This window comes from Chryseobacterium sp. JV558 (assembly GCF_033712365.1).
Classification (GTDB): domain Bacteria; phylum Bacteroidota; class Bacteroidia; order Flavobacteriales; family Weeksellaceae; genus Chryseobacterium.
Window position 1 is genome coordinate 346030 of record NZ_WJHU01000003.1, and the last position, 57671, is coordinate 403700.

At 36.1% G+C, this 57671-nt stretch carries 51 protein-coding genes (2 of these 51 only partly in view); 27 read left to right on the forward strand and 24 right to left on the reverse strand.

Features of this window, described 5'->3' with window-relative positions; all coding sequences use genetic code 11:
- Positions 1-936 carry the 5' portion of a M48 family metalloprotease gene (locus GFU89_RS12490; RefSeq protein WP_318847436.1) on the reverse strand. The gene continues 393 nt to the left of window position 1, outside the view, so the window shows 936 of its 1329 coding nt (coding positions 1-936); the start codon lies at positions 934-936; its stop codon lies beyond the left edge, outside the window.
- A gap of 99 nt (positions 937-1035) precedes the next feature.
- On the opposite strand from GFU89_RS12490, the gene GFU89_RS12495 reads away from it, so the two are divergent.
- The 3 genes from GFU89_RS12495 to GFU89_RS12505 are packed head-to-tail and all read left to right on the forward strand — an operon-like array spanning position 1036 to position 4361.
- Complete coding sequence (locus tag GFU89_RS12495) at positions 1036-2169, forward strand: serine hydrolase (RefSeq protein WP_318847437.1); 1134 nt, start codon at positions 1036-1038, stop codon at positions 2167-2169.
- Positions 2170-2174: 5 nt separating this feature from the next.
- The gene (locus GFU89_RS12500) at positions 2175-2786 is read left to right on the forward strand and encodes a YdeI/OmpD-associated family protein (RefSeq protein ID WP_318847438.1); all 612 of its coding nucleotides are present in this window, start codon (positions 2175-2177) and stop codon (positions 2784-2786) included.
- A 15-nt stretch (positions 2787-2801) separates the two neighbouring features.
- The gene (locus GFU89_RS12505; protein ID WP_318847439.1) at positions 2802-4361 is read left to right on the forward strand and encodes a tetratricopeptide repeat protein; all 1560 of its coding nucleotides are present in this window, start codon (positions 2802-2804) and stop codon (positions 4359-4361) included.
- On the opposite strand, the gene GFU89_RS12510 is transcribed toward GFU89_RS12505, so the two are convergent.
- The 6 genes from GFU89_RS12510 to GFU89_RS12535 form a co-directional block, all read right to left on the reverse strand.
- Positions 4362-5276 carry a hypothetical protein gene (locus tag GFU89_RS12510; protein ID WP_318847440.1) on the reverse strand — a complete coding sequence of 305 codons (915 nt, stop codon included), beginning with the start codon at positions 5274-5276 and terminating at the stop codon, positions 4362-4364.
- A gap of 8 nt (positions 5277-5284) precedes the next feature.
- Positions 5285-6097 (reverse strand): hypothetical protein, encoded by an 813-nt coding sequence (locus GFU89_RS12515; protein ID WP_318847441.1) that lies wholly within the window; start codon positions 6095-6097, stop codon positions 5285-5287.
- Positions 6098-6107: 10 nt separating this feature from the next.
- Entirely contained in the window at positions 6108-6968 is an 861-nt protein-coding gene (locus tag GFU89_RS12520; RefSeq protein ID WP_318847442.1) for a hypothetical protein, read from the reverse strand.
- 242 nt (positions 6969-7210) lie between these two features.
- Positions 7211-7483, reverse strand: a complete 273-nt coding sequence (locus tag GFU89_RS12525) for a hypothetical protein (protein WP_318847443.1) — start codon at positions 7481-7483, stop codon at positions 7211-7213.
- A gap of 49 nt (positions 7484-7532) precedes the next feature.
- Complete coding sequence (locus GFU89_RS12530; RefSeq protein WP_318847444.1) at positions 7533-8804, reverse strand: Y-family DNA polymerase; 1272 nt, start codon at positions 8802-8804, stop codon at positions 7533-7535.
- Positions 8805-8987: 183 nt separating this feature from the next.
- A complete protein-coding gene (locus GFU89_RS12535; RefSeq protein ID WP_318847445.1) occupies positions 8988-10571 on the reverse strand; it encodes a Na+/H+ antiporter in 1584 nt (527 codons plus the stop codon).
- Positions 10572-10807: 236 nt separating this feature from the next.
- On the opposite strand from GFU89_RS12535, the gene GFU89_RS12540 reads away from it, so the two are divergent.
- From GFU89_RS12540 to GFU89_RS12595, 12 genes are all read left to right on the forward strand, one after another.
- Entirely contained in the window at positions 10808-11308 is a 501-nt protein-coding gene (locus GFU89_RS12540) for a M15 family metallopeptidase (protein WP_318847446.1), read from the forward strand.
- 257 nt (positions 11309-11565) lie between these two features.
- Entirely contained in the window at positions 11566-12603 is a 1038-nt protein-coding gene (locus tag GFU89_RS12545) for a patatin-like phospholipase family protein (protein ID WP_318847447.1), read from the forward strand.
- Positions 12604-12760: 157 nt separating this feature from the next.
- Entirely contained in the window at positions 12761-13000 is a 240-nt protein-coding gene (locus GFU89_RS12550; protein WP_318847448.1) for a hypothetical protein, read from the forward strand.
- A 227-nt stretch (positions 13001-13227) separates the two neighbouring features.
- Entirely contained in the window at positions 13228-13986 is a 759-nt protein-coding gene (locus tag GFU89_RS12555; protein WP_318847449.1) for a leucine-rich repeat domain-containing protein, read from the forward strand.
- An 11-nt stretch (positions 13987-13997) separates the two neighbouring features.
- Positions 13998-16172: a hypothetical protein gene (locus tag GFU89_RS12560; protein ID WP_318847450.1), complete on the forward strand. Its 2175-nt coding sequence runs from the start codon at positions 13998-14000 to the stop codon at positions 16170-16172.
- A gap of 6 nt (positions 16173-16178) precedes the next feature.
- Positions 16179-20003 carry a hypothetical protein gene (locus GFU89_RS12565; RefSeq protein ID WP_318847451.1) on the forward strand — a complete coding sequence of 1275 codons (3825 nt, stop codon included), beginning with the start codon at positions 16179-16181 and terminating at the stop codon, positions 20001-20003.
- A 69-nt stretch (positions 20004-20072) separates the two neighbouring features.
- Positions 20073-22001: a hypothetical protein gene (locus tag GFU89_RS12570; RefSeq protein ID WP_318847452.1), complete on the forward strand. Its 1929-nt coding sequence runs from the start codon at positions 20073-20075 to the stop codon at positions 21999-22001.
- Between the two features lie 5 nt (positions 22002-22006).
- Positions 22007-22864, forward strand: a complete 858-nt coding sequence (locus GFU89_RS12575; RefSeq protein ID WP_318847453.1) for a hypothetical protein — start codon at positions 22007-22009, stop codon at positions 22862-22864.
- A gap of 218 nt (positions 22865-23082) precedes the next feature.
- Positions 23083-24003, forward strand: coding sequence for a WYL domain-containing protein (locus GFU89_RS12580; protein WP_318847454.1), 921 nt, complete (start codon positions 23083-23085; stop codon positions 24001-24003).
- Positions 24004-24056: 53 nt separating this feature from the next.
- A complete protein-coding gene (locus tag GFU89_RS12585; protein WP_318847455.1) occupies positions 24057-24671 on the forward strand; it encodes a hypothetical protein in 615 nt (204 codons plus the stop codon).
- Entirely contained in the window at positions 24671-25264 is a 594-nt protein-coding gene (locus tag GFU89_RS12590) for a hypothetical protein (protein WP_318847456.1), read from the forward strand. Before GFU89_RS12585 ends, GFU89_RS12590 begins: the two co-directional genes overlap by 1 nt.
- Complete coding sequence (locus GFU89_RS12595) at positions 25265-25696, forward strand: nucleoside deaminase (protein ID WP_318847457.1); 432 nt, start codon at positions 25265-25267, stop codon at positions 25694-25696.
- A gap of 85 nt (positions 25697-25781) precedes the next feature.
- Here GFU89_RS12595 and GFU89_RS12600 read toward each other — a convergent pair whose 3' ends face one another.
- Together GFU89_RS12600 and GFU89_RS12605 are read right to left on the reverse strand one after the other, a co-directional pair.
- Positions 25782-26309 carry a GNAT family N-acetyltransferase gene (locus tag GFU89_RS12600; RefSeq protein WP_318847458.1) on the reverse strand — a complete coding sequence of 176 codons (528 nt, stop codon included), beginning with the start codon at positions 26307-26309 and terminating at the stop codon, positions 25782-25784.
- Positions 26310-26372: 63 nt separating this feature from the next.
- A complete protein-coding gene (locus GFU89_RS12605) occupies positions 26373-27131 on the reverse strand; it encodes a type III pantothenate kinase (protein ID WP_318847459.1) in 759 nt (252 codons plus the stop codon).
- Between the two features lie 189 nt (positions 27132-27320).
- On the opposite strand from GFU89_RS12605, the gene GFU89_RS12610 reads away from it, so the two are divergent.
- Positions 27321-27923: a hypothetical protein gene (locus GFU89_RS12610; RefSeq protein WP_318847460.1), complete on the forward strand. Its 603-nt coding sequence runs from the start codon at positions 27321-27323 to the stop codon at positions 27921-27923.
- A 46-nt stretch (positions 27924-27969) separates the two neighbouring features.
- Here GFU89_RS12610 and GFU89_RS12615 read toward each other — a convergent pair whose 3' ends face one another.
- Entirely contained in the window at positions 27970-29808 is a 1839-nt protein-coding gene (locus GFU89_RS12615; RefSeq protein WP_318847461.1) for a M1 family metallopeptidase, read from the reverse strand.
- 223 nt (positions 29809-30031) lie between these two features.
- Positions 30032-30502 carry a DUF1572 domain-containing protein gene (locus tag GFU89_RS12620; protein WP_318847462.1) on the reverse strand — a complete coding sequence of 157 codons (471 nt, stop codon included), beginning with the start codon at positions 30500-30502 and terminating at the stop codon, positions 30032-30034.
- Between the two features lie 178 nt (positions 30503-30680).
- On the opposite strand from GFU89_RS12620, the gene GFU89_RS12625 reads away from it, so the two are divergent.
- The gene (locus GFU89_RS12625) at positions 30681-31325 is read left to right on the forward strand and encodes a GldM family protein (protein ID WP_318847463.1); all 645 of its coding nucleotides are present in this window, start codon (positions 30681-30683) and stop codon (positions 31323-31325) included.
- A gap of 145 nt (positions 31326-31470) precedes the next feature.
- On the opposite strand, the gene GFU89_RS12630 is transcribed toward GFU89_RS12625, so the two are convergent.
- Entirely contained in the window at positions 31471-33162 is a 1692-nt protein-coding gene (locus GFU89_RS12630; protein ID WP_318847464.1) for a DUF6909 family protein, read from the reverse strand.
- 494 nt (positions 33163-33656) lie between these two features.
- Here GFU89_RS12630 and GFU89_RS12635 point away from each other — a divergent pair, with 494 nt between their 5' ends.
- Positions 33657-35852 carry a glutamine synthetase III gene (locus tag GFU89_RS12635; protein ID WP_318847465.1) on the forward strand — a complete coding sequence of 732 codons (2196 nt, stop codon included), beginning with the start codon at positions 33657-33659 and terminating at the stop codon, positions 35850-35852.
- Positions 35853-36189: 337 nt separating this feature from the next.
- Positions 36190-36900: a C40 family peptidase gene (locus GFU89_RS12640; protein ID WP_318847466.1), complete on the forward strand. Its 711-nt coding sequence runs from the start codon at positions 36190-36192 to the stop codon at positions 36898-36900.
- A gap of 141 nt (positions 36901-37041) precedes the next feature.
- Here GFU89_RS12640 and GFU89_RS12645 read toward each other — a convergent pair whose 3' ends face one another.
- From GFU89_RS12645 to GFU89_RS12670, 6 genes are all read right to left on the reverse strand, one after another.
- The gene (locus GFU89_RS12645) at positions 37042-37617 is read right to left on the reverse strand and encodes a pentapeptide repeat-containing protein (protein WP_318847467.1); all 576 of its coding nucleotides are present in this window, start codon (positions 37615-37617) and stop codon (positions 37042-37044) included.
- 100 nt (positions 37618-37717) lie between these two features.
- Positions 37718-38947: a rod shape-determining protein RodA gene (rodA, locus tag GFU89_RS12650; protein WP_318847468.1), complete on the reverse strand. Its 1230-nt coding sequence runs from the start codon at positions 38945-38947 to the stop codon at positions 37718-37720.
- Entirely contained in the window at positions 38944-40989 is a 2046-nt protein-coding gene (locus GFU89_RS12655; protein WP_318847469.1) for a penicillin-binding transpeptidase domain-containing protein, read from the reverse strand. The genes rodA and GFU89_RS12655 overlap by 4 nt, the downstream gene beginning before the upstream one ends.
- On the reverse strand, positions 40986-41492 hold the full coding sequence (locus GFU89_RS12660) for a rod shape-determining protein MreD (protein ID WP_318847470.1): 507 nt from the start codon (positions 41490-41492) through the stop codon (positions 40986-40988). Before GFU89_RS12660 ends, GFU89_RS12655 begins: the two co-directional genes overlap by 4 nt.
- Positions 41485-42339 (reverse strand): rod shape-determining protein MreC, encoded by an 855-nt coding sequence (mreC, locus tag GFU89_RS12665; protein ID WP_047376236.1) that lies wholly within the window; start codon positions 42337-42339, stop codon positions 41485-41487. Before mreC ends, GFU89_RS12660 begins: the two co-directional genes overlap by 8 nt.
- A gap of 28 nt (positions 42340-42367) precedes the next feature.
- Positions 42368-43393 carry a rod shape-determining protein gene (locus tag GFU89_RS12670; protein ID WP_002982450.1) on the reverse strand — a complete coding sequence of 342 codons (1026 nt, stop codon included), beginning with the start codon at positions 43391-43393 and terminating at the stop codon, positions 42368-42370.
- 453 nt (positions 43394-43846) lie between these two features.
- On the opposite strand from GFU89_RS12670, the gene hemA reads away from it, so the two are divergent.
- The 4 genes from hemA to hemE are packed head-to-tail and all read left to right on the forward strand — an operon-like array spanning position 43847 to position 47835.
- Entirely contained in the window at positions 43847-45121 is a 1275-nt protein-coding gene (gene hemA, locus GFU89_RS12675) for a glutamyl-tRNA reductase (RefSeq protein WP_318847471.1), read from the forward strand.
- Positions 45108-46016 carry a hydroxymethylbilane synthase gene (hemC, locus tag GFU89_RS12680; RefSeq protein WP_318847472.1) on the forward strand — a complete coding sequence of 303 codons (909 nt, stop codon included), beginning with the start codon at positions 45108-45110 and terminating at the stop codon, positions 46014-46016. The genes hemA and hemC overlap by 14 nt, the downstream gene beginning before the upstream one ends.
- A 56-nt stretch (positions 46017-46072) precedes the next feature.
- Positions 46073-46756, forward strand: coding sequence for a uroporphyrinogen-III synthase (locus GFU89_RS12685; protein WP_318847473.1), 684 nt, complete (start codon positions 46073-46075; stop codon positions 46754-46756).
- Positions 46757-46803: 47 nt separating this feature from the next.
- Positions 46804-47835, forward strand: coding sequence for a uroporphyrinogen decarboxylase (gene hemE / locus GFU89_RS12690; protein ID WP_318847474.1), 1032 nt, complete (start codon positions 46804-46806; stop codon positions 47833-47835).
- 90 nt (positions 47836-47925) lie between these two features.
- Here hemE and GFU89_RS12695 read toward each other — a convergent pair whose 3' ends face one another.
- A complete protein-coding gene (locus tag GFU89_RS12695; protein ID WP_318847475.1) occupies positions 47926-48750 on the reverse strand; it encodes a T9SS type A sorting domain-containing protein in 825 nt (274 codons plus the stop codon).
- Positions 48751-48904: 154 nt separating this feature from the next.
- Here GFU89_RS12695 and GFU89_RS12700 point away from each other — a divergent pair, with 154 nt between their 5' ends.
- Positions 48905-49030, forward strand: a complete 126-nt coding sequence (locus GFU89_RS12700) for a GNAT family acetyltransferase (RefSeq protein ID WP_318847476.1) — start codon at positions 48905-48907, stop codon at positions 49028-49030.
- A 51-nt stretch (positions 49031-49081) separates the two neighbouring features.
- On the opposite strand, the gene GFU89_RS12705 is transcribed toward GFU89_RS12700, so the two are convergent.
- The 5 genes from GFU89_RS12705 to GFU89_RS12725 form a co-directional block, all read right to left on the reverse strand.
- Positions 49082-50302: a cysteine desulfurase gene (locus tag GFU89_RS12705; protein ID WP_318847477.1), complete on the reverse strand. Its 1221-nt coding sequence runs from the start codon at positions 50300-50302 to the stop codon at positions 49082-49084.
- A gap of 242 nt (positions 50303-50544) precedes the next feature.
- The gene (locus GFU89_RS12710; protein WP_318847478.1) at positions 50545-51186 is read right to left on the reverse strand and encodes a 50S ribosomal protein L25/general stress protein Ctc; all 642 of its coding nucleotides are present in this window, start codon (positions 51184-51186) and stop codon (positions 50545-50547) included.
- A gap of 55 nt (positions 51187-51241) precedes the next feature.
- Positions 51242-52180, reverse strand: a complete 939-nt coding sequence (locus GFU89_RS12715; protein ID WP_318847479.1) for a ribose-phosphate pyrophosphokinase — start codon at positions 52178-52180, stop codon at positions 51242-51244.
- An 85-nt stretch (positions 52181-52265) separates the two neighbouring features.
- The gene (locus tag GFU89_RS12720) at positions 52266-53828 is read right to left on the reverse strand and encodes a G-D-S-L family lipolytic protein (RefSeq protein ID WP_318847480.1); all 1563 of its coding nucleotides are present in this window, start codon (positions 53826-53828) and stop codon (positions 52266-52268) included.
- Positions 53829-53840: 12 nt separating this feature from the next.
- The gene (locus tag GFU89_RS12725; RefSeq protein WP_318847481.1) at positions 53841-55079 is read right to left on the reverse strand and encodes an OmpP1/FadL family transporter; all 1239 of its coding nucleotides are present in this window, start codon (positions 55077-55079) and stop codon (positions 53841-53843) included.
- Positions 55080-55517: 438 nt separating this feature from the next.
- On the opposite strand from GFU89_RS12725, the gene GFU89_RS12730 reads away from it, so the two are divergent.
- The 3 genes in view from GFU89_RS12730 to GFU89_RS12740 are tightly spaced (at most 6 nt apart) and all read left to right on the forward strand, a layout consistent with a single transcriptional unit that may run on beyond the window.
- Positions 55518-56918 carry a regulatory iron-sulfur-containing complex subunit RicT gene (locus tag GFU89_RS12730; RefSeq protein WP_318847482.1) on the forward strand — a complete coding sequence of 467 codons (1401 nt, stop codon included), beginning with the start codon at positions 55518-55520 and terminating at the stop codon, positions 56916-56918.
- Positions 56911-57375, forward strand: a complete 465-nt coding sequence (locus tag GFU89_RS12735) for a gliding motility lipoprotein GldH (RefSeq protein WP_318847483.1) — start codon at positions 56911-56913, stop codon at positions 57373-57375. Before GFU89_RS12730 ends, GFU89_RS12735 begins: the two co-directional genes overlap by 8 nt.
- A 6-nt stretch (positions 57376-57381) precedes the next feature.
- Positions 57382-57671 carry the 5' portion of a transglycosylase domain-containing protein gene (locus tag GFU89_RS12740; protein WP_318847484.1) on the forward strand. It continues 2089 nt past the right edge of the window, so only the first 290 of its 2379 coding nucleotides appear in the window; it begins with the start codon at positions 57382-57384; its stop codon lies off the right edge, out of view.

The window sequence follows — 57671 nt, forward strand, 5'->3', positions numbered from 1 at the left end:
CATCTCAATTCTTCTGGACACTTCAGGATGTGAGGCAAGGGAATCTTTGTTCAGCTTTTCTTTGTAGAAATTATAATTGTACAGTGAAAAATCTTCCTTCTTCATCCACTTTTCATTGAAAGCCTGCTTTGGAAGGTTAAACAGCTTTTTATACGTTTCCATCTTCAGCTCTCTTGGCGAAATGGTATCAAAATCCTGCAGCCTCTGAAGTGCATTTACAAATTCTGCTTTTTTGAAATCACTGTTTTTAAAAATGACATAGCCTAAAGAATCTGCCTGCATTTCGCTTTGCCTTTTTTCCACACTTTTTTTATACACTGTATTTTTAAAGATATCGAAAGCTTTCTGATTCTGGCTCTGGCTTCGGCTTGTGGTGGTAGATTTGATATTCTCCACCAATACTTTATCCAATTTATCCTGTTCGATAATTTTCAGAAAGGTTTTCAGGGAATGTTCTTCTATTTTATGACCCAGCTCGTGAGAAATCACAGCCGCAATCTGCTCCTCATTGTTGAGCCAGCTATAAAGCCCCATGTTAATAACAAAAGTTCCGTCAGCAAGGCAGTAAGCATTGGGAGTATTGTCTTTTGCGATCAGAATTTTCAAATCCTGAGGAATCGTAGGATTATTCTTTTTAAGACGCTGAATCATAAGCTGTATGCTTGTTTCAAATTCAGATTTAAAGATAAAATCCTTATTTTTCACCTGCTTTTGAAAGTCTGTTCCAAATTCTTTATAAATTTTGGACAATTCAGAGCCTGTTTTCCCGGAATACTGAGATTTTAATTTCTTTACGGTTGCTTCATTATTCCCTTCAAAACTCTTTAAAAAATCTTTTCGCTGTATATAATCTGCGGTATCTATCGGTTTATAAATCTGGGCTATTCCCATGATTGAAAATAGGAAATACCCCAATACAATAAGTTTTCTGGTCATAGTTTTCATCAATAAGAACAAAAATAACTTATTTGATGATTCATTTTAATTTTTATAGCCAAATTATTCTAAATTTGTTAGAGACCCATTCATGAAAAAATGAGAATACTAAAGTATATGATAGGTGGAGCGGTAGCTGGTGCGGCAGCCGCTTATTTTCTGGGATATGATTATTTATTTAGTGGTATTTCCAAAACCTATCTTAAAGGAAAATCAAGTGCATATATTGATGACGGAAATCTTTTCCCGAGCAATCCTATTGCCACAGAGGAACCTGAACTCTGGGAAGAAGATCCGGATTACAATAAAAAAGATTTACCTAAACATTTAGTTGATGATTTAAAACATTCCAAAACAGCCGCTTTTGTTGTGATAAGGAATGGAAAAATTCTTCATGAGCAATATTGGGACGGCTATAATCAGCTTTCACAAACCAATTCTTTTTCGATGGCAAAAGCAGTGACTGTGATGCTGTTGGGAAAAGCATTGGAAGAAGGCATTATTCCTACTATTGATGAAAAGTTCTCAGATTTTTATCCGGAATTTAAAAATAAAACATTCGGAAATCAGGTTACCCTCAAAAATCTGGCTCTCATGGAATCCGGGTTGGACTGGGATGAAAATTACAATAACCCGTTTCTTCCCAATGCCAAAGCCTATTATGGAAAAAGTCTTGTAAAAGCTGTATTCTCAAGAAAATTTAAAGAAGAACCGGGAACAAGATTCGAATACCAGAGCGGTTCTACGCAGCTTCTTGGGTTTGCCCTCAGAAAGGCTCTGAATCAATCATTGGCGAGCTATTTATCAGAAAAATTCTGGATTCCTTTGGGAATGGAACAGAATGCCAAATGGAGTACAGACGATTACGGAATGGAAAAAACGTATTGCTGCATTCATTCCAATGCAAGAGATTTTGCTAAACTGGGGCAGCTGTTTCTGAATGATGGAAAGGCCGGGGATCAGCAGATTCTCAACACTAATTTCATTGAACAGATGAGAACTCCCACTGAAAAGTCCGAAAACATTTATGGAATGGGGCTTTGGATCAACCATGACAATCCCATCAAGCATTATTATTTCCTGGGATTACAGGGGCAGTATATTATTATGGTTCCGGAGCACAATATCGTCATTGTAAAAACCGGAAGCTACTCCAACAATCCTAAAAATGACAGAGGAAGACCTGATCAGGTAAAATTCTTTGTAAATGAAATTGTACAATTATTCCAATAAACACTATGGAGAAACACAGCGTAAAAGTTGATGAATACATTGAAAAATCTCCGGATTTTGCAAAACCTATCTTAAACTACCTCCGTGAAACGGTTCACGAAGTCTGCCCCGATGCAGAGGAAGCGATCAAATGGAAGTTTCCTACGTTCATGTATAAAGGCAAGATTCTTTGTTCCATTACAGCTTTCAAACAATATTGCAGTTTGGGATTCTGGCTGCATCAGGAGATGAAAACATTAAAGGAGATAGAAACAACTGCTGAAAGAAGCTCCATGTTCAGCTTAGGAAAAATAACCGGAATGAAAGATCTTCCCTCCAAACCTCAGCTGAAAAAAGCAATAAAAGAAGCCATGGAACTTACGGATATGGGTATCACAATGAAGAAAGCCCCACCTTCCAAAATAGAAATAAAAGTTCCTGATTATTTTCAGTCTGCTTTACATGCTCATCCAAAGGCTTCGGATATTTTTGAAAAAGCTTCACCATCTTTCAGAAAAGAGTATATTGTCTGGGTAACAGAAGCCAAAACAGAAGCCACCCGAAATAAAAGATTGGAACAATCTTTGGAGTGGATAGCAGAAGGTAAAGGCCGTAACTGGAAATACCAAAAAAAATAAAACACAAAAAACACGATGAAGAAAAAAATTATTCTCTTTTTCTTCCTTATTATTTCGATTTCTACATTCTCTCAGGCATTTGATTTTGAGGGACAGTACAAGTATGCCCGTACTCTTTCATCCAGGAATCCGGACAGTTCTGAAATCGTTCTGAATAAGATGATAGATTCTGCACAGAGAAGAAACCTCCCTGAATTTCTTGCAAAAGCTTATTATTTAAAATCATTCAACAGCTATTTACAATCTGATGCTGAGAAAAGTCTTGATTTTGCAGATAAAGCCCTTAAAATATCCGTACAAAGCGATTATGCTATCGGGAAAGCACTGGCTTACAGGATGCAGGGCACTCAATATGCAAAGCTCGGACTGCTTGAGGAATCTTCTACAAGTCTTCACAATGCCCTGTCTGAAGTAAAAAATAACAATACAGAGGAAGGACATGAGCTGAAAGGAATGATCTTTAATTCTTTTTTGATCCTTCTCAATAAGAATCAGTACAAAGAGAAAGAGTTTTATTCTAAAAGTGCCATTCATGAATTTCAGAAGCTTAAAAATATGGCTCGGCGAAATGAACTGCTGATCTCTGCTTATACCAACATGGGGTATAATTTATCGGAAGTGAAAAAATTTAAGGAAGCCAAATATTATTTTGTAAAAGCCCTTTCTTTGGTTGGGGAAACCAATCATTATCTCCGGTCTAATATCCTGCATGATATCGGATTCTCATTCTCAGAGCAGAATAAGCCTGACAGTGCTGTGGTTTATTATCAAAAAGCATTAGCCATTGCAGATCAGTATGGTTTCAATGAAAAAAAGATTGAAGTCACAAAAAATCTAGAGGAAGCCTACACTCAGCTTCACGATGAACCCAACACAGAGAAATATAAACTTGAAAATCTTAAATTAAAAGACAGCATTGCTTATAATAAATCAATGGCTGTCAACAAAACATTATCCAAAAAAGAGGAAAGTTTTGATCAGCAGCTCAATGAGAGTCATTCCATTTCAAAAGGGCTTGTTATAGCATGCCTTGGTCTGATCATTGTTTTGGGAATTGTCATTTTAAACAGCATCCGTCTCCGCAAAAAGCATAAAGAAGCTGTTGCCAAAATTTACAGAGAAGGTATTTCTCCGGTGGTTTATGAAGAAGATCCCCAGGAAGTTTCTGATGATATCCAACATAAAAATACCCCTACTCCAACAGAAATAAAAATTTCACCTGAAGTAGAGGAAAACATATTACACGGATTAAAAATATTTGAAGAAAACCTTGAGTTTAACAACAAGAATATTTCACGTTACAATCTTGCAAACACACTGAATATCAATACAAAATATCTTTCAGCGGTTATTAAGAAATATAAGAAATTCAATTTCAACCAATATATTAATCATCTGAGGATCAATTATATTGTTAATCAATTAAAAAACGAACCGCAGTACAGAAAGTATAAGATCAATCATCTTTCTGAGATCACGGGATATTCATCTCACAGTGCTTTTTCTCTTGAATTCAAAAAGATCACAGGGCTGCATCCGTCTGCATTTATCAAAACGCTGGATGAAATCTCCTGATTACTGTTCTGCTATTGTAAGGTTATTATACCCGCCCGTATTATTTAATGAGAAATTAGCAACGAGTGAATTATTTAAATTAAACCAAATGTAAGGCATCAGCCTCTGCCCTGCTGTCATGTAGAATGAGGCGGTACAGTTACTTCCTGCATCAATGTTTCCTACACTGTTTGAGGACATGGTATTAACACATTTTACGGTATTGACGATATTGGTGACCGCTAATCCTGCCGTATTATCATACAGCTGCCAGATTGCTTCTATCTGAACTGGATTTAAAGGATCCGTAGTATAATTAATTGCCAATGGAGCCAGATCTGTAGTGAAAGAAGCTACGTAAATTCCGTTTCGGGGTGCGGTAAAGATACCAGTGGCAGCGTTAAAATTCGTTCCGGAATTACTTTCAAAGGTTTTACTCCAGTCTACAAGATAATTGCTTGCCCTGTTTTGTAAACCCGCAGTTATCGTCGGAATAGACGGAGTTGCCAGCTTTACATTATTATTCGTTTTGGCTGCAATAACGATTACTTTATTATTTGTGGGCTGCGCGGTGAGTAAGGGAAGCCATTCATTCCCGTTAGAATATTCCACTCCGCTGTTATAACGTACTGCTCCTTCATCAGCCGCAAGCGCCGTAAGCGAAGAAGCTCCAAAGCCAATGGCTCCGTTTCCTGAATTTCTGGCATCAACTTTTGTAACCGGAGTGAGCGTTCCCACTCCTATTTTTCCGGCACTGTTCACAAGAATATCATTGCTCTGCTGAACCGGAGTAAATGTTGATCCTGAAACAGGATTGTCTTTTTGTCCATCAATATGCAGAATACCCTGTGGATTTGGAGTATTGATTCCAACCTGTGAAAATGCACATTGGAAGCTTAAAGTCATTAAAATCAGTAAACAATTTTTTTTCATCATCTGTCTTTTTATAATCCGAAAATACTTAAAGAAGTAAGTGTAGCATCAGTATCCAAAGTTTTTGAACTTCCCAGTTTCTGATTCAGACTTACGGTAATATTATCCCCTTGGTTCAGGTTAAAAATTCCTGAACAGTTTCCCGCAACACGGTTTCCAATGGTATTGGTTCCGGGATAACTTCCTACACATTTGAACACTTTATTGGTGGTGGAGGACGTTGAATTGGTTTGAATCAAAGTCTCATACCTTGAATCATTTGCAATACTTCCGGATGCTAATGAAAAGGTAAAAGCTACGATATATACTCCAGTTTTTGAGGCTGTAAAAGTTCCTGTACCAGCATTAAAACTGCTGTTCACATCCGTCTTTTTAGTCCAGCCAATAACAGCAGTCTGCACTCCATCACCAAAACTTTGTACCGAAGAGTTTTCTGCATCTACAAAATCATTGGAAGTTTTATGAGCCAGTGTGATCCATGAAGTTCCATTAGAATAGCTAAGATCCTGTGTTCCGGAGTTATACCTCAGCGCTCCGGCCTTTGCTGCAGAAGCAGATTGCGAAGTTCCCCCAATTCCGATTGCATTTAAACGTTCATTGGATCTAAGATCCAGCCTTGTTTTGGGGGATTTTGTTCCTGCTCCTACATTTCCGGCGGGAGTAATCACTACATCATCATAATAACTGGAAGGTATTGAGACATTTGTCTTTTTCTGTCCATCTATATGTACTGTTCCTTCCGGGGCAGACATATTGATTCCTATCTGGGCCTGAATCCCTATGCCACAGCAAATGAATAAAGCCAGTCCTAATTTTTTTCTCATATCAAGTGTGTTATTGTTCTAAAATAGAAAGATTTACAAAGCCATAATCATTGCTTGCAGAAGTTAGGTCTGTTCTCAGACTGAGGTTACCATTATAAACAGACTGGTAGATATAGGGCTGAAGAGTATCGCCTTTATTCAGCTGCACTCCGGCTACGCAAGCACCTGCAACTTGGGCCTGTTTTGAAATATTGGAGAAGGATTTCACACATTTTTTAACGGTATTGTTTCCGTTCACTACATATCTCGCCTCGGAAAAATAGCCTGAAGCTATAGGGATTCTTACAAAATCATACGTAAAAGAAACAAGATATACTCCGGTTCTTGGGGCTGTAAAAACACCTGTTCCGGGAGTAAAGTTTGCTGTTGGATCGGAAATCTCCGTCCATCCGGCAATCCCTGTAGAAACCTGATAAGGAATTTTAACGGCAAAGTTAGCTGCCTGAATATTAGCTACCACTACCGCTTTGGTGGGGGAAGAAATAAGATCCTGCCATACAATACCATCCGAATACTGCATTTTTCCACCATTCAGCGGGTTATATCTTACAGCACCTCCACCTGCTGCTGAGGCTGTCTGGCTGGTCTCTCCTATTCCGATTGAGTTGTCTGTGTTAACTGTGGACCGTGTATCTATTTTAACAGCGGGAGATAATGTTCCAATTCCCATTTCTCCTGTAGAAGTTATCACAACATCATTGGCAGTCTGGGTAGCGGAAGGAACTCCGGATCCGGGATTATCTTTTGCCCCGTCCACATGGAAAGTGGTTTGAGGGTTTGGAGTATTAATACCTACCTGCGCTTTTGAATAACTTATGGTAAAGCACAAGGAAATCAATATCCCCTTCATCCAAATACTTAGATTTTTCATTTAATTTGTGGTTTAAAACGTGTACAATTCTTGGCCAAAGATAAATGCAAAAGCACATTACATACAATAGCAATCTTTAAACAACAAACACACAACACATTGAAAACAAGATAAATAACCACTTATTTTACATTGTCAAAATACGGAATTTTGCTATTTAAAATAAAACCACCATCCTATTTTATGGGAAATTTTTAAAGAATTTTTAATTTTTAAAGAAAAAAATTATTTCGAAAGCCTATTTAGAAAAAAGATTGAAGGTCATGAGTAAGTTCGTCATAGGATTTATTTTCTCCGAATTTCAATATTCTATAGGTTTCAAGTTCTTCAATAATGATGTCATAATGATTGCTTTTAGGATAGTGAAATGTTGAAATATAGACAACAATATTTCCTTTCTGTAATCCTAAAGCTGTAGTATCACCATCCCAATAATCAACCATTTCATATCCGAAAAAATTTTCCCGGGATAATTGCTTTAGTAAATTATTGATTTCAGTTGTTTTATTTTTCATTTAGAAAGAAAGACGAAAAATAAGCAGAATTTTTGAATTAAAAACAATCTTAATGAAACCTGAAGTTAGCTTCTGGCAATGTATTCTTTTTCAGGAATGCTTCATATTCCGGAGATAGTTTTGCACGTCCAAAGGTATTTTCACCACTCATGCTTCCAAGACGCACTTTATCCTTACCATATTTCCTGTTCATGGCATCCATAGCTTTCATTACAGGAAGATGCTGGTTTTGTATATCTTCTTCAAAAAGGCTGATCTGTCTCTGATCTTCAGGTACAAAATCATTCACCATCACTCCTGCTCTTTTATAATGAAATCCGTCTCTGTAGATGGCTTCAAAAAGTTCATTAACCACTCTTCCTATTAAAATTGAGGAATTGGTAGGATTGGAAAGAATCTGGGTCATTGCGTTTCTGTATTCAGGCAGATCTTTTCTAAAGCGGTTCGTCTGTACAAAAACGGTAATCATTTTACAACAGGTATTCTGTTTTCTTAATCTTTCTGAACAATACATCCCAAAAGTTTCTACCCTTTCCCGTACTTCTTCTTTTTTCGTAAGCATCTGCATAAAGCTTCGGGTAACCGCTATAGATTTTTTAGGAGAAGGTGCATCCAGTTCCATCTGACGAATTCCCTTCAGTTCATTGATCATCCTTACCCCATGAATTCCCATCATCTTCCGAACCCACATTTCAGGTTTTTGAAGAAGATCCCAGGCTTTATGGACGCCACTGTCATTCATTTTGACAGCCAGCCTTCTTCCGATTCCCCAAACATCTCCGATATTAAGCCATTTCAGGGCTTTTTCAATTTTCTCAGGAGTATTCAGAATATACACTCCATTAAATTTCTCCGGAAAATCTTTTACAATTCTGTTGGCGACTTTGCATAGGGTTTTCGTAGGAGCGATTCCTATACTTACCGGAAGGTTTTCTTTCTCATCAATCTCTTCTTTGATTTTAAGGCAATATTCATACATATCAATATACTTAAACCCTGTCAAATCAAGAAAAAGCTCATCAATACTATAGACTTCATGATCAACAACATAAGATTTGGCAATATTGATAACCTGCTGGCTTTTGTAATTATACAACTCAAATTTTGCAGAAAAGCTTTTCACATCATGTTTTTGAAAAAGCTCCTTGTACTTGAATGCCGGGGCTGCCATAGGAATGCCCAAGTCTTTTGCTTCTTTACTTCTGGATACAACACACCCATCGTTGTTGGAAAGAACCACAACGGGTTTGCCCTCAAGATCAGGATCTAAAGTCCTTTCACAGGAAACAAAAAAGTTGTTACAATCTACGAGTGCGTACATGATAATTGTATAGTAAATATCTACACAAAATTAGAGCTTTTAAAGAATAAAATAATCTTTTAGACCATAATTAACATCATATTTAACAATCTGAAAAACAAATGGATAAAATTCTTAAACACGACACGTTTTGTCGCATTAGTGATTTAATTTTGTGTTCAAAAACAGTTATTACACTCAAGATTAAATCATTTTCAAGCGCTCTTCCTCAAGGTCAATCTGATAGAGCTGATGGCGGATAATCTCTTCATTCACGGAAATATCTTTATTCAGTTCGGAAAGAAATTCTCTTTGGCTTTCCAGCATTTCAAAAAAGATATCTTTTGTTTTTTCGTTCATCCATTCCGTATCATTGGTCTGTATTTTTTCCTCCCAATGTTTCAGCATTCTTTCTAACCCCGCGTGGCTATTCAGTTCATTTTCATGCTTACTTTTAAGAAAATGATAAACGTGCTGTTTCAGTTTGTGCTTTATTTCTTCTCTGGCCTGCTTATCTTTTTCTTCATCTGTAAAGTCATCAAATATATGTCCATATTTGATAAGGTATGGCAATGTGAGCCCTTGTACAAGTAATGTAAGCAGAATCACAACGAAAGTAATGAACAGAATAAGGTTTCTGTTGGGAAAAGGAAGTCCGTTCTCAAGAGTAATGGGAATTGCCAATGCAGCTGCCAAGGAGACAACCCCTCTCATGCCCGTCCATCCAAGCAGAAGCGGCATCAGCAAACGCCTTCTTGCAGAGGATGCACGCGGTGCTACACTTGGCCTAAAAATCAACGTAGCCAACATGGCAGCATATGCACTTATTATTCTGGCCGCAATGAGAACACCTGTTACCAAAACCCCATATTGAATGGCAACCTTCAAAGGAATTCCTTCCCATCGCAGCCCGCCAACAATTTCAGGAAGTTCGAGTCCTATAATTAGAAATACAATACCGTTCAGAATAAATACAAAGCTCTGCCACACGCTATATCCCATAATACGGCTGGTACTGTTTAAAAAAATCAATCGTTTACCTGACATATACAAACCTCCACAAACAACAGCTAAAACTCCGGAAGCATGAAACTGTTCTGCAATCCAATACATGAGATAAGGTTCAATGATGGTTAAGGCAATATCTGAAGCAGCTTCTGTAGGAAGTCTTTTGTGAACCTGTACAAAAATCCATGCCAGGGCTAAACCAATTCCGGCACCTCCAATAATCATCCATAAAAAATCTAATGAAGCTTCCTGCCATACAAACTGTCCGGTCCCTACAGCAATTAAGGCAAAGCGGAATATAATAAGTGAAGACGCATCATTCAACAAACTTTCTCCTTCAAGAATAGCGGATGTAGTAGATGGTATTTTTACAAACTTCATGATCGCTCCCGTGCTTACTGCATCAGGCGGAGATACGATTCCTCCCAGCAGAAATCCAAGAGCGATAGTAAACCCGGGAATAAAATAATTAGCTGTCACAGCAACTGCCAGCGCTGTAAAAAAAACAACCAAAAAGGCAAAACTCCCAATAATACGCCACCATCTTTTCATTTCTTTAAAGGAAATAGACCATGCTGCTTCAAATAATAATGGGGGTAAAAAAATAAAAAAGATAAGATCCGGATTGATCTTTACAACCGGTAAGCCTGGTACAAAACTGACTAGCAGCCCAAATACAACAAGTAAAATAGGGTATGCAATTTTTAACTTGACCGCCCACATATTTAACAGCACAATGGCCGCTATCATGGCCAATAAAAAGGGTAAGATGGTATGCATTTGATATTGTGTTTTTGCTCACCCTATTTACCACTTCTATTTGGTTTTTGAAAATTTAAAAGCAATTTTTTCTTCCTCTTAATACTTACCAATTGATTCAAATGCTATAAATCTGTTTGTATATTATCTTTTTCACTCAGGTTGAATATGATAGAATTTTCAATAAAAATTAAATAAAACACGTCAAGTTTCGTCGCTTCCGTTCTATACTTTTGTATTATAACAAAATAAGAAATATGGACAGAGTAACCTTAGAACGAATTGAGAAGCTTCACCCGCTGGTAAGAGATGAAGTGAAGCAGATTGTAAAGGAATGTGATGAAGCACTCACCGGAAGAGCCAAAATACGGATCACTCAAGGGTTAAGATCTTTTGAAGAACAGGAAAAACTTTATGCAATTGGAAGAATTACATCTGGAAAAAAGGTAACCAATGCTAAGGCAGGACAAAGCATACACAATTATGGTCTTGCTGTAGATATTTGTCTGATGATTGACGGAAAAACAGCAAGTTGGGATACAGCAAAAGACTGGGATAATGATAAAGTTGCCGATTGGTATGAATGTGTAAAGATCTTTGCCCGCCATGGCTGGGACTGGGGCGGAAACTGGAAAACTTTCAGGGATCTTCCCCACTTCGAAAAAAAGAGTCTTCCTTCTAAAAAAGGGCCAGTAAAAACCAGCTGGAGAACGCTTTTGAAGATGCCCAGAGACAAGCAGAATTATGTTGTTTTTTAGCTTCCATTTATTTAAAATAAAAAAACAAAACCCACCTAACTCATTGATTTAAAGTTCTATTTTTTTTGATAAATTAATTGAAATCATTTGTAATACGACAAGTTCTGTCGCTTCCCCCATCTATCTTTGCTTTATAAGAAAACACCAGAAAGCAGTCCTAATAATAAGCTGAAACCAATAGACATTTTTTCGGAAATCTATTGGTTTTACTTGTCTAAAGCTGCCAAATGTTTCCTTAAAAAAAATGAAAAAATAACATGAAAAAGACAACCATTCTTTCTTTGGACGGGGGCGGAATAAGGGGAATCATCACCTGCATTATTCTACGCTACATAGAAGAACAGCTCCAGTATTATGATAAGCCCGCGGCAAAGCTTGGGGATTATTTTGATCTGGTGGCAGGCAGCAGTACCGGAGGTCTGATTGCATCTATTATTCTATGTCCCGACGAAACCCGAAAAGCAAAATATTCTATTCAGAAAGGATTAGAATTATATGCGGAAAAGGGCGGCGATATCTTCCAGGTTTCCTTTTGGGAAAAGCTGGTTAATCCATTCGGATTATTGAATGAAAAAATTCCACAGGAATCACTTGAAAGGAATTTAAATGACTTTTTTGGAAATTTAGAATTAAAAGAATTAATAAAACCATGTCTAATAACAAGTTACGATATTGAGAACAGAAGAGCAAAGCTTTTCAACTCATGGAAAGCCAACCTCAGCACAGATAACTTCTATGTAAAAGATGTTTGTAGAGCAACTTCGGCTGCTCCAACCTATTTTAGTCCGGTACAGATCAAATCAATGTATGGACAGATCTTCAGTCTGATTGATGGAGGAATGTTTGCTAATAATCCCGCTCTTTGTGCTTATGCAGAAGCAAGGAAAATTCCTTTTGCAGAAGTTTTGAAAAATCATCAGAAAGCCAACCATCCTAGTGTAAACGATATGATTATTGTTTCTATCGGAACAGGAATTGAAGCCAGACCCTATCCTTTTAAAAAACTGGAAAAAGCCGGAAAAATTGGCTGGGTAAGCCCGATCATCGACATTTTAATGTCTGCCAATGCAGAAACAGTAGATTATCAGCTGGAACAGATGTTTCAGACACTAGGTCTAAGAAATCAGAAAAACTATTACCGCTTAAATCCTTCACTGAAAAATGCTTCTCCAGCAATGGATAATGTAAGAAGATCTAATATTGAGAACCTGATACAAGCTGGATTGGGTTATATTGATGATAACAGAGAAACTTTGAATCAGATTGTTCAAAAACTCATCAAAAACAAAGTATAAGCTCTGAACCTTATAATAACCTAATATAAGCTTTGAAGATTATATTTAAAATTATAAAAAATCTTTTTTAACACGTCAAGTTTTGTCGCTTCACCCCACTATCTTTGGAGTATCAGAAAGACACAAAACAACCATCAATAAAATTTTTAAATAGCCTTTGAATTCAACATTTACCTATGCTGAACAGCCTGAAATATGTTCAAAATATAACCAACATCTTACAATACAAAACATGGAAATAACCAATACCAACATTCTCTTCGATGAAGGCCTCTACACAATAGAATGGAGTGACATTGAAAATACTGAGATGGATTATGAAAACTATCTCAGCGACATTGAAAACTTCTTCAGAGAAGATTTTGAAGAAGCAGTACTTGAAGAAGATATTCTTTAAATAAAAATAAAACATGACAAGTTCTGACGCTGTCCAACACTATTTTTGAAATCTCTATAATACGCGCACAGCAATCTCATTAAACATTCTCACACCTTTGAATTCACCATTCACAAAATGCTGGACAGCCAGAACTATGTCTGAAAATATAGTAAAAAGTGGAATTTGTTTCCCTAAAAACAGGCCACAACAATCAATATATTAACCAATAAACCACACAACGTTTTATGAAAACAAAAGAAGAACTCAAACTCTATTTTGAAAATGGAGATATCCCAAAACAGGAAGACTTTTGGGAATGGCAGGACTCTTACTGGCATAAGGATGAAAAAATTGAAGGGACTAAAGTTTCAGGACTTGAGAATGGTACATACAATATCATTTATGCTGAAATGGACAAAGACAAGAACGCCTCGATAGACTTTTTTTTAAAAAGAAAAGTAATCATCCCTCCAGGAACTTTAAGAATACCAAACTATTTTACAATGGGCATAATGATAACAGACATACAAATACCTAAAGGTATCGTAAGTATTGGAGAAAATGCTTTTTTAAGCTCACAAATTACTTCCTTGACCATCCCTGATAGTGTCACTGAAATTAAGAGACTTGCATTTGCAAGTAATAAACTAAGCTCCCTCCAACTTCCCGAAAATTTATCTGTGATTGGCTATGGTGCATTTTCAGGTAATGAAATCACAGATCTTTCAATTTCAAAGAATCTTAAGATCATTGAAACCTCTTTATTCAGTTCTAATAAACTTACTTCTGTAATCATTCCTGATGGTGTTACTGATATCAAAGATTATGCATTCGGAAACAATCTTATTACATCTGTACATATTCCTCATAGTGTTCTCAATATTGAGAGTGGAGCATTTTCAGGTAACAAATTAACAGAGGTTGTATTAGGAGAAAATACCAAATATCACATGTATTCTTTTGATCCTGAAGTTCAGGTAACTGGAGGAAAACTTATCAATTAAACTTTAAACAAATGAAAACAAAAGAAGAATTAAAAAAATATTTCGAAAACGGAGATATTCCAGTACAAGAAGAATTCTGGGAGTGGCAGGAATCTTATTGGCATAAAGATGAAAAAATTCCAGCAGATAATTTGGACTATGATCTCTCTCAAAAAGCAAATGTAAATGCATCTAATCTAAGTCCGCAGAATGCTCAGCTTTGGAAAGATAAAATTGAAACTCAAACAGCTATTCAGGCTCCTCAATTGAACGGAAATGCCTTAACTGTGTTTTATACAGGAGAGAATGGTGTTCAGCAAAGTAAATCAGTAGATTTAAGCAGTTTGATCACCCGTGATATCAATATTGAGAATGCGGTATATGATGCTTCTCAAAATATTATTACGATTACCCAAAATGATGGTTCAGCCTTTCACATCAATCTTTCGGAATTCAGTATCATTCCTACGACCAATTCTGATGGAAGCGTAACGTTGTCTCAGGAAGGACAGGAAAAAGTCATTCTGAAAAAAGTGGCTGTAACAGGAAGCTATAATGATCTTTCTGATAAACCAACTTTTAGTGGGAATGATAATTTACAAAATGTCATTGACAGAGGTAACGGAACAACCAAGCCTATTATTTTCCAGCCAAGCCAGGGCAGAGCAGGTGAAATAAACTTCAGTCCTACTACTTATTCTTTTTGGTTTGGAAATTTGAATACGGATCATACCGGAGCTTACGGACTAGGGATTGGTTATAATACATTATCAAAATTAACCACAGGATCAAATAACGTAGCCCTTGGTTCTTACGCTTTAAATGAAGTCACCACAGGAAGATGGAATACCGCAACCGGTGTTTCAGGCGGAGCTAAACTTACAACGGGTAATTTCAATGCTTTTTTCGGAACACAAGCGGGAACTGAAACAACAATAGGAAACGGAAATACATATATCGGAGATGAAGCAGGGAACAAAAATATTACCGGAACCAATAACACGGCTCTTGGTCTTGGAGCTGCTTATTCCTTAACTAATGGAACTCAAAATACTTTCTTAGGTGCTTTTGCGGGAAACATTCATGGTAAAGCAACAGGATCCGGTGCATGGGGTTACAATACTTTTATTGGATATAATGCAGCCTCTACAACTCACGCTATGGGAGTTTGGGGTGACAACAATGTTGTTATCGGTTGTAATGCCCCACTAGGAGGTTCAACATTTAACAAACTGGTTATTGAATCAAATCCGGCAGCAAGACGTCATGATTTTGTTACGCCTTTAATTGGTGGTGACTTTGCTGCAAGAACGTTGGATTTTGATGCTGTAGTTTCTGCGAAAAGAACACCTTTGGCTGATAACACCTATACAAAAGTCGCTGTTCTAAATGCTAATAATGTATTTGGATATAAAAATTTATCAGATTTTACTGATTTCCTTCCATTAACAGGAACGGGAGCCGGAGCTCCGATGACAGGTAATATCCAGTTTACAGACGAAGATCCGGAAGAAAGAATCATTTATAGAACGAATGAACTTGACGGTGTAAAAAATAGTCTCGGATTATTTCCTGAATCTGCAATGATGTCTTCTGGCAATTTAGATGGAACAAATGCCTCTAGTATCTCTGTGAGTAAAGAAAGTGGTGTTTTTGCTTATGGACATGGTTCACGTTTAATGCTGAGTGACGTAGGTGCCGCTTTAAGACAGACAAATGGTGGAGGATTAAAAGGAATTTTTGCAAGTCCAAACATAGATGAACCTGTACTTATAGAGCATGAAACAACAAATGCCAGAGGATTAAGTTCTAAAACTTATTTCGGAGATAACGCCCAGGAAAATGATTATATCCAAAAACAATATGCAGACAAACAGCATTCTTATACGACAAAAGAAGAGCTAACAGGCGGAAAATGGATTAATGGTAAACCGGTTTATAAGAAAACCTTGTACCTGAACCAGATTCCAAGAACAGGTGAAATTGATTTGAGACCTGAATTCCCGGATCTTGAAACCATTATTTCCAATGAGATGTTTACAGAGTGGGATGATATTAAGGCCGCATTTGCGGGTAACCAATGGAGAACAAAAGCCTACATCACCATCGAAAGAGAAAGAGCAGTTATTGAACTTTTGAATGTACCTGATTACAATTATTCTCTTATCAATTCATTTACTCTAACTCTTGAATACACAAAAAAATAAGTAATCATGCCAACAGACAATACAACAACAGTTAAATCCGCATTTACCGTCGGAAAATCCTTAATAGCAGAAGGTATTATTAACTATAAAGAAACAAACCCTATGAATACAACCAATAACGCATCCCAATCACTTTTCAGATTTGTAAGTCTGAGGAATCCACAATTAACAGAAATTAAAGATAAAAACTTAGGATTTATCCACAGACCTAAGGGAGTATCCGGTATTTTTGATACTGCAGTCGCAGGAAGACCTTCCAAAACGTTAAAGTTTGCAGCAATGAAAAGAGTTGCCGGAGAGTTTAACAATGTAGGATTCGAAAGTGAAAAGAAAATTGAAGAAGGAGCATTCAAAGATCTTCTTGTCATTGGAAGAAAGCTTTCTAAAAAAGAAATATTAGAAAGTACTGACTGGGCTTTCGTTACGGAATATTACAAAAGTCTGGTTAATACCAACAGACAGCTTAATGCAGAAGGAGTTGCAATATTTTCCCAGCTTTGGAACAATTATATTTATCAAATCATTACCCAGGGAGATTTCTATATTAAAGAAGCAATCAGTCATGTTTTAATGGCTATTCAGCTTGGTTTTGCAAGCAATCAGGATCTCACAGATCAGGAAATCATCAAAATTAATGGAGAAAAACCTTTGGAAAAAGCTTTGGATGGAAAAATCATACTACCCACCATCTTATTTTCAGAAGATACCGAAACCGTTTCTTCAGTTTCCTCAAGAGCTGCTGGAGCTTCTGAACCGGCTCTGGGAGCGAGAACCATTCAAAGATTAGAATCTGAAGCAAGAGCCTCGTTGGTCGCCAGCAAAGCGATCCATAGAAAACAATCTTTGAGCAAGCTAAATTCCGAACTGGAAAAACTTCAGAAAAAATTCCATAAATCCAGACATCAGGCCTACCAGGATGCATATTCAAGATATATGGAAGAAAACAAAGAGCGTTTAGAAATCTATGACAGAAAATTAGCCGAAGTAGACAGCAAAATCACTCCGGACATGTCTGAGGAAGAAAAAGAACGTCTTTACAGCACTTTAAAGGAATATGAAGTTACTCCGTTTGTATTTACGTACAAAAATGAAATCAATTTAGAAGATTTGCAGGCAAAGCTCTCTCCGGAATCTTTTGACCTTTTTGTTGAGCTTTTCGGTGAATCCACAACCGGATTAGTTTCTCTGGCTGAAGATACAGACAGTCTTCAGATCCTTTCACATGATACTTTGAGAATGGGTACTCAGACTATTGTTCTTGATGATGAGATAGAAAGCTATGCTGATGCTTTACTTGTTGTAAGAAACAATATCTCTTCTTCCATGGAAACTGCACTTCAAAGCAGCCCTCTTCCAGAACAACAGTATGCCAATATTGGTGGAGCTTCAGTACCTCTTATTCAAAATACAGCCAGAACGCCGATGGCATACAGCTTATATGCGCACAGTGCTTACAGAATATCTGGTAGCAGAGGATTTGTTAATTTTTCTTTTGAAGTTGAAGATGTTTCATGGAGCGTTGCCAATGCCAAGATTACGGCTACAACAGATGCTGCCGGAACTTTCGAAGAAAATTACAGCAATATTTCTGTGGTAGATAATAAGATTACCTTACCTGCAGCCTTGATAGACAGATTCAGAAGCAGCTTTAGTTTCAAAATAGAAATCATTTTTGATAACGGAAGCGTAGCCTATGGAGACATTTCCACACAATATCCAAAAGAAGACCTGAACCTTACAGGAATGCTTATATTGAAGCGTGCAGCAGTTGAAAACCCGGGTACACCTGAACCAGGTACCATCCAAAAACGTAAAAATTTCGGGATCAAAAGACTTGGAGTTGCAGATTATATGAAAGTAGTACAAAGTGTTCATGCCTACGTTCCTGGAGAGGTTTCCAATATTGAGAACGTTATGGCAAGCGAATTGAGACATAAATCTTCGGTTTCCAGAGAATATTCTGAAGTTACAGATACAACTTCCAAATCTCAGGAAACAGAGAAGATGTCAGATACTTCCAAAACTTCCAGAACAGATATGCAGACCGAAGTTGCTAAAGAAATTGAGAAGCAGCAAAGTATTTCTGCATATACAAGATTTAGCTATGGAAATGACAGTGCGATGAAGTTTGAAATAGGAGCAGACTATGCCAATAATACGGCACAGCATGACAGCACAAGACAGGCTGTGATGAAATCTCAGGAAATCACGGAAAGGGCAATGGAAAGAGTTCTTACTAAAATTTCGGAAGAAAGAGTTCAGAAAATCATCAAGGAATATACGGAAACCAATGTTCATGAATATGACAACAGAGGAAAAGTAACCAATACCGATAACCCTGAAGCAGCACAGCCTAAGCACATTACCGGAGTTTACAGATGGATAGACAAGAAAATGAAAAACCAGATCTACAACTATGGTAAGCGTACCATGTTTGAATTTATGGTTCCCGAACCTTCAAGATTACACCGTTTGGCTCTTACTGTTGCCAAAGCTCAGGTTCTTACTGCTCCTGTAGACCCTAGAAAAGCTCCGGAACCATGGTTAATGGCAGATCCGAAATCTGCAACGATTGTACAGATCCAGCATTGGGCTCAGGAATACGGAGTAACTTTAGAAGCATTCCCGGAAGCAACTAAACAGGTTATTCATACAGCTTCCAGCGTTCCCCAAACAGATGACGATTTTGGAATTGATCATACACAGTTTACCATCCCAGACAATTATGCCGGAAAAAATGCAAGCTTCACCTGCGTATCAACAAGAAACAGAGGTGGTGGATGGTCAGGATCGCGTTATTCTGAAGTATTCTTCTCTAATTTTAAAGGCGATATGATTGGCCGTTCCGAACGTGGTGGAGATCTTGTTTTTAACGAAGGATCATCTGGTTTCAATATCACAGGTAATGTAACTTTCCAGGTAAAAGGACACAACGTAAGAAGCTATACCATCAAAGCAGTTGTAAATTGTGAACTGAGCGATGCATTTATCAATAAATGGAAAACAGAAAGCTTCAATGAAATTATTAAAGCCTATGAAGCTGCTTATGCAAAATTCCAGGAAGATCAGGCAAGATTGGATGCTGAACAGAAAGAAAAAGAAGCTCAGCTTAAAGAAAGACAGGATACTTTCTATCGTTATATGGAACATGATGTCTTAAAGCACAACTGTATTGCGTATTTATTACAGGATTACCTTTATACATTAGGTCAGGAAACCACCAACGGCGCTGATGAGAAAACAACCATGGATAATTTCCAGGTATACCTGAGTGAAAATCTGGACAGATATACAGCCCTTGCCAAGTTTATGGAACAGGCATTTGAATGGGAAATCATGGATTATACATTTTACCCATACTATTGGGCTAACCGTAAGAGCTGGCAGGAATTCTACATCAGTGAAAGTATGGATCCTTTATTCAGAAGCTTCCTACAGGCTGGTATGGCAAGAATTATCGTTACCGTAAAACCTGGTTTCGAAGCAGCCGTTCAGTTCTTCCTTGAAACAGGAATAATCTGGAATGGTGGTTCTGTTCCGGTAATAGGAGACCCAATGTACATGAGTATCGTGGACGAAATGAGACAGCCTACCGGAGAACCTCAGGGTAAATATTGGATTACCAGAATCCCAACTACCTTAACAATCCTTCAGGATAAATCTACAGGACTTCCAGTGAAGCAGCCTTTACCGATTTTCCCGGAAAATGATCCGAAAAATTGTGAAAACCCGCTAGAACTTGAGTTTGAAACAAGCTTCACTTTGGATACTGATGCTCAATTGTCACATAGTGATGGAGCTACAACATTGCCTACAACAATTGTTGGATAGTAATAACATTAATAGCGGTGTGAAATATCACCGCTTTTTTACAATTTTTAATTTCAAAAAACTTTAAAAATGAAAAATATAGATATTAGGAATCTTGCGAAGATTGGTGTGGCAAATATTGATGTTTATAACATAAATGATGAAAATAATTTTTCTGATGAAGCAAAACTTGAATTTTACCGTTCTGCTAAAAATTCACAAGGAATCATTGGAGCGAAAGATGATGAGTACAATGGGGAATTTGGCTTTGATGCTTTCAATGAAAAGATGATGCCCAAATCTTATTTGTTATATTATAAAGATATGGATGGAAAAGATATTGCAATAAATGATAGACCTAAATATATTTGCTCTTATCTTAGTATATATCCTCCAAAATTTGGACCTAAAAAAAGTAAAGTCACATTATATATCAAGATAATCGACAAAAAAAACAAAAAAGCCAATGGCGAAATTGATTTTATTTTTTCTAACTCTAAAAACGATAATGTATCTGATAATCTAAGTATTGTTGGTGGAAATAAAATAAAGATCGAAAGTAATATAACCAAGGCAATAAGTATACAATGTAACGGTGATTTTGAGAATGATATTTATCTTGATGCTAAAATAGGAACTAAAAAAATTGGCAGAATTATTATTATGGCCAATTCAAAAATATATCAAACAACAATACAACCCGTACTCATTAACTGGGGAACCACTGCATCAAAAACTGTTGATCCCGTTGAACATGAGGAGTTTATTAAGGATTTAGCAACATATTTTAATACAAACTCTTTTAATCAATCCTATATAATCGGAAAACTGGCTGAAAAAACACATTCTGTCACATTTTTAAAAAGTGATTTTACAAAGAAAGATGTATTAAAAGAAATGAATGAAGAAACAGATCCTTGTGGAAGAATAAATAAAGGAGGACTTTTTGTTAATTATGGGAATAAAGGTGAGTTTGTAAATGCTAGAAATTATAACGCATTAGTTGAGGAAAGATATGCAGCATTAAATTCAAATAATAAAGATAAACAGATCGCCAAGGAGAAGTTGGATGTTGCAATGAAAGAATTGATCAAAGTTTTTTCTAAAGATTTTAAGTATGATAAACAAAGTAATCTATCAAAAGCTAAAGAATTTCACAAAGATGCAGTCGTCACAAATATATGGAAAAAACAGGAGGTAATTGCCGCATACAACAAATACATAGAATTAAGAAAAGACTATAAAGGAAGTGTTTATCTGGATCATACCAAAACTATTTACATATTCATAAATAAAAATATTGAAGGGGGAAGGGATCCAATTACTAAAACTCAAGCTTATTCCTTAAATTCATCAGGAGTAGTACATGTTTTTAATAGCGCATATACTGACAAAGATAAAAATGCATTAGTCATACATGAAATTGGCCATGCCCTAAGCCTACAGCATACTTTTAGTGATCGAAACTTAAATACTATAAATGACAATATTAAAACCATTCAAAAGCTTGAAAATGAAAAAAAAGAATTAGAAAGCATTAAAAAAAATCTTGATTTAAGAAACTACTATGGTTTAGATAAAAAATATGTGACTATTAAAACATTAATTGTTTATAATGAAGAAACTAAAACCCCAAGTATTTCTTATTTTGAAAGTGCTTTTCTAAACAACATTATTGGGAAAAAAGCAGAAAAAGCTGGAGAAAAAACAATTACTGGAGCTATAGAAATAGAAAGTAATCCTAACCCGACTTCTGATATCTCAATAGATGAGGAAATCACAAAAATTGAAGCTAATATAAAAAAGTTGAAAGATGAAAACATTAAACTGAAAGATCTCACAGGAGTCTTATCTCAAAGTAAAACATTAGAAAACATTATGGATTACAGACAGCCAATAGATGCTACATGTGAAAAACCTTTCAATGAGAATTTTCAATATAAACTATTCTATCAATGGCAATGGAAAGAAATGTTGGAAACAGGAATCGAAAATGAGTATATTAGTGAAGCAAAATAATATCTATGAGAATCTTATCACTATTCACAATATTCTTCAGTTTTTATTTATACAGTCAACAGCCTAAAGTAGAAATAGACCAAAGTATAAATTCAAAGAAATATAGCCTAAGAGTTAATGGCAAATCTATAGCTATAGAAAAATATGACTCTTTACAAGTTGAAGGGAGTTTTATAACCGGAAAAACAGGAACCCTTTGGGACATTTATAATTTATCTGGAAAAATAATAAAATCCAGCATAAAATCATATTATCCTTATTCTTCAAATACGCTTCAGATTATTGATGCTATTAATAAAATGTATTTTATCAACAAAGCTGGCGAAAAAACAACCCCTAAAGCAATAATACAAAACCCTTTACGGTCTAATGATGAACTTGGGAATAATACTCACACCTCCTATAAAATTATAAACGATCATCTTATTAAAGAAGTCTCTACATATGATAAAATAGATACTACATATAGTTTGAAATTTGACAAAATGTCACCCGAAAAAACTATCTTTCAAAAATTGATGAATAATAAAAAAGGTATTTCTTTTGAAAGAGGATGGTATGTGGGAGATCTATGGGGAAATCTTGATCCTGATTTTGTTATCCTAAAAAGTGATAAAAAATATGGAGTATGGTCTTTACTTAATGAAAAATACATACTTCCTCTAGAGTTTGATAAAATCCAAAACTTTACTTCATACCTTTATTTAGAAAAAAATGGAGTATCAACCTTCTACCCTAATATAGGTACTGAACCGAAATATAAAAAACTAGAACCCTATGCCGGAGCTTTTGCCAGGTTTGAAACTCCAAACGGTAAAAAAGGCTGGGTAGACAGAAAAGGAAAAGAATACTTTGACCAATAATAATCAATAAGCCACAGATTATTGTGGCTTATATTTTTTTAAAATTCACATACTAGACACATTATTGCTCCTATATAAACTATACAGTAAAATAGAAATCAAGTGTAATCTTCTCACAAAAAAATAAAACACGACACGTTTTGTCGCATTAAGCATATATATTTGTCTTATAAAATTCACCATGAAACGCAGCATTGCTGCACTATAAAAATAGACAAATGAAAAAAGATTTTTATCTGACAAGATATGCCTTAATTATAAAAAGATTAGAAAGCTCTCCGGCAACGTATTCCCAGCTGGAGGACTATCTTTTAAACTCTTTTGAATTTCAGGATGCAGACATCAAGAGTTATTCTATCCGTACCCTGCAGAGGGATATCCGTGAGATTTCCGATCTTTTCAACCTTTCCATTCACAACAAGAAAAAGGGGGACAATCGATATTACATCGAAAGCCGCCCAATTATGGAAGTGGATGAATACAACCAAAAGTTACTCGAATCTTTTCAGGTGAGCAACGCCATGAATACCCATCCCGATTTCGCAGATTTTATATTTTTTGAAAGCCGGAAACCAACGGGTGTGGAAAATTTTTATGACCTCTTTTTCGCCATCCGAAATAAAAGGGTTGTAAGCTTTGAACATTACAATTACAAAAACAAACTGATGACCTCCAGAAAAGTTCATCCTTTAGCTTTAAAAGAATCCAAAGACAGATGGTATCTTATCGCCATTGATACAAAAGATAAAGTGTTAAAATCATTCGGACTGGATAGAATCAACTATCTGGATGTAGCTAAAAACCAGTTCAAAGAAAAGTATAAATACAATTTCAGAGAGCATTTTAAAAATGCATTCGGAGTCATGAATCTGACGGAGCAGAAACCACAGAATATTGTATTGAAATGCAGCCGTCATCAGGGTGAATATATTAAAAGCTTTCCTCTTCATCAATCGCAGAAAGAAACCAAAGAAACTCCGGAAGAGATCTATTTTGAGTTCTTTTTACATCCTACTTATGATTTTATGCAGGAAATTCTTTCTTTCGGAAAAGAAGTTACCGTTCTGGAACCTAAAGGTTTAGTTGATGACATCCGCAATCATTTGCAGGAATCTTTAAACCGCTATCTTGAAAGCTGATTATAAAAAATAAATTTCATATTTTTTGTTATATTTACATAAATATCTCCTTATTGAAAACGTTATTCATTGGCATAACCTGTTTTATTTCTTCCTTTTTACTATCACAGCAGAAAGAAGAGTTCAGGCTTGTAAAAAACTATTACAACCAGCACAGAAATATGCTGAATAAAGAGTTCAAAAAAAAGTTTGATGCCGAATCCAATACGGTAAAAAAAGGAGCAATAAAAGGAGATTTTCTTTTTTTCATGAAGAAAATGGACAGCATTGAAAACAATGCGCTGATTGGAGCTTTATTGAAAGTAAGAAACCTGGAAGACCTCCAAACCATCAAAAATCCTAAATTAACCTCTGAAAAATTTTCAGACGCAGAAAAGATTGCAGATTATCCCGGAGGACTTAATTCTTTGAGGCAGGAAGTGGCCAATCTGCTGTATGTTGACGGGGTATATTCTGTAGAAAAAATGATAAAAACAGATGTTGATTTTATTGTAGAAAAAGATGGAACAGTCAGCAATGTTCATGCACAGGGCGATAATTTCACCTTCAACAGACAGGCAGAAATTGCATTATATTCTCTGGCAGAAAAGTTTTCTCCCGCAATGATAAAAGGTACTCCTACTACCTATTATTTTAAACTTCCTTTAACTTTAACGATAACTGAATAATGAAAAAGCATTTCAGCTTACTCCTGTTTTTTGCTCTTAATTTTTATTTTTCACAGCAGACAGAAGGCCTTAGAATTATTAAGTCAAAATATGATATTGAAATTCAGAAAGTAAAAAAAACTTACCTAGATGAAGTTTTAAAAGTTCCTTTAAGAAAACGCGCTAAAATAACTATAAAAAAAGATAGTGACATAAGCTCTCTGGAACTTAAAAGAGAGCAAGAATATCAAGAAGAGATAAAAAAGATACAATCTGCTTTTCCTCTCTCAGAATCAACTTTAATGGTTCTTAAAGATAATGAAGTTACACCCCCTAAGTATCCTGATGGTATAGATGCTTTCAGAAAAGAAATCATTAATAATTTTAATATTGAAGCTATTAGAGGGAAAGGTAAAATCCAAACTACCGTTAAATTTATTGTTGAAAAAGACGGAAGTATTATTGTTGTAAAAGGGATTGGAGAAAATGAAAATTTTAACAGAGAGGCTGCTACCGCTGTTTTACTTACCCAAAAGAAATGGGAACCTGCTACAAAAGATGGACTCCCCGAAAGAGCTCATATGAGCATTCCTTTAACTTTAAATTTCGACTAAATGTTTACTGACGAATATTACATGAAAATGGCTTTACAGGAAGCAAAAGCTGCTCTGGAAAAAGATGAGGTTCCTATCGGCTGTGTTGTGGTTTCCAATAACCGGATTATTGCAAGAGCCCACAATCTTACCGAAACACTTAATGATGTTACCGCTCATGCAGAAATGCAGGCCATCACTTCAGCTGCAAACTTCCTTGGAGGAAAATACTTGAAAGACTGCACATTGTATGTAACGATGGAGCCCTGTGTCATGTGCTCTGGTGCACTTTCCTGGTCTCAGATTTCAAAAGTAGTGATTGGTGCACGGGATGAGCAAAGGGGTTTTATCAATAAGCATCTTTCTCTGCATCCGAAAACTGAAATTATCACAGGGATCATGGAAGCCGAATGTTCTTCTATTGTTAAAGATTTTTTTAAAAGTAAAAGATAAACCTTTCAAAAAAGGCAGAGAATAGTAAAAATATCCTCTGCCTTTTGTTTTTATAGAATCCGGAATGTATTGATATTCCTTTGAATTAGTCTTTAAAAATAGAATATCTCACGATATCAAAATATTCTCCATCTTTCTTTATTTCGTGTTTTAAAATAGCCTCCTGCTCCATTCCTATCTTCTCCATTATTCTTCCAGATGCCGGATTGTGAAGAAAATGGGTAGCAAAAATTTTATGGAACTCCATTTTTTTGAAACCAAAATCTACGATTGCTTTTGCGGCCTCAGTTACATATCCTTTATTCCAGTAAGCCATTCCTATCCAGTACCCCAGTTCTGCTTTATCATCTTCCCGGTCATGAAGACCAATAGCTCCAATGATATGCCCTTCTTTATTACGGATCCCAAAAGTATAGCCGCTATGATTATCAAAAGCTTCTTTTGACATTTTCAACCACGATATAGCATCATTTTCTGTATAAGGATAAGGAATATTGGAGGTAAGGTCAGAATAAATTCTATGTTGAAGATATTCAACAATAAAAGGAACATCTTTCTCTTCCAGCTGTGAAAGAATAAGTCTTTCGGTTTCTATTATGGGAAATTTTTCCATTCTATTAAAGTTAAAGTTGAGAGTAAGAGTATAACCTGAAGCAAGTCCAGCCTAAATCTTTTATTATAAATCTTTCCCCAGGAAATAAAGACCTTTCAATGTATGAAGCCTGTCCATCACATGAATCTTATCCGTAAGAGGTTTATAGACATGGGAAACACCTCCCGTCGCCACTACGAAACAATCGTCATTTACCTCTTCATTGATGCGGTTCACAAAACCTTCTACCATTCCCAGGAAACCATACACCATTCCACTTTGCATACAGGTTACGGTATCCAACCCCAAAACAGTTTTTGGCTTTTTCAGTTCAATATCCGGAAGCTGTGCAGTTTGGTTGATCAAAGAATTTAAGGAAGTAACAATTCCCGGAGCAATAATCACCCCCAAAGTCTCTCCTGTTTCTGCCACACAACTGGCTGTAAGAGCTGTTCCAAAATCGATGACAATCTTTTTCCTGTTCGGGTACAGATTGTGTGCCGCTACAAGGTTTGCATAGATATCTGTTCCCATCTGCTTAGATTTTGCCTGAACCTCTGAAGGAGTTGCCCGGTCAACAATCACGGGAGTAACTCCATGAATCTTTTTGATCCCGGAACTCATTACTTTGGTAAGCTGAGGGACTACTGACCCAATAATTACTTTATCAATTTCCGTTGGCTCAATTTTATAGGTTTGATAAAGCATCAGCATCTGTACATAAAGTTCATCTGCCGTCCTGTAAGGTTTTGTATTGATTACCCACGAAATATCACAATTATCGCCATTGAAAAGACCAAATCTGATATTGCTGTTTCCTACGTTTATTACAATTGAATTCATTGACATATTTTTCAGAAGAAATTCATTACTCTATAATTGAAATTCCTGCTTAATTTTGAGGGACTAAATTTAATGATTTTAAGAAAAAGAACCTGCCATTATAAAACTAAATTACAATGACACACTTATTTTTTCTTTCTTTGAAACAAATCAGTATATTTAATTGCAAAACATTATTCAAAACAACTCATGAAAAAACTGATTCTCGGTACTTTATTATGTCTTAGTGTCTCTATTTTTGCGCAGTCTGACTCTGCAATAACAACCGTTTTTCAAAAAATAAAAAATCTGTCAAAAATTGACACTAATGATAAAGTAGTTTATAATCTGATGGAGGAGCTTTATCAAAAGAATCTTCAGGCTGAAAATGACGAAATGACTCCTGAGTTTATGCATAAAATGGAAAAAGCCGTCTCTGATACTGACACCAAAAATATGCACTTATTATATCTTCTCCTGATGTATCAGCAGCATATCAGCCAGGCAGTAACAAAAGGAACAAGTCCCAATCCTGAATTTCAGATTGAAATCATGAGCCTTCTGGAAAATGAAACAAAAGATGTGTATGGAAAAATCCCTGCAATCATTTACATTTTTAAAGCTGAAGCCTTAGATGGAGGCCAAAAAAAAGAGGAAGCAAAAAAAACCGTTGCAAGTGGGTTAAAGGAGTATCCTGATTCTGTTCCTTTAAAGGTTTATGGCTATTTAAATACGAAAGATGAAACCTTGAGGCAGGATCTTATCAAAAATCATCCGAATCATTGGATGGTACTTCAATTCGGAATAAAATAAAAAAAATCCACAGACTCATCTGTGGATTTTTTTATATGTGATATAATTATTTTACTTCAACAAAATTATTCTCCATGTTTACATCTGCAATTCTCTGGCTGAAATCAATTCCCAAGACAGACAACTGAGATTTGGTGTAAGGAATGGTAAGGGTATATTCTTTCTGTGTCCAAGGCCAGTAAGGCATTGTTTTAAAATCACCGTAGATATCCTTCTCTTTCCATGTATGAGTCATATTCAGTGGAATCTGGTAAGTCACTATTTTCTTATCCGTTGTCATCACTCCGAAATCTATCGGCATTGGAACCTGACCATTGTTGATTAAGGTAATGGTTGTAGATTTTGCATCATATTTTACATCCTTTATTCCGTAATCTATCGTCTTTGTAGTATTGATCCAATAATTATGGAACCACTTCAGATCCATCCCGGAAACTTTCTGTGCAATGTGAAGAAAATCTCTGTCTGAAGGATGCTTCATGCTCCACTGGTCATAATATTGCTTTAAGGTTTCAGCAAGATTCTGTTCACCCATAATGTATCCAAGCTGCACCAGGTATAATTCCCCTTTTACATAAGACGCATACGTGTAAGCCGTTCCGTTATCATGGTGGTCTCCTAGCCATACAGCAGGTTCTTCGATTCCTTTTTTAATAAACTTTCTGTAAGCATCCAATCTTTCAACAAAAGGATTCGGCAAATCTTCAGGGAATAGCTGATACATGGTATATCCTTCTGCATAGCTTGTAAAACCTTCATCCATCCATGGACGTACAGATTCATTGGTAGCCAGCATCTGCTGATACCATGAGTGAGATCCTTCGTGAGCCATTAGCCCCAGTAAATCTTTAACATTTTTCGCTTCACCTAAAATCATGGTACACATTCCGTATTCCATTCCGCCATCACCTCCCTGAATGAATGCGTAGGTAGGATACACATATTTTCCAAAATGAGCATTCATGATCTGAAAATACTTGGTAATATAAGGCTGTGATTCGCTCCATGCTTTTGTTTTGTCATTTTTCTGGTATACCAAATATACTTTCGGACCTTCAGGAACATCAAAACTTTCTACAGAATAATCTCTGTCTGCACTCCATGCAAAATCAAGAATATTTTTTGCAGTCCATTTCCAGATTGCTTTTTTGTCTTTTTCTGTTTTTATTTTAGCATTGGTATCATACCCTTTTACTTCTGTTGGGTTCTCAAGAATACCACCTGCTCCTACAACATAATCTTTGTTGATTTTAATAGTAATATCAAAGTCTGAGAACGGCGCATGAAATTCTCTTCCCAGATAATCAAAAGTTGCCCAGCCGTCATAATCATACTCTGCAATTTTTGGATACCATTGCGTCATCGTCATATCTACACCTTCCCTATTGTTTCTGCCGCTTCTTCTGATCTGCTGAGGAATCACAGAATCCCAGTCCATCGTAAAAGTAGTGGTAGAATTCGGTTTGATAGGCTCTGCCAGGTATACTTTCATAATGGTTTCCTGAACTTCAAACTTCAGGTCTTTCCCATTTTGCTTGATCCAGTGGATATTCTGAGTTCCTTCCTGATCTTTAGGAATGGAAGCCAATCTTGAGATACCATCTTTCTGCAGTCTTCCGTCACCATTTTTACCTTGGAAAGCTACTCTTTGATCCATCATAGAATTAGGTTTAAAAGCATTCCAATATAGATGGAAATAAACCACATTCAGCTCATCTGGTGAATTGTTGGTGTATTCTAAAGTCTGTTTTCCCTGATAGGTAAATTTTTCAGCATTGACATCAATATCCATCTTGTACTTCGCAGCCTGCTGATAATAAGCTCCTTGCTGAGCCTGAAATTGTGAAATGATAAACGCAAAAATGATTGCAGCCGATTTTCTCATTTAAAATTTTATTTTTTTTAAAGGTAGGTAATTTAAATAAGACCCTCAAATAGGAGTTATTCTGGGATTTTATTCTGTTTAATATGGTTTTAGATAGATTTTAATCAGAATTGTTAAAACAGAAATTTATAAAGATGAGGTGATTGATTGTTTGAGCTACCGATGACACAGATTTTCATAGGTGATTGTGAATAGTTTTTTGATAGTATGATAATTGGCGTTTCTATTTATTTTTTAACAGTTTTTTGATTAAAGTAATCTGTCCCAGATGATAATAGCAGTGCTCAATCATTCCGTCAATATTTCTTTGGTAAGTTCCGTATTTTTCATCTACAAAAACCTCATCAAGTTTAGCATCTGGTATCTGTTCCAGCAACACTGCAAACTTTTCAGAATCTGTCCAAAGTTTATTCAGCAAATCTTCCCATTGTTTTTGAGACTCTATGGGAGGAAGATCAAAACTGAATTTGTCTTTGATCTCGAGGCCACCGCCTTCAAAAACATTGACAATGCCTGCAATATAATAATCGATATGAAAAGTGAGCATGGCAATGGTATTTAAAGAATCTATCTTCTTCACCGCCTGTTCCCAGGTAACATCTGAAAGCTGGTCTTTAAAATTGGTATTGGCAATCCAGAGACCATCAAGCAGTACTTCTCTGAATCTTTTTGATAATTCTGACACTGAACTCATGGGCAGCTATTTATTTTTCTAAAGATAATTATTTTTTACTCTAGTGAATTTTGTGGGTACTAAAGACTTTACACATTTTCTCATAGACAATAAATACTCATAACAAGAAAGATGGCTTCAGAAAAAACAACTCTATTATAGAAATTTATATATTTTAGTAAAATAATTTATCATCCTTTTGAAAAAAATTATTTACTACACTCTTATTTTCTGTGTTTGCAGTTATTGCACACCGAGAAAACAAATTTCATCTCCAAAAGATTCAAATATTAAATCTATCATAGAAAATGAAAAACTTAATATTTTATATAGAGGTATAAAAAATCATCTTACAATTTATGTACCCAAGTCTGATAGTATTAAAGTAAACGGGCCAGGAGTTCATAAAGAGAGTGAAAATAAATATTCTATTATTCCAGGTATAGGTTCTTCAATGGAAATTACAATAACTGGCTTTATTAAAGATAAAGCAATCACTGAAAAAAGAGAATTTCGAATAGTAAACATTAACAATCCTTTCGCAAGTATTAACAACAAAATTGAAAAAATTACTTTATCAAAAGAAGAACTTGCTAATTCTAAAATAGAATATTTCATTCCCCAATTTATTATGGAGTTAGGAAAGGTTGCTAAATTTCGATATCAAATTAATGAAGAAGAACCAATGGTTAACTATGGTGATAAATTTAATAAAGCTGCTAAAGAAAAGATTTTCAATTTGAAATCCGGTGATTATATGACTATTGACGAACTCAGCTATGGTCTAGAGTTACAAAATATTGATTTAAAAAAAGTAACAGAATTAAAAGTATATATTAAATGAAAATTATAGTTTTATTCTTTAAAACAACTTAACACAAAAAAATAATGAGCATAGATAGATCCTTGTCAAGGATCTTAAATTTTCTCAAACACAAAAAACCTCAAATGCTATGCACTTGAGGTTGATATATAATGTGAAATTACCATTATTTTTTAGCAGAAACTTCTTTCTTATTGTTTCTTAGAATCTTTTCAAGGATTCTTAAAGTGATCAGATAGGTTGGTTTTACTCCTGTAAGACCCAGCCCTCCTGAAGACAATGTACTTCCTGTTTCCAGCGGATTATCAGAAGCATAGTAAGCGTACATTACAAACAGATCCGGTGAAATGTGATGTCTGATCTTCGATGCTACCTGAATGGCTTTCTGATAATGAGCTCCTTCCATTTCAAGACCAATAGCTTTCCATGAAGTGTTCATAAAGTAGGATAAAATATCTCTGTTTTGCAGTGAAGTTCCCAGAACAGTAATCATTGGACCTTCAAAAGCTTTCAATTCATCGTCTTCGAAATCTTCCAGCTTCAAGGCATTCTCAAATGGATAGTTGTCTGCAGTTCCTTCAAAAATATGAGAAGTTGGAATCATAATATCTCCTTTTTCTCCTGTCAGAATTCCTGCTTTCCCCATAATAGAGACAGATTTCACTTTCATCATATAGATTTCTCCCTTATGCTCAAAAGGTCTCAGAAGCTCGTCCATCACCTCAAAAGCCTGCTCTCCGAAAGCATAATCGAATACCATGATCACATCATCTCCTGTAAACTTACTATCAGCAAATGGTGTGTTCTTTAGATCTGTTTTGCTGAGGTCAATGATCTGAACATCGATATTACTCCCACTTTTATCAGCAATATGGATCATCCCTTCATCCAAAGCATATTTTAATACTTTGTCACGAAGTTCTTTTTTATTGGAGATGTCTTCGTATAACTTATAGTCAATCTCATGATGCTGTTTCTTTTTAAGAGCGTTATTGGCATACAGCATATTTTTCACAGAGTGCATATTGGCAGAAATAATATGCAAAGGTCTCATATGAAGATTATTTTCAAATAAGACTTCTTTCACTTTATTCGCCCATTTTTCACCAAAATAATGGTGCCCTACTCTTTCCTTCAATATAGAACTGAAATGAATTTCTCTTTCTCTGCTGCTTTTGGCATCCTCAAGACTTACTTTTCCTAAGTTATAGATGATTTTGAATAAACGGTCAGGATTATGATCATCACCGAAAGTATTGTAAGCTCTTAAAGTTTCATCAAAAGATCTTCCTATTAAAGAAGAAAGATGAATAAGTGCCACCTCCTTTTCTTTTCTGCTGAATTTCTTTTCACCTTTCACAACCTCTTCAATAATCTTAAAGGCGCGTGTCGGCTTCCAGTTTTCGTCCTGAATAAATGCCAGGTTACGGATTTTATCAGCTTCTATAAACAGAAATGTAAGGTGGGTAAGAATGTCATAAATTTCGGAACGTCCCAAAAGAACCTCAATATTCATCTGGTGTTCGTCTATTCTATAACAGTTTCTTCTTCTTTTCTTTGGAACAATAGGTTCGAAACTTCCTTTATCAAACCCTTCATCTGATGTAAGATGAATAAAAGCGCATTCCTCAATCCCTTCCGGAAGTCTGTCTAAAACATACATCAACCCGTCAAGCTCCAATTTACTTGGAATATTCATGGTACCATAAATTTCTGGGTTGATTGTCTTCAGCAAGCTTCTTATGCTCTCTCCTGAAACTCCTCCTGGCTTGAAAAACCCTCTATAAAATAAGTGTCTCATAGAGATGTATAGTCTTTCAATAGCCTCCGTTGTTTCTCTTGCTCTAGAATTTGTCATAAAATAAATTTCACACAAATATACAAAATCTCCACTCAACTTATTTTAACTATCTTTTAATAAGTTGTTTAAAACCTAGGGATAAGCAGGTTTATTTTGGAATATTCTGAATCATATTATTATTTTATCTGATGCTTATTGTCATATTATTTTAGCCTTTCTCCCATTCATTTTCTATTTCTACATCCATCTTTTTATTTATTTCAGAAAAAAAATCAGGAATTAGTTTAAAATAATTGTAATTTTAATGCTATACAATTCCATTTCTATATCGGACTATATCTTCTCTTTTGTACAGTTAAAGGTAATGACCTTGGTTTTTCAAGCCTGCGAATGTCAAATTTTAACCATAAACAACAAAACTACCCCGTCAAAAAACACCCAAACACCCGTTTAAATTATATAAAATTTCAAAACACCCCTAAAATTTTTAGGGTTAAAACGTTTTGGATTCATTTTTTTTGTAAATTTGCCCTATCAAAAATCACCCAAACATGTCAACCTTAAGATTCAAAGCATTAGAAACTCTACCATTTAAGGACTTCAGAAAAGATAACTCTGTTGAAATTCCTGCAAAACTTTCAGAATTATTCTGTACAAATGTTTTCTCAGAAGAGACAATGAGAGAATATTTAACAAAGGAAGCATTCAGCTCTATTATGGATGCTGTAAAGAAAGGAACTAAAATCCAGAGACATATTGCTGATCAGGTAGCTGTAGCAATGAAAGACTGGGCAATGAGCAAAGGTGTAACACACTATACACACTGGTTTCAGCCTTTAACAGGAACGACTGCGGAAAAACATGATTCATTCTTCACACCTATTGAAGGAGGAAGAGCTATTGAAAGATTCAGTGGAAACTTATTGATCCAACAAGAACCTGATGCTTCATCATTCCCTAACGGAGGTATCAGAAATACTTTTGAAGCGAGAGGATATACTGCTTGGGATCCTACATCTCCTGCTTTCATCATGGGAACTACATTGTGTATCCCATCTATCTTTATTTCTTATACAGGAGAAACTTTAGATTACAAAGCACCTCTTTTAAGAGCTTTGAGCGCTGTAGACGAAGCTGCAACTAACGTAATGCAGTATTTTGACAAAAATGTAACAAAGGTAACCCCTACTTTAGGCTGGGAACAGGAATATTTCCTTGTAGATTCAGCTTTATACCAATCTCGTCCTGACCTTGTGTTAACAGGTAAGACATTACTTGGACACTCTCCTGCAAAAGGACAACAATTAGATGACCACTATTTCGGTTCTATTCCTACAAGAGTAATGAACTTCATGAAAGAGTTGGAAATTGAATGTATGAAATTGGGTATCCCTGCAACAACAAGACATAACGAGGTTGCTCCAAACCAATTTGAGCTTGCTCCAATGTTTGAAGAAGTAAACGTTGCTGTAGACCACAACTCTTTGTTGATGGACATCATGGCAAGAGTAGCTCACAAACACCACTTCCATATTTTGTTCCACGAAAAACCATTCGCAGGAGTAAACGGAAGCGGAAAGCACAATAACTGGTCTTTAGCTACTGATACAGGTGAAAACCTTCTAAGCCCAGGAAGAAACCCAAAGAAAAACTTACAGTTCTTAACGTTCTTTGTTAACACGATTAAAGCGGTTCACGAATATGCAGATCTTTTAAGAGCAAGTATTGCTTCTGCAAGTAATGACCACAGACTTGGTGCCAATGAAGCGCCGCCAGCAATTATTTCCGTATTTATCGGAAGTCAGCTGTTCAGCGTTTTAGAAGAACTTGAAAAAGTAACTAACGGGAAATTATCTCCTGAGGAGAAAACAGAATTAAAATTAAACGTAGTTGGAAAAATTCCTGAAATCTTGTTAGATAACACAGATAGAAACAGAACTTCTCCATTTGCATTTACAGGAAATAAATTTGAGATCAGAGCGGTAGGTTCTTCTGCAAACTGCGCGGAATCTATGACTGTAATGAATACTATAGCAGCAAAACAGCTTAATGATTTCAAGAAAGAAGTTGATGCTTTAATTGAAACCGGTCTTAAGAAAGACGAAGCGATCTTTAATGTATTAAGAGAATACATCAAGCAGTGTAAAAGCATTATGTTTGAAGGTGACGGATATTCTGATGACTGGGCAAAAGAAGCTAAGAAAAGAGGATTAAACAACCTTAAAACAACTCCGGAAGCATTAAAGCAGGAAATGGATAAGAAATTCTTAGATCTATATGAAGAGATGGGAATTTTCAACCACAGAGAAGTTGAGGCGAGAAACGAAATTAAATTAGAAAAATATTCTACCGTTATTGATATTGAAGCAAGAGTGTTAAGTGATATCGCAAGAAACCACATCATTCCTTCTGCCTTAAATTATCAGAACAGATTAATTGAAAACGTGAAAGGCCTTAAAGAGATCTTTGGTGATAAAGAATTCAAATCTTTAGCAAAAGAGCAGATGAGTTTAATTACAAGCATTTCTGAAAATGTTTCAAAAATTAAACTTGGTGTGGAAGATCTTATTAAAGCCAGAGAAGCGGCAAAAAGCATATCAAACAGCCAAAAGCAGGCAGAAGAATACTGCAGCAAAGTAAAACCACTATTTGATCCTATCAGAGATGCTTCCGATGCATTGGAAATGATGGTAGATGATGAGCTTTGGCCGATGACAAAATACAGAGAAATGTTGTTCACAAAATAACACCTGTAAAGTTCATATTAGTTTAAATTCCTCGGTTTTCCGGGGAGTTTTTTTGTTTTATTAACACCTTTGAAAATGAGGGATTTAAATTACAAACCCTTATATATAGAAGAAAATCGATTTAGTTTGTTAAAGAATCTTAATAAAAAAAACCGCACACTTACCAAAAATAGGCCGTTGCGGTTTATTTTTCTTTAACATATGTAAATCATATGTTAAAATGTGTTAAAATAAGATCCTGACAATTATCATATCAGGGGTCTTTTGCTCGGAATCTCTACTTTTGTATTGCTTTTGAAAATAAATATTCCTTTTTAACACGGATAATCAAATATATATGAAGAAAAGAGTTTTGTTTTATTTAGTTGCTCTAGTTACTACAGTTTCATTGCAATCGTGTGCTACAAATTATGTGGTTTCACAACCAGCAACTTACACAAAAGAATACAAAACAGATGCCAAACTAGCCTCTATAGATAACAAAAGAATGGAGCAGGATAAGCAGAAACTTATCGACTCTTTCCTGGCTGAAAAGGCTGCATCTATCGCTAGTGCTAAAAAAGCAGTTAAGAATTCTGAGATTGCAAAGGCAATCAAACATAATAAAACCATTGACGGTATCCTTGAAGAAGCTGAAACATACCTTGGAACTCCTTACAGATATGGAGGAACTACAAGAAACGGTATAGATTGTTCAGCTTTTGTTCTTTCTGTATTCGGAGCAGCAGCAGGGCTTAGCTTACCTAGAGTAGCAGCATCTCAGGCTCAGGAAGGAGAGAGAATTGAAAAAGGAGAACTACAGAAAGGAGATTTGATTTTCTTTTCTCATGGAAGAAGAATTTCTCACGTAGGTATTGTAGAAAGTGTTACTGAAGAGGGTGAGATCAAGTTTATCCACGCAGCAACATCAAAAGGAGTAATGATTTCTTCACTGAATGATTCTTATTGGGGACCTAAGTTCAGATTCGCTAAAAGAGTGATCAACGAAGAAGGAGAAAACTACAACAACTTAGCAGCAACTACTCCCGCTACACCAGCAAATTTTTAATTTTATAAATAATTGATTTAAATAATGAAGCCATCAGAATTCTGATGGCTTTTTTATGTATATTATTTGTAGTAAGTTTCAGCAAGAACCAATTGAATCAATGTTTATATTTTTACAGTAATCAATACCCTATTACGGACATTAGCTGTTCTTATCAATTTCAATATCCAATTTATACAACAGTCCATATATTTCAGAAAGAGAAAACCTGGCCTTTTTAAGCCTGTTTAAAGCCGGATCTATTGAATAGTTGACCGAAGTCCTGAAATCTGCTTTTTCAAGGTTTGCAGCATCGAAAACAGCGCCTGACAGGTCGCAGTTGCTAAAGACAGCATTAGACGCATCACACTCGGTGAAATCTACCTCAATTAACCTGGAATTTTTGAAAACCGTTTTCTTAATGGATGTCTGATAGAAAACAGAATTATTCAAAGCACATCCATCAAATGTAAAAGACAGCCCGAATGCATTACAATCACTGAACTGAAGCCCAAACATTTTACAACCTTTAAAAATCACATCATGAAAAGCCGTTTTCACAAGCTTGGTCATGCTGAGGTTACATTCTATAAATTCACAGTCTGTAAAGCTAAATCCAGAAAGGTTTGCATATTCAAAATTACAGTTTCGGAAAGCACAGTTTTCGTACTCTCCTTTTTCCAATTGAGAAAAGTCAGTATTTTCAAAATCCTGATCAAGGAAATAAGATTCTTTCATATGGTATGATTTATTGATGGCGGTATACTCCACCCTCAGGCAGATTGTCAACAAGAATAAAACTTTAGCTTTTAGCAGCTCCTTTTTGATCTAAAGACCGTTACACTAAGCTATTTTTATCTGAATAATTAAGTTTAAAGAAAATAAAAGTCATCATAGAGAAGGCCAATAAAGAACTTCCTCCATAACTGAAGTACGGAAGAGGAATCCCGACTGTAGGGAAAAGCCCCATAACCATTCCTAAATTGATCGAAAAGTGCATCAGCAGAATCGAGGCAAAACAATATCCGAAGACCCGGTTAAAAGTAGACTTCTGCCTTTCTGCCAGATAGTATATTCTTCCGATAAAGACCATATAACACAAGATCAGAATTGCACTTCCTAAAAAGCCCCATTCTTCTCCTACTGTACAAAAGATATAATCGGTTTCCTGCTCTGGTACAAATTTCCCTTGGGTAACTGACCCTTCACGATATCCTTTCCCCCAAAGCCCACCGGATCCGATAGCTGTTTTGGAATATAATAAGTTGTATCCTGAAGTATCTCTAAATGCCTTTTCACCTTTATAAAGAACATCAATTCTTTCTCTCTGGTGTTTAGGAAGTTTTTCTAAAATATAAGGAGAAGCAAAAGCCAGTCCGCACAGCAAAAGAATGGATCCTGAAATCCCTGAAATAGAAATAACATCCCAGGACATTCTATGATAATTCATCGCTATCAGAATTCCGGCAATCACCAGAACAGCCACAGTAACATAAACAGGAGGAACGGCCAACGAAATCAGAAAAACTCCGGCAAAAAGAAATCCTACTCCAAACAAAAGACCACTCAGCCCTTCTCTATATAAAGCAATGAAAAATGCAATAAATACAAGCATGGAACCTACATCCGGAATAGCAAGAACAACCGCCGCCGGAACACCAATAATGGCTAAAGTAGTCCATAGTGATTTTCTGTTTTTAAGATTAAAATCAGGTCCGGAAACATAGTTGGCAAGCATCAATGCTGTTCCTATCTTCGCAAATTCTACGGGCTGCATGGTAAAACTTCCAAATTTATACCAGTTCTTCTGTCCCAAAATTTCTTTTCCAAAGGGAAAAAGTCCGATAAGTAATAAGACTCCACCAATGTAAATAATCCCGGCCATATTTTCAAAGAACTTACTTCTGCTGAAAAATATGATCAGTCCCACAAATAGTGAAATACAGAAAAAGATCAATTGTTTCTCCCCAAGTTTTTGGTCAACACTGTAAATATTTGCAATGGCAAAAATGCAAAGCAGGAAGTACAGCCCAAGGCCCAGTTTATCTATTCCTTCAGTCCATTTCATTGCTTGACAGTTTTTTTAGCAGTGTTATTCTTTTTATTCTCCTCTTCTATTTTCTTTTGCAGCTTGGCTTTTTGTTGTTTAACAAGATCCAGACTGTCCTTTATTCTTTTTTGCTTAATTGAATCCGGTTTAGGATCAACATACAACCCTTTACGTTTAAGGTCAATAACCCATTGTCTCTTATATTCCGGCATAAAGCTGGAAGTAATCATCTTTTTATAAAGATTCTCACGTTTCAGATCACCTGTAATATATTTTTCTGCAATTACTGTACAAGCTGGGCCAGCCCATGTAGCACCAAATCCGGCATGCTCCATAACTGCAACCACCACAATTTTAGGCTTATCAGCAGGAGCAATCAGTACAAAGATAGAATTATCTTTTCCCTGCGGAACCTGCGCTGTTCCTGTTTTGGCTAATTGTGTAAAGTCATTGGATTTCAATCCTCTTGCAGTTCCTCTTAAAACCACAGCTTCCATCCCTTTTAAAACGGGTTCAAAATGCCTTGGATCAACTAATGTTTTATGTTTAACCTTAAATCTTGGATCAGGGTTTGGCTTTCCATCAATTGCTTTAACGATATGAGGGGTATAATACCATCCTTTGTTAGCAATAGCACCTACATAATTTGCCAACTGAATAGGAGTTACCAAAACATCTCCCTGCCCCATTCCATTATAAATAGCACCTGTTGACATCTCATCCCAATTCTTAAAATCAGTTCTTTTGGAACCGCTTGCTTTCATGATGGCTTTAAACCTTTTCTCGTAAAAATCTCCGGAAGGTATTCTTCCCTTTGCCCCCACGGCAAAATCATTATTTAAAAACTCACCAACTCCAAAGCTGCTCATGATTTTTTTCCATTCATCAACACCTTTTGAAGGATTTCCCGGATATTTTTTGATGATTGCAATAAATGCATAGGTAAAAAAACAGTTACTGGAAACCTGAATTGAAGGAATCAGCGGATCTGCTCCACCATGGCCTTTAATTCTTTTCCCTTTATAGAAAAATCCACCTCCACAAGGGAAAATTGTCTTTTCATCCATTACTCCCATCTGCATAGCAGCCAGTGCAGTCAACAATTTGAATGTTGATCCCGGAGGATATCCCGCCTGTAAAGAACGATCAAAAGTGGGTTTATTTTCGTAAAGTGTATCTCTTGAAAGAGCATATAAGTTTTTTGATTTATTAGGTCCTGTAAAGAGATTCGGATCAATATCCGGTCCGGTAGCAGCAACCAGTACTTCCCCGTTATTAGGATCTAGAGCTACAATTGCACCGTGTTTGTTTACAAGCATTTCTTCAGCTGTTCTCTGAAGATCATAATCAATAGTTAAGGTAATATCTTTACCTGTAATAACGTCTTTATCTAATGTTCCGTTTTTATAAGATCCTATATTACGGAGCCTGATATCTTTTTGGATATATTTAATTCCTTTTACCCCACGAAGTTCTATTTCATAAGATTTCTCCACTCCTGTTTTTCCAATAAAATCTCCAGGTAAATAATAGATAGAATCTTTTTTGATCTCTCTCTCATTTACTTCACTGGTATATCCCAAAAGATTTCCTGATGTGGATACTTCATATTGACGCTGCGGACGCTGTACAATCGTAAAAGCAGGATATTTAAAAATAATTTCCTGAACTCTTGCTATATCTTCCCTGCTGAGGTCCTTTAAAAAAGTCATCGGAGTCAGTTTGGAATAGTATTTTTCCTTTTTGATAACAGCAATTCTTTTGATGAAATCAGCCTTGGTAATTTTCATCAGGCTGCAGAAACCCAGAGTATCAAAATCCGGTTTCATCAACGCCTGTGTAAAAGAGACTTCATAGGCAGGCTGGTTTCCTACCATGATTTTACCATTTCTGTCAAAAATAACTCCACGCTGTGGAATAACATATTCGGTTTTGATCGAAGTATTCGCTGCATTTAATGCATAACGGTCTGTAAACAACTGTAAATACGCAAGCCTCGCCACAAAAATAAGGGCGATGACAACGAGGATGGAAAAAATTTTAAAATAACGTGTGTTCAAACTTTTTGTTTGATTTTAAATATTAGTGCGTAAATGACTATAAATATAAATGAAATTACACTAGTCACCAACACATTAAACAATATTTCGAAAAATCTGCTAAACTTAAAGAATTCTATATACTGCACTAAAAGCTGGTGCAGGAAAATACTAGAAAATAAAAACAGTAAAAACTGCGCCCACTGAAGGGACTGAAAAGAGAAAAAGTCCGTAGACGTATCAGTAGAAGTCCTGAAGATCAACGTTCTGAAATAAGCAATCAGCGTTGTCGCAAATGCATTGATTCCCCATGAATAAAGAAAACCGTCAATAGACAGTCCTATTAAAAAGCTTAATGCCAGGAACTGAAATTTATTTCTGAAAAAAGGATAGAACATGACAAATACAGGATATAATACCGGAGTATATTTCCCGAAAAGCATAATCCTGTTCAATACAAATATCTGTAATGCCACAAGAAAAATAATGATCAATATATCAGTAAATAAAGTCCTGCTAATCATTTTCTTTTTTTATTACAGCCTGCATAGTGTCCTGAATCTTCTGCACTTCTGCTTTTTTAAGATTCTTCACTACATACACTTTGTTCAACGCTCCCATTTTTTCACTCAGCTCCACGGAGATATCCCAAAAGCCGGTTTTATTGTCTACAGAATATCCTGCAATGGTACCTATCGTCACTCCTTTAGGGAAGATTGCAGATTTACCGTCTGTAACGACAGTATCACCTACTTTCAATGCAACATATTTTGGAATATCCGCAAGGTGCATCACCCTGGAGTTATCACCATTCCATGTTAAAGTACCGAAATATCCTGAGTTTTTGAGTGCTGCATTAATTCTGATCTTGTTTACACTTAAGACCGATTGAACTAATGCATAACTGTCTGTAGAATTGATTACAATTCCCGCAATACCTCTTGGCGCCATCACTCCCATCTGAGGAAAGACACCGTCTCTGCGGCCACGGTTGATTGTAAAATAGTTATTTCTTCTGTTGATACTGTTAAAAACAATTTCTCCATCAACAAAAGTATAAATCTGTCCACCACCAATGGTATCATGAACTCTTTTGAAAACAGGATTCTTTGATCCGTCTTTTCCGTAAAGTTCAGTCATAAGGGCTTTATTCTGAACCACAAGATCTTCGTTGATCTGTTTTAGTTTCAGATAAGAAACTCCTTCATCAATATATCCGGAAACCCAGGAATTGAACGCAGCAGTCTGCCCCGCTATCCAGGATTTCTGCATGGCATTTCTGGAGAATATCAAAACCAGAGCAATAATTTGCAGAAATATAAAGAAGACGAAAAGAGTATTCTTCGAAAATAATCTCAGCAAAAATCCCATTCAGATATAAAGTCGTAAAAAGTTAAAATTATTTAATTAAGAAATTGAACTTATCCATATTCTTAAGAGCAATACCTGTTCCGCGAACTACAGCTCTCAACGGATCTTCCGCAACAAATACAGGAAGACCTGTCTTTTTGTGGATTCTGTCCGCTAGACCTCTTAGCAACGCTCCTCCTCCGGCAAGATAAATACCTGTTTTGTAAATATCAGCTGCCAGTTCTGGTGGTGTAAGAGAAAGAGTTTCCATTACAGCATCTTCAATTCTGATGATCGATTTGTCTAATGCACGGGCAATCTCTTTATATCCAACCATAATTTCTTTAGGCTTACCTGTAATAAGGTCTCTACCTTGTACCGGGATATCTTCGATGTCTACATCAAGATCTTCTACTGCAGAACCTACTTCAATTTTGATTCTTTCAGCTGTTCTTTCCCCGATATAAAGGTTATGGTGAGTTCTCAGATAATAAGCAATGTCATTGGTAAATACATCCCCTGCAATCTTCACAGATTTATCACATACGATACCTCCTAAAGCTACTACAGCAATTTCCGTAGTACCTCCACCTATATCGATGATCATGTTTCCTTCAGGCTTCTGTACGTCAATCCCTACTCCAATTGCAGCTGCCATTGGCTCATAGATCAACCTTACTTCTTTTGCGTTTACTTTCTGAGCAGAGTCTCTTACCGCTCTTTTTTCAACTTCAGTGATACCAGAAGGGATGCAGATTACAATTCGTAATGCTGGCTGTATGAATTTACCTTTGATTCCGGGAATTTTTTTGATAAACTCCTTAATCATGTGTTCAGAAGCGTGGAAATCGGCAATAACCCCATCCTTCAAAGGACGGATTGTCTTGATATCCTCGTGAGTTTTACCCTGCATATGCTTGGCCTGCTCTCCGACGGCAATCGGCTTACCCGATGAACGTTCAATTGCAACAATTGAAGGTTGATCTATAACAATTTTATTATTATGGATGATTAGGGTATTAGCAGTTCCAAGGTCTATCGCAATTTCTTGCGTAAACATATCAAATAAACTCATATTTTTCTTCTGATTTTAAGTTTACAAAGATATAAATTAAACACTACTAAAGAAATTTCCCACCAACTTAATTTGGTTAAAATTTTATTAAAATTTATAATTCTTTATTAACTTTCAGTTTAGATAATTACAGACTTTGAGTTAAACTAAAATTAATGGGTTGTTAAAAGGGTGAAAAAGCGAAATAGATACAGTGCAAAAAGGCAGATAAAGAGGAGAAAAATGGACTTCTAAGCAACTCTGCTTTACATTTATAAGATTTATTGATTTTTCTGAAAAAATAATTAGCAAAATAATCAATGTAGAATTTAGCAAACCTCCATCTAGAAGTAAATTCATATTTTTCAATAATCCAGCCTTTCATTTTTTATCATCTTATAGTTTTTTACGATAATTATCATATACACTATCTGAGAGTGATTAATTAAAAAAAGCGTAAATTTGCGACTGCTTATGTTACAGTATTCCAACATTCATCGAACGTCAAATTTCGCCGTGCTTTCTATAAGCTACGAGAAAGCCGACGTAGAAACGAGAGGAAAGTTTGCATTCTTTGATGAAAACATCAAAAACTTTGTTTCCAGGGTCCACCAGGAAGATCTTGGGGATGCATTTGTGGTTTCCACCTGTAACAGGACCGAAATTTATACCACTTCTCCCAATTACCTTTTAGTGGCTGAAGAGTATTGCAAAACCATTGGAGTACATCTTACGGATTTCCTTCAGTTTGCCAATATTCTCACCAAGGAGGAAGCACTGATCCATCTTTTCAGAGTTGCTGCCGGACTTGAAAGTCAGATTATCGGAGATTTTGAAATTATCGGACAGATCAAAAAAGCATACAGCCGTTTCAAAAAAGAGAGACAAAATTCTAATCCTTATCTTGAAAGAGCCATCAATGCTGCTATTCAGATCTCGAAAAGAATAAAAAATGAAACCGGTATTTCCAATGGTGCCGCTTCTGTTTCCTATGCAGCAGTTCATTATATTTTAAACAGTCAGAAAAGAATTGCTGAAAAGAACATCCTTCTTTTGGGAGTAGGTGAAATTGGGCAGAATACTGTTGAAAATCTGGTAAAGCATGTCTTCCAGCCGAAAATTAAAATTGCAAACAGAACTCAGGAGAAAGCTGAAAAGATTTCCCAGAAATATAATATTCCTCACGTTGATTATTCTGATTTTGACCAGGAATTAAAAAACACTGATATTCTTATTGTGGCAACAGGAGCCAAACATCCTATTGTCAACCAGTCTCATTTCCCGAACGGAAAAGAAACACTGATCATTGATCTTTCTATTCCTCATAACGTTGAAAAGAATGTTACCGAAAATAAAAACGTAACATTGATTGATGTGGATGAGCTTTCAAAACAGATCCAGGAAACGATTCAACAGCGTGAAAGAGAAATCCCAAAAGCTGAAAAAATCATCAAGGAACTGATGAAAGATTTTATCGAATGGGAAAAAAAGAGAAAGCTGGCACCAAATATCCATCATTTCAAAGCCGTTTTAAAGAACATGGAACGCAATGAAATGCATAATTTTTATAAAAAGAATAAATACATAAACATCACGGACATGGAACTTTCTGACAAAATGATCCAGAAAATCACCAACCGTTTTGCAAAATACATCATCGATAATCCTTTGAAAGCCGAAGAAATTAGTAAATTAATGCACGAAATATTAGTTGAACAACCAAACAACGAATTCAATGAAAAGCATTAGAATCGGAACAAGAAATTCCGCACTTGCACTTTGGCAGGCTAGAGAGGTTGCAAGGCACCTTCAGAACAACAATTATTTAACGGAGATTGTTCCTATCATTTCTTCTGGTGATAAGAACCTCAATCAACCTTTATATTCTTTAGGAATCACCGGGGTTTTCACAAGAGACCTTGATATTGCCTTATTGAATGATGAAATTGATATTGCCGTACATTCTTTAAAAGATGTTCCTACTCAATTGCCTCAAAATATTGAGATGATCGCTTATCTGGAAAGAGACTATCCACAGGACATCCTGATCAGAAAAGAATCTGCAAGGAATAAAGAATTCCATGAGCTTAAACTGGCAACCAGTAGTTTGAGAAGAAGAGCTTTCTGGCTGAGAAATTATCCGAATACTGATTTTTCGGATATCCGTGGAAACATTCAAACCAGACTTCAAAAACTGGAAGACGGAAATTTTGATGCAACTATTCTATCATTGGCCGGAATCAAAAGAATGAAAATGGAAATTGATTACGAGATGATTCCATTCATGATTCCTGCTCCATCACAAGGGGTAATTTCCGTAGCGGGACATACTGACAAACCGGAGATCAACGAGATTCTACGTGAAATCAGCCACAATCCTACCCAAATCTGTGTAGAGATTGAAAGAAACTTCTTAAGTACTTTGGAAGGCGGCTGTACTGCCCCTATTGGAGCTTTTGCCGAAATCATCGGAGATCAGATCCGCTTCAAAGCAGCTCTTTGCTCTTTGGATGGGAAAAACTGCATTTCTGTAGACGAAAACTTTGTGTATACTCCAACAGAAAATTTTGGAGAAAAGTTTGCAAAAATCGTTCTTGAAAACGGAGGAAAAGAATTAATGGCAGAAATCAAAAGCCAGATCTAACCTATCAGATTGTCAATTTCTTTCACTGCCCTTTTCATCTTCTTAATTGTACAGACATGAAAATCTTATTTACCAAAAATATAGACCAGACAATAATATCCAAAGAATTAGGAGAGGATACTTTGGCTGACTGTGTTGAGGTAATTAAGACCAAACCTATTATGATCAGTCCTTTTGATCTGAAAAATTACTCTTTGATTTTCACCAGTGCCAATGGAGTCATTTCATTTTTTAAAAACAGGTTTAAACCTAATGAGGATTTTACAGCGAAAAATTACAACAAGATCTATTGTGTTGGCGAAAAAACGAAGAGGGAGCTAAGAAAACATGGCTTCGGAACATTTAAGGTTTTGAAAAATGCTGAAACGCTTTCAAGATTCATCATTGGAAAATGCCAGCATGAACAGTTTCTTCATTTCTGTGGCAACCTTGCTATAAATGTCCTGGATCAAGAGCTTCCTTTACAAAACATTAAGTACAAAAAAGTTACGATATACAATACTGAGGAAACTCATCCTTTAATAAATGAAAAATATCATGCTGCAGTATTTTTTAGTCCGAGCGGAGTTCGTAGTTTTGCAAGGCGAAATTCTCTGGAAGGCATGACCCTTTTTTCAATTGGCGAAACCACTTCCAGTGAGCTAAGAAATTATACGCAGGAAGAAATTTTCACTTCTGAAGAAAATACTCTGACTTCGATCTTTGAACTGATAAGAAGAGAAATCAGAAGTAGAATTTAGAATATCCGTTACCGAAATATTGCCGGTAATATTAGTTTAAATAGATTATGATAAAAAACGACCTATATTTAAAAGCACTTCGCGGAGAAACCGTTGAAAGACCTCCTGTCTGGATGATGAGGCAGGCTGGAAGATATCTGCCGGAATTCATTGCTTTGAGAGATCAATATGATTTCTTTACAAGATGTCAGACCCCTGAACTTGCGGCTGAGATTACATTACAGCCTATCCGTAGATTTCCTTTGGATGCAGCGATTCTGTTTTCTGATATCCTGGTAGTTCCACAGGCAATGGGTATTGACTTCAAAATGAAAGAATCTGTAGGCCCCTGGTTAGATACTCCTATCAGAACAATGGAACAGGTTCAGAATATTGAAACTCCGGATGTGAATGATACTTTAGGCTACGTTTTTGATGCTATTGAACTTACTCTTCTGAAACTAGACAATGATGTTCCATTGATCGGTTTTGCAGGTTCTCCATGGACAATCCTTTGTTATTGTGTAGAAGGAAAAGGAAGTAAAGCGTTTGATATTGCAAAGTCTTTCTGTTTCCAACAGCCTGAGGCGGCTCATTTATTATTACAGAAAATTACAGATACTACGATTGCTTATCTAAAGAGAAAAGTAGAAAAAGGAGTTTCTGCTGTACAGATTTTTGATTCATGGGGAGGAATGCTTTCTCCTACGGATTATCAGGAATTCTCATGGCAGTACATCAACCAGATTGTTGAGGCTTTAAGCCCGCTTACCCATGTGGTTGTATTTGGAAAAGGATGTTGGTTCGCATTGGAAGATATGACGATGTCTAAAGCTTCTGCTCTTGGTGTAGACTGGACTATTAAGCCGGAATTCGCAAGAACACTTACCAATCATACGATGACTCTACAGGGTAACTTTGATCCTGCAAGACTTCATTCTACTCCTGAGACCATCAAGAAAATGGTGAATGAAATGATCAACCGCTTTGGAAAAGACAGATATATTGCGAATTTAGGTCACGGTATTTTACCTAATGTTCCTGTAGAAAATGCTGAAGCATTCATCAGAGCAGTCGTTGACTGGAAACCGAATTTATAAGATTATTTCTTTTAAAAATATAAAAAAGCCCTTATAGGAAATTCTATAAGGGCTTTTTGCAATTAATCGTTTATTATTTTATTCTTAAGTCTATTCCTTTATTATCTTCTTCCTTATCACTTCTTTATCATTATTTGTAATTGTTATGATATAAGCCCCTTTGGGAATATCTGATAAATCATATGAATCTGATGCTTTATCAAAAGTTTTTACAAGCTTCCCGGACATATCTACAATACTGACTTTTTCTATTTTATTTCGGGAATCCAGTTTAATATGAATATTATCTTTTACCGGATTGGGGTACATCTCTATATTAGCTGAATGTGAAACTTCTGATGTCGCCAAAGCAGCCCCGTTTGTAATAGTCAAATTATCTACCACCACACCGAACGAATAGTCTCCGAGATCATCATATACAAACCTTAGCTTAAAAGCTGCATTCACATAGGGTGTTAAATCTATATTTGCCGCCGAAGCATAAGACGTTACCACATATGATAAGGTATTAAAATCAATATCCCAAACGCCTGCATCACCCGAAAAGGTGAAAACTTGAACCCAGGAGGTTCCATTGAACACTTCAACTTTTAAAGTAGAGTCAAGATCATAAATTTTATTAGCATAATTAAATGAAAGCTTAGGATTTACGAACCCGGTAAGATTGATCACTGGAGAAACCAACCTGGCATTTGAATTTAATCCGGTTGGACCTGCATCATCATCATCAAAAAAAGCGGCCCCGTCGGGAAAGCTGGCAAAACCACTTTGTGCACCCACACTCCAATTAAAAGCAGTATCCGGATTTTCTACCGTCCATCCGGTTGGCAAACCATTACCGTTGAAGTTTTCGGAAAAGACCTGGGCATCACATATTCCATAAATGGATAAAAAGAGGATAAATAATTTTTTCATAATAAAATATTTGATGTTTGCATAAAATTAGTAAATAATTTATTACAAAACACAATTAAATATGAAAATCAATATATTACAAAAAATAATATAAATAGAATTATTCTTTCATATATTAGTTATATCTTTAAATCTAACCTCCAAATCACATCAAATGAAAAAATTAAACAAAGACAAGATGAAAAGCATTATGGCAGGTGGAGAAATCTGCCTTGAATGTGCTATTGGATATTATCAGGTCATTATTGATGGCCGATGTTATTGTATTCCATGGGAGTAATAAAAAAAGCAGCTCAACGGCTGCTTTTTATTTTATATGATAAAGAATTAATTAGCTCAACATTCGTTGTGCCTTCTTCACTCCTTCTACCAGAATATCAATTTCCTCGAAAGTATTATAAACAGCAAAACTTGCTCTTACCGTTCCTGCAATATTAAAGAAGTTCATGATAGGCTGTGTACAGTGGTGTCCCGTTCTTACAGCAATTCCCATTTTATCAAGGATCATTCCTACATCAGAAGCAATCCCCACTCCTTCAAGATTAAAGGACACAACCCCGGTTCTCTTTGCCTTTTCACCATAGATTTTAATTCCTTCTATTTCCAACAGCTGTCTTTGTGCATATTCCAATAAAGCATTTTCATGATTTTGAATATTGGTATGTCCTACTTTGTTCATAAAATCAATAGCAGCTCCTAAAGCAATATTTCCTCCTACATTGGGTGTTCCTGCTTCATATTTAAACGGAAGACCTGCATAAGTAGTTCCTTCAAAAGAACATGTTGCAATCATTTCTCCTCCTCCATGAAATGGTGGTAAAGCTTCTAATATTTCACGTTTTCCATATAGGATACCTGTTCCCATCGGAGCATACATTTTATGACCAGAGAACACAAAGAAATCACAATCCAGCTTTTGCACGTCTATATTGAAATGCGGAGCAGACTGAGCACCATCGATTACAACATACGCATCTGTATTCTTTCTTGTTTTCGCGATAATTTCCTCAATAGGATTCACAATTCCCAGTGCATTAGAAACCTGGTTTACAGAAACAACCTTTGTCTTTTCATTTAAAAACTGATCAAAGTGATCCATCTGAAGAATTCCGTTTTCATCAATAGGAATCACACGAAGTTTTGCTCCGGTTCTTTCACAAAGCATCTGCCACGGAACAATATTAGAATGGTGCTCCAGATATGAAATAATGATTTCATCATCTTTCTGCAGTTTCTGTGTTAAAATATAAGCGATGAGGTTCAACCCTTCTGTTGTTCCTTTTGTAAAAATTACTTCAAAATCATGTTCAGCATTGATGAATTTCTGGATCTTCCTTCTTGAAAGCTCCATTTCTTCTGTTGCCAGCTGGCTTAGAGTATGAATCCCTCTGTGAACATTGGCATTAAGTTCTGTATAATATGCGTGACAGACTTCTAAAACTGAATTTGGCTTTTGAGATGTAGCTGCATTATCCAAGTAAACCAATGGTTTACCATTCACTTCCCTGTCCAATATAGAAAATTGGCTTCTTATTTCCTGAATGTCAAACATTTATTTATTTTTTAAATTAAGATGCTCTTATTTAGAACACTTCAAATTTACGGCTTTTTTTCCGAAAGGAAGCATGGGGTTAACTTCTGATCGTTGTCAGTTGATAGAAATATTCGATGGCGTATAGTAAAAAAAGCAGATAAGACTATTTAGTAAAAAGGAATCTTCTTATTGGGCTTTTGTACTGCACAAAAAAACCCGTCAAAAAATGACGGGTTTTATATTGTTTAAATAAGAAATTCTTATTCTGCTGCAGTTTCTTCTGCTGGAGCTGCTCCTTCTTCAGTTGCAACTTCTTCTTCATCCTCATCATCTTCCATTGCTGCACCTCCTTTCATTGCATTTCTAGACATCTTAACAGCAACTACTACTGCATTGTCCGGGTGCATGAAAGAATATCCTTCTGCTTTGATACCACCGATGTAAAGTTTGTTACCAATTCTTAATGGAGTAACATCTACAACGATCTCATCTGGCAAGTTAGCAGGAATAGCTTTTACTTTTAGTTTTCTGAAAGACTGACGTAAAACACCACCAGCTACAACACCTTTTGAACGTCCAGTAATTCTTACAGGAACCTCCATAACTACTGGCTTATCGTCAGATAATTGGAAGAAGTCTACGTGAAGAATTTTGTCAGTAATTGGGTGAAACTGAATATCTTGAAGAACAGCTGGAATTGTTTTTCCGTCAACTTCAATAGATACCGTGTGTGCTTCAGGAGTGTATACTAATCCTTTAAAAGCTCTCTCTTCAGCAGAGAAGTTTAAAGGTGCTTCACCTCCATAAACAACACAAGGAACTAATTCAGCATCACGTAAAGCTTTTGTAGACTTTTTGCCCACGTTTTCTCTTTTTGTACCTTGAATTGTAATAGATTTCATTTATAAAAAATTTAAAAAATTATTCTGATTTAATTTGTAATTCGCTCAAAACCAATTAAATAACAAACTTGCTGCTAATTGATTTGTGCTCATGAACCATCGTCATAACATCAGCAAATAACGGGGCGCAAGATAGCACTTTTATTTTAGATGACAAATTATTTTTAACAGGAATTGAGTCAGTTACAATAACTTCCAATAGTTGTGAGTTCTCAATATTATCGTAAGCTTTACCTGAAAGCACTCCATGAGTTGCCATAGCTCTTACTGTTTTCGCTCCTTTTTCAATCAAAATATCTGCTGCTTTGCAAAGTGTTCCAGCAGTATCAATCATATCATCAATAAGGATTACGTTTTTACCTGTCACATCTCCAATAAGGAACATTTCTTCTACAACATTTGCTTTTTTTCTTTCCTTATAAGCAATTACTACTTCAGCACCTAAGTGGCCTGCATAGTTTTTAGCTCTTTTTGCACCTCCCATATCCGGAGAAGCAATGGTAAGATTATCAAGATTTAAAGATCTGATATAATCTACGAAAATACTGGAAGCATACAAATGATCTACCGGAATTTCGAAGAACCCTTGAATCTGATCTGCGTGAAGATCCATTGTCATCACTCTTGTTGCTCCTGCTGCTGTAAGAAGGTTAGCAACCAGCTTAGCACCGATCGGCGCTCTTGGTTTGTCTTTTCTGTCCTGTCTGGCAAGTCCGAAGTAAGGAATTACAACGGTAATGCTCTTTGCAGAAGCTCTTTTTGCTGCATCAATCATTAGAAGAAGTTCTAAAAGATTGTCTGCAGGAGGGAATGTAGATCCGATTAGGAAAACTCTTCCTCCTCTTACAGATTCGTCCAAAACAGGTTCAAATTCTCCGTCGCTGAACTCCTGAAAGTTGATTTTCCCTAATTCTTTCCCATAATTCTGGGCAATTTTCTCTGCCAAGTCCCTGCTGGTTCTTGTACAAAATAGATAACTTAACTGATCGGCCATTTTTACTTTTTAAAAGATTTTGCAAATTTAAAAAAAAACCACAAGAATTACTCCTGTGGTTTCTAAGTTTTTATTTTATCAATTATTAAGGGAACTTAACTCCTGAATATTTGTTCGGATCTACCTGTGGAAGTGTAGATTTATATTTAGCATTGATAGACTTAATAAATTCATTAGCAACAATACCATATCCTCTACCAGTAAGGTGAACTCCGTCTAAAGAGAAAGCTCCACCTGTTACAAATTTCGCAGTATATTTCACACCGTCATATGAAATACCAGATTGCGCATTCAGTTCCAACATTTTAGCACCTGCATCTACAAAAGCCAATCCATAAGAGTCAGCAAGTGATTTTATAGATGTATTATATGCAGTAGTAGCAGCTTTCACATAGCCAGCTTCTGTTTTTGTTAATACATGTTGGTTTTGTAATGGGTAAGAAATACCATAAATATTTACCGGAGACGGAACCATTGGTGCAGTACTTCCAATCACAGAACTCGTGGTAAGCAAGATATAATCATCTGCTGTTGCTTGTCTTGCCTGTCCAAAGATTTGTCCAAAAGCTGCTGCTGTTGGCGCTCCTAAAGAAGGAGTAAGTGCAGCGGTAAGCTGAGCTGACAGATCCGTAAGAGCAACATCTTTAATTAAAACAGGATTTGGTCCGGATGCAGAAAGCAAGTTAATTCTATCTCCAGCTCCAAAAGCAGTAAGTGCCTGCTTCAAAGGACCGTATAAACTCGTATTAAGAGTTGTTAAATTCGAACCTAAAAGAGCAGGTGTCAAAGGATTATAAGGAACTGTAGTAAAGAAAGGAACCGAAGTAACAGAAGGGATATTGGCAATAACACCTTTTGTTGTTCCTACACTTTTAAGCCCATCTAAAACAGCTTTGATAGATCCAGCCAAAAGTGCAGGATCTGAAATATCATTTGATTTATAAGTTGTTGGATTCGTATTTCCTGTCTGAACCGTAGCAGGTGTATAGGTTGTAACTCCTCCTACAGTTTGAGAGTTTGTACCTCCATTGGTAGCATATGACAATACATCATTATTCCCTATCCAAAGAGAGAAAAAGGTAGCTTTCTGAGCCATAGCATCAGCCAGCACACTTGTTGTAGCAGAAGAAGCAAATCTTACAAAATAAGGATTAGCAGTTCCTGTTAGAAGTCCCGCCTGGCTACCATAACCTGGGGCTACTAAATGAAATGACTTTGCACCAGGCACACCCATATTATTATAAGTACCTCCACCGGATAACACATCTAGTGCAGCTGCTGGCCCACTTGGTACAGGCGCTAAAGATCCGTTAACAACCTGAAGAGTCAATTTTCCAGAGAAACCGGGAAGATTATTAAATCCTCCTACATCATTAGGCATCAAAGGTTGTTTAAAATCTCCTCCACCCGCAAGTTTCATCTGTGCAGCAATCATACTTGGATAAGATTCATTTTGGCCGCTGCTATAAAGAGCACCATCACGATATCCTGAAGTAAGAGAGTTTCCTAAAGAAATATATTTTGTAAAGTCTGCATCACCTTTTGTTACCTGGATATCTTTCACATCCGTATCGAAATCTGTATTACAGCTTGTTACCGTAAAAAGAAGTGCAGAAACTGCAATTGTCGATATTATAATTTTTTTCATAGTCTTCTAAAATTAAAATGGATTATAAGAGAAACCTAGACCAAAGTAGAAAGCTGTTGCTTTTGACTGTCCGTTAAGCCCTATATTAACATTATTTACCGTTCTGTACTGAGGCATTGCATACCCTCCGGCAACATCAATCCCGAAATGCTTCAGTTTAAATCCTACCCCACCTGTAACTACATAAGTATCATATGAAGGTGTTTCCGGAATAAAGTTATCTGTTGTATAAGGTGCTTCGTCATAATAAGCTCCCAGACGTCCATAGATCATATCAGTGAACGCATATTGAGTTCCCAATCTGAATGTCTTGGAATTTCTGAAGTTCTTAGGATTGGTAAGAATAGTAGGATCCGATGTATTATTTCCAATAGGAGCATTCTCGAAATCTAAAGTAAGTTTGCTATATCTTTCCCATCCATGGTAGTTAAAGTCTGCAGAAACCAGCCATTTCGGTGTCACTTTATAGGTCAAACCGATTGTATATTCTTCAACCAATGGAAGAACTGCTGAGAAACCATCTTGTCCTGCTGCATTCAGTTTTAGCTGTGTATAAACAGATTGTGACGGAAACTGGAATGTAGCCGTTCCACTTTTAGCTTTCATATCTATTGCTGAACGGTAGGCAATACTCACGTCCAATTTCGGGTCAGGTCTGAAATAGAAACCAAATCCGTATCCGTGTCCGGTTGCATTTTCATCATTAATATTAACTTTCCCGTCGAACTGTGTTACCGCTTTGTCCCAATCTACCTTTCCTCTTGCGTAGATATAGCTAGCACCAAAAGATACCCAAGGAGCCAGTTTTACAGAGACCATTGGCTGGAAATAGAAACTTTTCAGTTCCATTTTCTGAACCAATTCTTTACCTTCCCAGTTTTCAGGCCATTTTATTGTACTTCCAAAAGGTGTTGTAACACTAAGACCTACGGTAAGTTTCTCTATTGGTCTATAAGTAATCGCCGCATAGAAAGGAGTCCCTATAGGGTTATCCGTTTCTGCGCTTTGTAAAGTATTGAAGTTTTGAAAAGTAACTTTATTACTTGCACCAAACCCTCCTGCCACTACACTCAGCTTGGAAGGGATAAATGACATACCCGCAGGGTTAAAGAATGTCACACTCGCGTCTTCGGCATGAGCACTAGTATGCGCCATTGCCAATTGTTTTACCCCTTGCAGGGAAACTCTGAAGCCTCCTGCGTAAGATAGAACTCCCGCCAATAAAGCAGTTGATACTAATATTTTTTTCATAGACTATTATTATATAAGCCAAATATAAAATTATTTTGAATACGTCTGTTAATATTTGCTAATATTTTAAACAATATCTCAAAAGAAAACTATGTTTAAAATAACACCTTCAAATAAACAAAACTCAAAATTTTCATTATTAAACATTTAAGAATATTTTTAAACAACCCATATTTCAGTGTTTAACATTAAACAATTGTTTAACTTTAAAGTTATCTTACCTCAAAATTTCAGAACAAGGTATCAAATGATAATAAATGTTAAAGTTGAAAAATCTTTTCATTAAAAATTTCCTTTAGAATAAGCTTCTTTCAGTCTCCCGCTTCTATTCTTACTTAAAATACATCAATGTTTTGTCCCGAATTCAGGTTATTTAAGTATTTTAGAATTGCATAAAGATAAAAATACATAAATTTGCAGATTATAAATAATAGTAATATGAGTTGTGGATGTAAAACATCCGGCGATTCTGCACATTCTTGCGGCCCTAAAAAAACCGCAAATGGCTGTGAAAGTGTAAATACCTGCGGGAATAGTTATAAATTAAGTGTTTTTGACTGGCTTTCTGACATCAACAATCCGACACCTAACAGGTGTGACTTTGTAGAAGTTAGATTTAAAAATGACAGAAAATCGTTTTATAAAAATGTAAATAATATTCCTTTACATATTGGTAGCGTAATTACAGTAGAATCAAGTCCGGGACACGATGTAGGCGTTGTAAGCCTTACGGGAGAATTAGTAAAGATTCAGATGAAAAAGAAAAAGTTTTCTGAAGAATTGGCACTCAAAATATACAGACAGGCCAACCAAAAAGATCTTGAGGTATGGCAGGAAGCAAGAAAAAAAGAAGATGGTGTAAAGCTTGAAGCAAGAAAAATTGCCCAAAGAATAGGCCTTGAAATGAAAGTTACCGATGTGGAATACCAGGGGGACTCTTCAAAAATAACCTTTTATTACACCGCTGAAAACCGAGTGGATTTCAGACAGTTAATCAAAGAATACGCCGGAGCATTCCGTACTAAGATCGATATGAAACAGATCGGTTTCAGACAGGAAGCTGCAAAAGTAGGTGGAATCGGATCTTGCGGACGTGAACTTTGCTGTTCTACATGGCTTACGGATTTCAGATCTGTAAACACCAATGTCGCAAGATATCAGCAATTGAGTATTAATCCTCAGAAACTGGCCGGACAATGTGGTAAGCTTAAGTGCTGTCTTAACTATGAGCTTGACAGCTATTTGGATGCATTAAGCAATTTCCCTTCTTCTTCAACTACTTTAGAAACAGAGAAAGGAAAAGCATTTTGTATTAAAATTGATGTTTTCAAAAAGAAAATGTGGTTTGCTTATGTAGACAGCTCCATTGCTTGGTATGATTTCGACATTGATCTTGTTAAAAAACTGATTTCAAAAAATAAAAGAGGAGAAAAGATACTTCCTCTGGAAGACTTGAAACAACCGGAACCTTCTGCTCAAAATATTGATTTGATCCAGGAAAACAGCGTGGATCGTTTTGAAAAGAAAAACAGAAGCAACAACAGGAACAGGAACAATCAGAACAAGCAAGGCAACCACCAACAGGGACAACAAGGGCAGCCGCAAGGACAGAAAAGAAACAGACCGGAAAGACAAGACAGACCGGAAAGATCTGAAAAGCCTGAAAACCCTAATGCTCAACCTGGAAATCAGCCCAGACCTCAAAAACAACATCCTCAGCAAAAAGCACCTGCGGAGAAAGTAGAGGGTAGTTCTGATGCTGATAATAAGCCACAAAACAACCCGAACAAGAAGAAATTTAAAAAGAAATATCCTCCAAAAAAAGATAATAATGCGTAAAATTTTAGGATTATTTTCCCTTATCCTTTTCTTTAGCTGTAACTCTTCCTCAGGAGGAGAGGTCATCATGAATTCCGTTGATAACAAATGGAATAAGAAAAATGAGCAAAAATTTAATCTTGAAATTTCAGATCCGCAGAATCCTAAAAATATTATATTTGTTGTAAGGAATAATAGTGATTATCCTTACAGCAATATCAGGTTTATTGTGAATTTCACCAATCTCCAGACTAAAAAAAAGGAAACAGACACCTTGAATTATGTACTGGCAAAACCAAATGGAGAATGGCTTGGTACAGGCTTTGGTGATACAAAGGAAACTTTGTTTCAGTATAAATTGAATTATCAATTTCCGGTAAAAGGAAAATATGAAATCGGCCTGACCCAGGCGATGAGAAACGACAACCTTTCAGGAATTGAGGATATTGGGATAAAAATAGAAACGGCTAAACCGTAACCATAAATGGAAGAAAACAAAAAAAATGCAGGAAATAAGGGGAAAACATTTCCTCTGCCTCCCAAAAAAAAGAAAGATACCTCCTGGAAAAAATGGGTTTCATTTATTTGGATTGGACTCATTGCGGTAGTTCTGGGAATTTCGGGACTTTTCTTTGCGGTTTCTCAAGGATTCCTTGGGGAAATGCCTGATGTAAAAGAGCTTGAAAACCCTGACATCTTTGTCGCTTCTGAAATCATTTCTTCAGACGGGATTATGTTGGGTAAATTCGAAAAGGAAAAAACACAGCCTATTGT

Coding starts and splice junctions, on each gene's coding strand:
- GFU89_RS12525 (WP_318847443.1), bottom strand. CDS start 7,483: ATGAAAAATAAAACAACTGAAATCAATAATTTACTAAAGCAATTATCC.
- GFU89_RS12500 (WP_318847438.1), top strand. CDS start 2,175: ATGGAGAAACACAGCGTAAAAGTTGATGAATACATTGAAAAATCTCCG.
- GFU89_RS12610 (WP_318847460.1), top strand. CDS start 27,321: ATGAAAAAACTGATTCTCGGTACTTTATTATGTCTTAGTGTCTCTATT.
- GFU89_RS12640 (WP_318847466.1), top strand. CDS start 36,190: ATGAAGAAAAGAGTTTTGTTTTATTTAGTTGCTCTAGTTACTACAGTT.
- GFU89_RS12645 (WP_318847467.1), bottom strand. CDS start 37,617: ATGAAAGAATCTTATTTCCTTGATCAGGATTTTGAAAATACTGACTTT.
- GFU89_RS12510 (WP_318847440.1), bottom strand. CDS start 5,276: ATGATGAAAAAAAATTGTTTACTGATTTTAATGACTTTAAGCTTCCAA.
- GFU89_RS12720 (WP_318847480.1), bottom strand. CDS start 53,828: ATGAAAAAAATTATAATATCGACAATTGCAGTTTCTGCACTTCTTTTT.
- GFU89_RS12535 (WP_318847445.1), bottom strand. CDS start 10,571: ATGCATACCATCTTACCCTTTTTATTGGCCATGATAGCGGCCATTGTG.
- mreC (WP_047376236.1), bottom strand. CDS start 42,339: ATGGGATTTTTGCTGAGATTATTTTCGAAGAATACTCTTTTCGTCTTC.
- GFU89_RS12565 (WP_318847451.1), top strand. CDS start 16,179: ATGCCAACAGACAATACAACAACAGTTAAATCCGCATTTACCGTCGGA.
- GFU89_RS12685 (WP_318847473.1), top strand. CDS start 46,073: ATGAAAATCTTATTTACCAAAAATATAGACCAGACAATAATATCCAAA.
- GFU89_RS12700 (WP_318847476.1), top strand. CDS start 48,905: ATGAAAAAATTAAACAAAGACAAGATGAAAAGCATTATGGCAGGTGGA.
- GFU89_RS12725 (WP_318847481.1), bottom strand. CDS start 55,079: ATGAAAAAAATATTAGTATCAACTGCTTTATTGGCGGGAGTTCTATCT.
- GFU89_RS12570 (WP_318847452.1), top strand. CDS start 20,073: ATGAAAAATATAGATATTAGGAATCTTGCGAAGATTGGTGTGGCAAAT.
- GFU89_RS12715 (WP_318847479.1), bottom strand. CDS start 52,180: ATGGCCGATCAGTTAAGTTATCTATTTTGTACAAGAACCAGCAGGGAC.
- GFU89_RS12495 (WP_318847437.1), top strand. CDS start 1,036: ATGAGAATACTAAAGTATATGATAGGTGGAGCGGTAGCTGGTGCGGCA.
- GFU89_RS12620 (WP_318847462.1), bottom strand. CDS start 30,502: ATGAGTTCAGTGTCAGAATTATCAAAAAGATTCAGAGAAGTACTGCTT.
- GFU89_RS12695 (WP_318847475.1), bottom strand. CDS start 48,750: ATGAAAAAATTATTTATCCTCTTTTTATCCATTTATGGAATATGTGAT.
- GFU89_RS12590 (WP_318847456.1), top strand. CDS start 24,671: ATGAAAAAGCATTTCAGCTTACTCCTGTTTTTTGCTCTTAATTTTTAT.
- hemA (WP_318847471.1), top strand. CDS start 43,847: ATGTTACAGTATTCCAACATTCATCGAACGTCAAATTTCGCCGTGCTT.
- GFU89_RS12580 (WP_318847454.1), top strand. CDS start 23,083: ATGAAAAAAGATTTTTATCTGACAAGATATGCCTTAATTATAAAAAGA.
- GFU89_RS12705 (WP_318847477.1), bottom strand. CDS start 50,302: ATGTTTGACATTCAGGAAATAAGAAGCCAATTTTCTATATTGGACAGG.
- GFU89_RS12520 (WP_318847442.1), bottom strand. CDS start 6,968: ATGAAAAATCTAAGTATTTGGATGAAGGGGATATTGATTTCCTTGTGC.
- GFU89_RS12605 (WP_318847459.1), bottom strand. CDS start 27,131: ATGAATTCAATTGTAATAAACGTAGGAAACAGCAATATCAGATTTGGT.
- GFU89_RS12560 (WP_318847450.1), top strand. CDS start 13,998: ATGAAAACAAAAGAAGAATTAAAAAAATATTTCGAAAACGGAGATATT.
- GFU89_RS12660 (WP_318847470.1), bottom strand. CDS start 41,492: ATGATTAGCAGGACTTTATTTACTGATATATTGATCATTATTTTTCTT.
- GFU89_RS12670 (WP_002982450.1), bottom strand. CDS start 43,393: ATGAGTTTATTTGATATGTTTACGCAAGAAATTGCGATAGACCTTGGA.
- hemE (WP_318847474.1), top strand. CDS start 46,804: ATGATAAAAAACGACCTATATTTAAAAGCACTTCGCGGAGAAACCGTT.
- GFU89_RS12505 (WP_318847439.1), top strand. CDS start 2,802: ATGAAGAAAAAAATTATTCTCTTTTTCTTCCTTATTATTTCGATTTCT.
- GFU89_RS12630 (WP_318847464.1), bottom strand. CDS start 33,162: ATGACAAATTCTAGAGCAAGAGAAACAACGGAGGCTATTGAAAGACTA.
- GFU89_RS12575 (WP_318847453.1), top strand. CDS start 22,007: ATGAGAATCTTATCACTATTCACAATATTCTTCAGTTTTTATTTATAC.
- GFU89_RS12555 (WP_318847449.1), top strand. CDS start 13,228: ATGAAAACAAAAGAAGAACTCAAACTCTATTTTGAAAATGGAGATATC.
- GFU89_RS12615 (WP_318847461.1), bottom strand. CDS start 29,808: ATGAGAAAATCGGCTGCAATCATTTTTGCGTTTATCATTTCACAATTT.
- GFU89_RS12545 (WP_318847447.1), top strand. CDS start 11,566: ATGAAAAAGACAACCATTCTTTCTTTGGACGGGGGCGGAATAAGGGGA.
- GFU89_RS12540 (WP_318847446.1), top strand. CDS start 10,808: ATGGACAGAGTAACCTTAGAACGAATTGAGAAGCTTCACCCGCTGGTA.
- GFU89_RS12530 (WP_318847444.1), bottom strand. CDS start 8,804: ATGTACGCACTCGTAGATTGTAACAACTTTTTTGTTTCCTGTGAAAGG.
- GFU89_RS12600 (WP_318847458.1), bottom strand. CDS start 26,309: ATGGAAAAATTTCCCATAATAGAAACCGAAAGACTTATTCTTTCACAG.
- hemC (WP_318847472.1), top strand. CDS start 45,108: ATGAAAAGCATTAGAATCGGAACAAGAAATTCCGCACTTGCACTTTGG.
- GFU89_RS12635 (WP_318847465.1), top strand. CDS start 33,657: ATGTCAACCTTAAGATTCAAAGCATTAGAAACTCTACCATTTAAGGAC.
- GFU89_RS12515 (WP_318847441.1), bottom strand. CDS start 6,097: ATGAGAAAAAAATTAGGACTGGCTTTATTCATTTGCTGTGGCATAGGG.
- GFU89_RS12735 (WP_318847483.1), top strand. CDS start 56,911: ATGCGTAAAATTTTAGGATTATTTTCCCTTATCCTTTTCTTTAGCTGT.
- GFU89_RS12730 (WP_318847482.1), top strand. CDS start 55,518: ATGAGTTGTGGATGTAAAACATCCGGCGATTCTGCACATTCTTGCGGC.
- GFU89_RS12595 (WP_318847457.1), top strand. CDS start 25,265: ATGTTTACTGACGAATATTACATGAAAATGGCTTTACAGGAAGCAAAA.
- GFU89_RS12710 (WP_318847478.1), bottom strand. CDS start 51,186: ATGAAATCTATTACAATTCAAGGTACAAAAAGAGAAAACGTGGGCAAA.
- rodA (WP_318847468.1), bottom strand. CDS start 38,947: ATGAAATGGACTGAAGGAATAGATAAACTGGGCCTTGGGCTGTACTTC.